This window comes from Lentzea terrae, from assembly GCF_003265345.1.
Lineage (GTDB): Bacteria > Actinomycetota > Actinomycetes > Mycobacteriales > Pseudonocardiaceae > Lentzea > Lentzea terrae.
The window spans coordinates 282684-339275 of sequence record NZ_QFWW01000002.1 but is presented as its reverse complement, the minus strand read 5'-3'; the positions used below and the strand labels follow the sequence as shown (position 1 = coordinate 339275).

56 protein-coding genes (2 of these 56 running past the window's edge) are annotated in these 56592 nt (G+C 68.7%); 28 read left to right on the top strand and 28 right to left on the bottom strand.

From position 1 onward, the window contains the following. The 3 genes from DI276_RS04830 to DI276_RS04820 form a co-directional block, all read right to left on the bottom strand. Window positions 1-656 carry the 5' portion of a maltokinase N-terminal cap-like domain-containing protein gene (locus DI276_RS04830; RefSeq protein WP_112262044.1) on the bottom strand. 655 nt of this gene lie to the left of the window's left edge, so only the first 656 of its 1311 coding nucleotides appear in the window; it begins with the start codon at window positions 654-656; the stop codon falls past the left edge of the window. A gap of 7 nt (window positions 657-663) precedes the next feature. Further along, complete coding sequence (gene treS, locus DI276_RS04825) at window positions 664-2472, bottom strand: maltose alpha-D-glucosyltransferase (protein WP_112262043.1); 1809 nt, start codon at window positions 2470-2472, stop codon at window positions 664-666. 86 nt (window positions 2473-2558) lie between these two features. Next, the gene (locus DI276_RS04820) at window positions 2559-4535 is read right to left on the bottom strand and encodes an alpha-1,4-glucan--maltose-1-phosphate maltosyltransferase (RefSeq protein ID WP_112262042.1); all 1977 of its coding nucleotides are present in this window, start codon (window positions 4533-4535) and stop codon (window positions 2559-2561) included. A 400-nt stretch (window positions 4536-4935) separates the two neighbouring features. Between DI276_RS04820 and DI276_RS04815 the strand changes: the two genes are divergently transcribed. The 4 genes from DI276_RS04815 to DI276_RS04800 all read left to right on the top strand — a co-directional run bounded on the left by DI276_RS04815 (window position 4936) and on the right by DI276_RS04800 (window position 11350). Next, window positions 4936-6486: a serine/threonine-protein kinase gene (locus DI276_RS04815; RefSeq protein WP_232836449.1), complete on the top strand. Its 1551-nt coding sequence runs from the start codon at window positions 4936-4938 to the stop codon at window positions 6484-6486. Between the two features lie 7 nt (window positions 6487-6493). Then, the gene (locus tag DI276_RS04810; protein WP_112262041.1) at window positions 6494-7801 is read left to right on the top strand and encodes a serine/threonine-protein kinase; all 1308 of its coding nucleotides are present in this window, start codon (window positions 6494-6496) and stop codon (window positions 7799-7801) included. 114 nt (window positions 7802-7915) lie between these two features. Next, window positions 7916-10504 carry an alpha-glucan family phosphorylase gene (gene glgP / locus DI276_RS04805; RefSeq protein ID WP_112262040.1) on the top strand — a complete coding sequence of 863 codons (2589 nt, stop codon included), beginning with the start codon at window positions 7916-7918 and terminating at the stop codon, window positions 10502-10504. Window positions 10505-10804: 300 nt separating this feature from the next. Continuing rightward, window positions 10805-11350 carry a hypothetical protein gene (locus DI276_RS04800; protein WP_112262039.1) on the top strand — a complete coding sequence of 182 codons (546 nt, stop codon included), beginning with the start codon at window positions 10805-10807 and terminating at the stop codon, window positions 11348-11350. Between the two features lie 232 nt (window positions 11351-11582). On the opposite strand, the gene DI276_RS04795 is transcribed toward DI276_RS04800, so the two are convergent. From DI276_RS04795 to glgX, 4 genes are all read right to left on the bottom strand, one after another. After that, window positions 11583-12704 carry a tetratricopeptide repeat protein gene (locus tag DI276_RS04795; protein ID WP_157984519.1) on the bottom strand — a complete coding sequence of 374 codons (1122 nt, stop codon included), beginning with the start codon at window positions 12702-12704 and terminating at the stop codon, window positions 11583-11585. Window positions 12705-12790: 86 nt separating this feature from the next. Then, window positions 12791-13180: a rhodanese-like domain-containing protein gene (locus DI276_RS04790; protein ID WP_112262037.1), complete on the bottom strand. Its 390-nt coding sequence runs from the start codon at window positions 13178-13180 to the stop codon at window positions 12791-12793. Beyond that, entirely contained in the window at window positions 13177-13764 is a 588-nt protein-coding gene (locus tag DI276_RS04785) for a cysteine dioxygenase (protein ID WP_112262036.1), read from the bottom strand. Before DI276_RS04785 ends, DI276_RS04790 begins: the two co-directional genes overlap by 4 nt. A 200-nt stretch (window positions 13765-13964) precedes the next feature. Beyond that, window positions 13965-16079, bottom strand: a complete 2115-nt coding sequence (gene glgX / locus DI276_RS04780) for a glycogen debranching protein GlgX (RefSeq protein WP_112262035.1) — start codon at window positions 16077-16079, stop codon at window positions 13965-13967. Window positions 16080-16171: 92 nt separating this feature from the next. Here glgX and DI276_RS04775 point away from each other — a divergent pair, with 92 nt between their 5' ends. The 4 genes from DI276_RS04775 to DI276_RS04760 are packed head-to-tail and all read left to right on the top strand — an operon-like array spanning window position 16172 to window position 19955. Beyond that, the gene (locus DI276_RS04775) at window positions 16172-17014 is read left to right on the top strand and encodes an ABC transporter ATP-binding protein (protein WP_112262034.1); all 843 of its coding nucleotides are present in this window, start codon (window positions 16172-16174) and stop codon (window positions 17012-17014) included. 53 nt (window positions 17015-17067) lie between these two features. Further along, on the top strand, window positions 17068-17847 hold the full coding sequence (locus tag DI276_RS04770; protein WP_112262033.1) for an enoyl-CoA hydratase/isomerase family protein: 780 nt from the start codon (window positions 17068-17070) through the stop codon (window positions 17845-17847). After that, window positions 17837-18793 carry a class I SAM-dependent methyltransferase gene (locus DI276_RS04765; RefSeq protein ID WP_112262032.1) on the top strand — a complete coding sequence of 319 codons (957 nt, stop codon included), beginning with the start codon at window positions 17837-17839 and terminating at the stop codon, window positions 18791-18793. Before DI276_RS04770 ends, DI276_RS04765 begins: the two co-directional genes overlap by 11 nt. 1 nt (window position 18794) lies before the next feature. Then, window positions 18795-19955, top strand: a complete 1161-nt coding sequence (locus tag DI276_RS04760) for a THUMP-like domain-containing protein (RefSeq protein ID WP_112262031.1) — start codon at window positions 18795-18797, stop codon at window positions 19953-19955. On the opposite strand, the gene DI276_RS04755 is transcribed toward DI276_RS04760, so the two are convergent. Further along, complete coding sequence (locus tag DI276_RS04755) at window positions 19914-20501, bottom strand: TetR/AcrR family transcriptional regulator (RefSeq protein WP_112262030.1); 588 nt, start codon at window positions 20499-20501, stop codon at window positions 19914-19916. The two genes, DI276_RS04760 and DI276_RS04755, sit on opposite strands and share 42 nt — an antisense overlap. A gap of 94 nt (window positions 20502-20595) precedes the next feature. On the opposite strand from DI276_RS04755, the gene DI276_RS04750 reads away from it, so the two are divergent. Continuing rightward, entirely contained in the window at window positions 20596-20985 is a 390-nt protein-coding gene (locus DI276_RS04750) for a DUF4267 domain-containing protein (protein ID WP_112262029.1), read from the top strand. A gap of 102 nt (window positions 20986-21087) precedes the next feature. Here the strand turns inward: DI276_RS04750 and DI276_RS04745 are convergent, their stop codons facing one another. The 7 genes from DI276_RS04745 to DI276_RS04715 form a co-directional block, all read right to left on the bottom strand. After that, window positions 21088-21813, bottom strand: a complete 726-nt coding sequence (locus DI276_RS04745; protein ID WP_112262216.1) for a nucleotidyltransferase domain-containing protein — start codon at window positions 21811-21813, stop codon at window positions 21088-21090. A gap of 9 nt (window positions 21814-21822) precedes the next feature. Beyond that, complete coding sequence (locus tag DI276_RS04740; protein WP_157984518.1) at window positions 21823-23208, bottom strand: peroxidase family protein; 1386 nt, start codon at window positions 23206-23208, stop codon at window positions 21823-21825. A 213-nt stretch (window positions 23209-23421) separates the two neighbouring features. Continuing rightward, a complete protein-coding gene (locus DI276_RS04735; RefSeq protein ID WP_112262027.1) occupies window positions 23422-25098 on the bottom strand; it encodes a hypothetical protein in 1677 nt (558 codons plus the stop codon). A 25-nt stretch (window positions 25099-25123) separates the two neighbouring features. Beyond that, window positions 25124-25813: a response regulator transcription factor gene (locus DI276_RS04730; protein ID WP_198680457.1), complete on the bottom strand. Its 690-nt coding sequence runs from the start codon at window positions 25811-25813 to the stop codon at window positions 25124-25126. A gap of 140 nt (window positions 25814-25953) precedes the next feature. Beyond that, entirely contained in the window at window positions 25954-29211 is a 3258-nt protein-coding gene (locus DI276_RS04725; protein WP_112262025.1) for a GH92 family glycosyl hydrolase, read from the bottom strand. Between the two features lie 58 nt (window positions 29212-29269). Next, window positions 29270-30106 (bottom strand): nucleoside hydrolase, encoded by an 837-nt coding sequence (locus DI276_RS04720; RefSeq protein ID WP_112262024.1) that lies wholly within the window; start codon window positions 30104-30106, stop codon window positions 29270-29272. Then, window positions 30091-30387: a hypothetical protein gene (locus DI276_RS04715; RefSeq protein ID WP_112262023.1), complete on the bottom strand. Its 297-nt coding sequence runs from the start codon at window positions 30385-30387 to the stop codon at window positions 30091-30093. Before DI276_RS04715 ends, DI276_RS04720 begins: the two co-directional genes overlap by 16 nt. A 75-nt stretch (window positions 30388-30462) precedes the next feature. On the opposite strand from DI276_RS04715, the gene DI276_RS04710 reads away from it, so the two are divergent. Continuing rightward, entirely contained in the window at window positions 30463-31218 is a 756-nt protein-coding gene (locus DI276_RS04710; RefSeq protein ID WP_112262022.1) for an acyltransferase, read from the top strand. Here the strand turns inward: DI276_RS04710 and DI276_RS04705 are convergent. From DI276_RS04705 to DI276_RS04685, 5 genes are read right to left on the bottom strand one after another with little or no spacing between them, the layout of a single operon-like run. Beyond that, window positions 31187-31942: an SGNH/GDSL hydrolase family protein gene (locus tag DI276_RS04705; protein ID WP_112262021.1), complete on the bottom strand. Its 756-nt coding sequence runs from the start codon at window positions 31940-31942 to the stop codon at window positions 31187-31189. The two genes, DI276_RS04710 and DI276_RS04705, sit on opposite strands and share 32 nt — an antisense overlap. A 48-nt stretch (window positions 31943-31990) precedes the next feature. Further along, window positions 31991-33238 (bottom strand): glycosyltransferase family 4 protein, encoded by a 1248-nt coding sequence (locus tag DI276_RS04700; RefSeq protein ID WP_112262020.1) that lies wholly within the window; start codon window positions 33236-33238, stop codon window positions 31991-31993. 4 nt (window positions 33239-33242) lie between these two features. Further along, entirely contained in the window at window positions 33243-34706 is a 1464-nt protein-coding gene (locus tag DI276_RS04695) for a 1,4-alpha-glucan branching protein domain-containing protein (protein ID WP_112262019.1), read from the bottom strand. Then, entirely contained in the window at window positions 34703-35458 is a 756-nt protein-coding gene (locus tag DI276_RS04690; protein ID WP_198680478.1) for a class I SAM-dependent methyltransferase, read from the bottom strand. The genes DI276_RS04695 and DI276_RS04690 overlap by 4 nt, the downstream gene beginning before the upstream one ends. Window position 35459: 1 nt before the next feature. Beyond that, the gene (locus tag DI276_RS04685; RefSeq protein WP_232836448.1) at window positions 35460-35807 is read right to left on the bottom strand and encodes a hypothetical protein; all 348 of its coding nucleotides are present in this window, start codon (window positions 35805-35807) and stop codon (window positions 35460-35462) included. Between the two features lie 115 nt (window positions 35808-35922). On the opposite strand from DI276_RS04685, the gene DI276_RS04680 reads away from it, so the two are divergent. Next, window positions 35923-36555, top strand: coding sequence for a TetR/AcrR family transcriptional regulator (locus DI276_RS04680; protein WP_112262018.1), 633 nt, complete (start codon window positions 35923-35925; stop codon window positions 36553-36555). Between the two features lie 10 nt (window positions 36556-36565). On the opposite strand, the gene DI276_RS04675 is transcribed toward DI276_RS04680, so the two are convergent. After that, on the bottom strand, window positions 36566-37408 hold the full coding sequence (locus DI276_RS04675; protein ID WP_112262017.1) for a DegV family protein: 843 nt from the start codon (window positions 37406-37408) through the stop codon (window positions 36566-36568). A 336-nt stretch (window positions 37409-37744) separates the two neighbouring features. Beyond that, window positions 37745-37996, bottom strand: a complete 252-nt coding sequence (locus DI276_RS49725) for a hypothetical protein (protein WP_157984517.1) — start codon at window positions 37994-37996, stop codon at window positions 37745-37747. Between the two features lie 3 nt (window positions 37997-37999). Here DI276_RS49725 and DI276_RS04670 point away from each other — a divergent pair, with 3 nt between their 5' ends. The 4 genes from DI276_RS04670 to DI276_RS04655 all read left to right on the top strand — a co-directional run bounded on the left by DI276_RS04670 (window position 38000) and on the right by DI276_RS04655 (window position 41032). Further along, window positions 38000-38674: a hypothetical protein gene (locus DI276_RS04670; protein WP_157984516.1), complete on the top strand. Its 675-nt coding sequence runs from the start codon at window positions 38000-38002 to the stop codon at window positions 38672-38674. After that, window positions 38671-39228 carry an OmpA family protein gene (locus DI276_RS04665; RefSeq protein WP_157984515.1) on the top strand — a complete coding sequence of 186 codons (558 nt, stop codon included), beginning with the start codon at window positions 38671-38673 and terminating at the stop codon, window positions 39226-39228. Before DI276_RS04670 ends, DI276_RS04665 begins: the two co-directional genes overlap by 4 nt. Window positions 39229-39242: 14 nt before the next feature. Then, the gene (locus DI276_RS50750; protein WP_198680456.1) at window positions 39243-39935 is read left to right on the top strand and encodes a hypothetical protein; all 693 of its coding nucleotides are present in this window, start codon (window positions 39243-39245) and stop codon (window positions 39933-39935) included. Window positions 39936-40225: 290 nt separating this feature from the next. After that, window positions 40226-41032 (top strand): isocitrate lyase/PEP mutase family protein, encoded by an 807-nt coding sequence (locus DI276_RS04655; protein WP_112262014.1) that lies wholly within the window; start codon window positions 40226-40228, stop codon window positions 41030-41032. Here DI276_RS04655 and DI276_RS50745 read toward each other — a convergent pair. Both DI276_RS50745 and DI276_RS04650 read right to left on the bottom strand, forming a co-directional pair. Beyond that, on the bottom strand, window positions 41029-41178 hold the full coding sequence (locus DI276_RS50745) for a hypothetical protein (protein WP_198680455.1): 150 nt from the start codon (window positions 41176-41178) through the stop codon (window positions 41029-41031). The two genes, DI276_RS04655 and DI276_RS50745, sit on opposite strands and share 4 nt — an antisense overlap. Before the next feature lie 66 nt (window positions 41179-41244). Beyond that, window positions 41245-42087, bottom strand: coding sequence for a DegV family protein (locus tag DI276_RS04650; RefSeq protein ID WP_112262013.1), 843 nt, complete (start codon window positions 42085-42087; stop codon window positions 41245-41247). A 215-nt stretch (window positions 42088-42302) separates the two neighbouring features. Here DI276_RS04650 and DI276_RS04645 point away from each other — a divergent pair, with 215 nt between their 5' ends. From DI276_RS04645 to mnmA, 9 genes are all read left to right on the top strand, one after another. Continuing rightward, window positions 42303-43085 (top strand): electron transfer flavoprotein subunit beta/FixA family protein, encoded by a 783-nt coding sequence (locus DI276_RS04645; protein WP_112262012.1) that lies wholly within the window; start codon window positions 42303-42305, stop codon window positions 43083-43085. 13 nt (window positions 43086-43098) lie between these two features. Then, window positions 43099-44052, top strand: a complete 954-nt coding sequence (locus DI276_RS04640; protein WP_112262011.1) for an electron transfer flavoprotein subunit alpha/FixB family protein — start codon at window positions 43099-43101, stop codon at window positions 44050-44052. Between the two features lie 284 nt (window positions 44053-44336). Then, window positions 44337-44858, top strand: a complete 522-nt coding sequence (locus DI276_RS04635; RefSeq protein ID WP_112262010.1) for a hypothetical protein — start codon at window positions 44337-44339, stop codon at window positions 44856-44858. Window positions 44859-44880: 22 nt separating this feature from the next. Further along, window positions 44881-45687, top strand: coding sequence for a hypothetical protein (locus tag DI276_RS04630; RefSeq protein ID WP_112262009.1), 807 nt, complete (start codon window positions 44881-44883; stop codon window positions 45685-45687). 116 nt (window positions 45688-45803) lie between these two features. After that, window positions 45804-46577 (top strand): GNAT family N-acetyltransferase, encoded by a 774-nt coding sequence (locus DI276_RS04625; RefSeq protein WP_112262008.1) that lies wholly within the window; start codon window positions 45804-45806, stop codon window positions 46575-46577. Further along, window positions 46574-47446, top strand: coding sequence for a lysophospholipid acyltransferase family protein (locus DI276_RS04620; protein ID WP_112262007.1), 873 nt, complete (start codon window positions 46574-46576; stop codon window positions 47444-47446). The genes DI276_RS04625 and DI276_RS04620 overlap by 4 nt, the downstream gene beginning before the upstream one ends. Beyond that, the gene (locus DI276_RS04615; protein WP_112262006.1) at window positions 47403-48746 is read left to right on the top strand and encodes an MFS transporter; all 1344 of its coding nucleotides are present in this window, start codon (window positions 47403-47405) and stop codon (window positions 48744-48746) included. Before DI276_RS04620 ends, DI276_RS04615 begins: the two co-directional genes overlap by 44 nt. Next, entirely contained in the window at window positions 48746-49921 is a 1176-nt protein-coding gene (locus DI276_RS04610; RefSeq protein WP_112262005.1) for a cysteine desulfurase family protein, read from the top strand. Before DI276_RS04615 ends, DI276_RS04610 begins: the two co-directional genes overlap by 1 nt. After that, window positions 49918-51000, top strand: coding sequence for a tRNA 2-thiouridine(34) synthase MnmA (gene mnmA / locus DI276_RS04605; protein ID WP_112262004.1), 1083 nt, complete (start codon window positions 49918-49920; stop codon window positions 50998-51000). Before DI276_RS04610 ends, mnmA begins: the two co-directional genes overlap by 4 nt. Window position 51001: 1 nt before the next feature. Here the strand turns inward: mnmA and DI276_RS04600 are convergent, their stop codons facing one another. Together DI276_RS04600 and DI276_RS04595 are read right to left on the bottom strand one after the other, a co-directional pair. Next, on the bottom strand, window positions 51002-51853 hold the full coding sequence (locus tag DI276_RS04600) for a serine/threonine dehydratase (protein ID WP_112262003.1): 852 nt from the start codon (window positions 51851-51853) through the stop codon (window positions 51002-51004). Next, window positions 51850-52353 (bottom strand): DUF6584 family protein, encoded by a 504-nt coding sequence (locus DI276_RS04595; RefSeq protein ID WP_112262002.1) that lies wholly within the window; start codon window positions 52351-52353, stop codon window positions 51850-51852. Before DI276_RS04595 ends, DI276_RS04600 begins: the two co-directional genes overlap by 4 nt. Window positions 52354-52389: 36 nt before the next feature. Between DI276_RS04595 and DI276_RS04590 the strand changes: the two genes are divergently transcribed. Together DI276_RS04590 and DI276_RS04585 are read left to right on the top strand one after the other, a co-directional pair. Next, complete coding sequence (locus DI276_RS04590; protein ID WP_112262001.1) at window positions 52390-53532, top strand: hypothetical protein; 1143 nt, start codon at window positions 52390-52392, stop codon at window positions 53530-53532. A gap of 38 nt (window positions 53533-53570) precedes the next feature. Continuing rightward, window positions 53571-53969 (top strand): hypothetical protein, encoded by a 399-nt coding sequence (locus tag DI276_RS04585; RefSeq protein ID WP_232836447.1) that lies wholly within the window; start codon window positions 53571-53573, stop codon window positions 53967-53969. Here DI276_RS04585 and paaI read toward each other — a convergent pair. Then, complete coding sequence (gene paaI / locus DI276_RS04580) at window positions 53908-54294, bottom strand: hydroxyphenylacetyl-CoA thioesterase PaaI (protein WP_112261999.1); 387 nt, start codon at window positions 54292-54294, stop codon at window positions 53908-53910. The genes DI276_RS04585 and paaI overlap by 62 nt on opposite strands. Before the next feature lie 227 nt (window positions 54295-54521). After that, window positions 54522-54881 (bottom strand): hypothetical protein, encoded by a 360-nt coding sequence (locus DI276_RS04575; protein ID WP_112261998.1) that lies wholly within the window; start codon window positions 54879-54881, stop codon window positions 54522-54524. Window positions 54882-55286: 405 nt separating this feature from the next. Here DI276_RS04575 and DI276_RS04570 point away from each other — a divergent pair, with 405 nt between their 5' ends. Next, window positions 55287-56336, top strand: a complete 1050-nt coding sequence (locus DI276_RS04570) for a methionine synthase (RefSeq protein ID WP_112261997.1) — start codon at window positions 55287-55289, stop codon at window positions 56334-56336. A 92-nt stretch (window positions 56337-56428) separates the two neighbouring features. Next, window positions 56429-56592 carry the 5' portion of a glycoside hydrolase family 9 protein gene (locus DI276_RS04565; RefSeq protein WP_112261996.1) on the top strand. It continues 1690 nt past the right edge of the window, so the window shows 164 of its 1854 coding nt (coding positions 1-164); the start codon lies at window positions 56429-56431; its stop codon lies beyond the right edge, outside the window.

Sequence of the window (56592 nt, the reverse complement as noted above, 5' to 3'; positions counted from 1 at the left end):
TCACCGCCGACCTCGTCCGCGTGCAGGTCGGCCTCTGCCATCAGGTCGCGCACCGAGGTCTTGGCCATGTCCCAGCCCTCGACCGCGTCCGGCAGGAACTCCTGCAACATCGCGAGCGTGACCGGCTCGCCGTCCAGTTCGGTCGAGATCGAGCCCAACGGCAAAGCGATGTGCTCGCAACCGACCGAACGCAACGCCCGGTGCATCACCAGGTCGCGGTTCTCGCCGCGCGCGAGCTTGCGGAAGATCTTCAGGATGTACTGCTGGCCGTAGATCAGCGACGTGTTGGACTGCTCGACGCCGATCGGCCTGCCGCGCAACGAGGTGCGCAGCTCGACACCCTGCTCGTGCGCGAACGTGATGCCGTCGACGTGTTCACCGGCCGCGATCTTCTCCAGCAGCAGGCCGTTGCGGTCGGGATCGGCCGTCGCGTCGAAACCGTCGGAGTGCTCGCTGATGATCAGCTGGTACTCCTCGCTGCGGCCCGGCTGCTCGACCTCGACGATCACGTGCACCATCTCGTCGGACAGCGGTGTCGTCCGCAGTGGACGGACGGCGTTGATCGGCCGGTCCTTGCCACCGAACCAGCGCAGGGTGGGCAGGACGTCGGGCAGGGTGGTGACCAGCTTGTCGGCGAGCTCGTCGGGATCGATCATGCGCGATTCACCTCATCTCGCTGTCGTCGCCCGCCTCTACCAGCTGGAACCAGTAGAAACCGTGACCGGGAAGGGTCAACAGGTAGGGGAGTTCCCCGATCGAGGGGAACTTGACACCTCCTGTGAGCTCCAGCGGCGTGTAGTCGCGGTGCTCGGAGAGGTCCAGCTCGACGGGTTGCGGGAAGCGTGACAGGTTGTTCACGCAGAGCACGATGTCCTCGCGCCCGTCGGGCCGCTTCCACAGTCGCTTGTAGGCGAGCACGCTGGGGTTCGAGCCGCCGAGCTCGCTGAAGTCGCCCTCCGCGAACGCGTGGTGCTGCTTGCGCACCTCGATCATCCGGCGGGTCCAGTTGAGCAACGACGACGTGTTGTTGAGCTGTGCTTCGACGTTCAGGCCCTGGTAGCCGTAGACCGGGTCCATGATCACCGGCAGGTAGATCCGGCCGGGGTCGCAGCTCGAGAAACCCGCGTTGCGGTCAGGGGTCCACTGCATCGGCGTGCGCACGGCGTCGCGGTCGGCGAGCCAGATGTTGTCGCCCATGCCGATTTCGTCGCCGTAGTACAGGACGGGCGAGCCCGGCAACGACAACAGCAGCGCGGTGAACAGCTCGTGCTGGTTGCGGTCGTTCTCCAGCAACGGGGCCAAACGCCTGCGGATGCCGATGTTCGCCTTCATCCGCGGGTCCTTGGCGTACTCCGTGTACATGTAGTCGCGCTCTTCGTCCGTCACCATCTCGAGCGTCAGCTCGTCGTGGTTGCGCAGGAAGATGCCCCACTGGGCGTTCTCTGGGATCGCCGGCGTCTGCGCCAGGATCTCCGAGATCGGGAACCGCGACTCGCGCCGCACCGCCATGAAGATGCGCGGCATCAACGGGAAGTGGAACGCCATGTGGCACTCGTCGCCGCCGATCTCCGGGTCGCCGAAGTACTCGACCACATCGGACGGCCACTGGTTCGCCTCGGCCAGCAGCACCCGGCCGGGGAACTCGTCGTCGACGACCTTGCGGCAGCGCTTGAGGAACTCGTGCGTGCGCGGCAGGTTCTCGCAGATCGTGCCTTCCTCCTCGAAGAGGTACGGCACGGCGTCGAGGCGGAACCCGTCGATGCCGAGGTCGAGCCAGAACCGCAGGATGTCGAGCATCGCCTCCTGCACTTCCGGGTTCTCGTAGTTGAGATCCGGCTGGTGGCTGAAGAAGCGGTGCCAGAAGAACTGCCCGCGCACCGGGTCGTACGTCCAGTTCGACGACTCCGTGTCGACGAAGATGATCCGCGCGTCGCTGTAGCGCGAGTCGTCGTCGCTCCACACGTAGTAGTCGCCGTACGGGCCCGTCGGGTCCTGACGGGACTGTTGGAACCACGGGTGCGCGTCGGACGTGTGGTTCAGGACCAGGTCGGTGATCACCCGGATCCCGCGCCGGTGCGCTTCCTCCAGCAGGTACACGAAGTCCTCGACGGTGCCGAACTCCGGCAGCACCGCGCGGAAGTCGCTGATGTCGTACCCGCCGTCGCGCAGGGGCGAGGCGTAGAACGGCGGCAGCCAGAGGCAGTCGACGCCGAGCCACTCCAGGTAGTCGAGCCGCGACGCGAGCCCTCTGAGGTCACCGGTCCCGTCACCGTTGGAGTCGCTGAACGCGCGGACCAGGACCTCGTAGAAGACAGCGCCCTTGAACCAGCTCGGGTTCGCCGATGCCGGTTTCGCTGACTTGAAGTCCTCGGACTGCGGCTCGACGAGCATTCCCTGGTCGTCGATGGCCTCACCGGTGTGGGGGACGCCTTCCAGCCCCAGCGCCGCGTCCGGACGGGTGTCTTCGTTCATGATCTCCCACCTCGTCGGGGGTGTAGTGGCTCTCCATGAACGGGCTCTTTCACGGACCTGAGGTCCACAAAAGAGCCGTTCATGGATCAGCTGAAGCGGCGCTGCAGGCTCACGACGTGCGCGGTGGCACGCCACGGCTCGAGGCGGACGTAGTTGGCTTGTCCCCAGTCCCAGGTCTCGCCGGTGACCTCGTCGTGTGCGATCACCCGCTCGTGCCAGTCGAACCCGAGGTCAGGCAGGTCGAGGTAGAGCGTCCCCTCCTGCCCGCCGTGCGGGTCGAGGCTGACCACCACGACGACCGTGTCACCGGTTTCCGGGTCGCGCTTGGAGAACGCGAGCAACGCGTCGTTGTCGATGTGCTGGAACTTCAGCGTGCGCATCTGCTGGAGCGCGGGGTGCGCCTTGCGGATGTGGTTCAGCTTGCGCAGCCACGGTTCGAGCGAGCGCCCGTCCGCCAGTGCACGGGCGTAGTCCCGCGGCCGCAGCTGGTACTTCTCGGAGTTGAGGTACTCCTCGCTGCCGGGCTTCACGGCCTCGTGCTCGAAGAGCTCGTAGCCGCTGTACACGCCCCACGACGGCGCGAGCGTGGCCGCGAGGGCCGCCCGGAGCCCGAACATGCCGGGACCGCCGTGCTGCAGCGACTCGTGCAGGATGTCCGGCGTGTTCACGAAGAGGTTCGGCCGCGCCTCGTCCCAGTGGTCGCGCAGGTCCTCGCCGAACTCGATCAGCTCCTGCTTGCCCGTCCGCCAGGTGAAGTACGTGTAGGACTGGGTGAAGCCGAGCTTGGCCAGGCCGTAGAGCCTGGCGGGACGGGTGAAGGCCTCGGACAGGAACAGCGTGTCCGGGTAGACCTCCTTGACCTTCCAGATGAGCCACTGCCAGAAGTCCGGTGGCTTGGTGTGCGGGTTGTCGACCCGGAAGATCCGCACCCCGTGCTCGCACCAGTGCAGCATCACCCGGAGCACCTCGTGGTAGAGGCCCTGCGGGTCGAGGTCGAAGTTGATCGGGTAGATGTCCTGGTACTTCTTGGGCGGGTTCTCCGCGTACGCGATCGTCCCGTCCGGCCGGGTGGTGAACCACTCCGGGTGCTTGAGGACCCACGGGTGGTCCGGCGCGCACTGCAGCGCGAAGTCGAGCGCCACTTCCATGCCGAGCTCGCGCGCCCGTTCGACGAGCGCGTCGAAGTCCTCGAGCGTGCCGAGCTGCGGGTGGATCGCGTCGTGCCCGCCCTCGTCCGCGCCGATCGCCCACGGGGAACCGGTGTCCTCCGGGCCGGCGACGAGCGTGTTGTTGGGGCCCTTCCGGTTCACTCGCCCGATCGGGTGGATCGGCGGGAAGTACACGACGTCGAAGCCCATCGCCGCGACCCGGTCGAGCTCCTTGGTCGCCGTGGCGAACGTGCCGTGCACCGCCTGGCCGGTCTCGTCGATCCCGCCGGTGCTGCGCGGGAAGAACTCGTACCAGGAACCGAACGCGGCCTTCTTGCGGTCGCACCAGATCTTGTGCGTCTTGCCCTTGGTGACCAGCTCGCGCACCGGGTGCTCGAACATGATCCGCTGAACGTCGTCGGCCATGGCGGGCGAGACGCGTTCGCCCAGCGGGCGGTCCACGTCGCGAAGTGCTTCTGCCGCATACGTGAGCAGTGCTCGCTCTTGCCTTCGATCGGGGCGGCGTGCCACTCGATCGAGTAGCAGTGCGCCGAGTTCCAGATCGTTTGCGAGATCGCCGGCACCCTGTCCCGCCGCGATCTTCACCTCAACGGCGTGGTTCCAGGTGCCCCAGGGGTCACTCCACGCATCGATCCGGAACGTCCACGCACCCTCGTGGTCGGGCACGACGGTGGCTCCCCAGCGATCGAGGCCGATGCCGACCTCGTGCATTCTCGTCTGGCGGGCGACTCGGTCGTTCGGTCCGCGCCACGTCACTGTCGCCGCGAGTTTGTCGTGACCCTCGCGCCACACCGTGGCCTGAACCGGAATGTGTTCTCCCACAACGGCTTTGGCTGGATACCTGCCAGCCGACACCACCGGGGATACGTCGTCGATACCGAGCCGTCCACTCATCGGCAGCGCCTTTCCGCCGTGTCGCTCCGCGTACTCGTAATCCTGCCTTGCTCGATCAAGCGTCCTGTCAGCGGGTTACCCCATCTAGATCCGTACCCCACTGTTGTCGATCGCACACCTTGAGCACTGTGCGTGTCCAGTGTGTCGACCACTAACCTTTGCCGACTTTCCCGGCGTTCAGGCGGGTGCATCGCGGTGCCGCCCCGCGCCCTCATATCGGGCATATGGGGGCGCGGGGTCGGTGCCGCGAGGTGCCCTCCTGAGCGTCGGGAAACCGGTGAAGCTTGTGGTCGGCACACTGGGGCCAGTCGGCATCACATGACCACTTCACGTCCACACCATTGGACCGTTCCCAGCTAACTCACATCGTTACGAAGGGGCTACAGGTAGCCTCCCGCGCGTGAACAAGCTTGGCGACCGGTACGTCCTGCTCGACCAGCTCGGCGCTGGGGCCATGGGCGTCGTGTGGCGCGCACGCGACGAGCTCCTGCACCGAGACGTCGCGGTCAAGCAGATGTTGCTGAACGACGTGCAGCCCAACGAGGCGCACGAAGCCGTGCAGCGCGCGATGCGGGAAGGGCGGATCGCCGCGCGTCTGCAGCACCCGAACGCGATCGCCGTGTACGACGTCGTGCTCGACCACGGCAAGCCATGTCTGGTCATGGAGTACCTGCCGTCCAAGAACCTGTCGTCGATCCTGGACGAGCGCGGGCCGATGCCGCCGCTGGAAGCCGCCAGGATCGGGTCGCTGGCCGCCTCCGCGCTGGCCGCCGCGCACAGCGCCGGGATCGTGCACCGCGACATCAAGCCCGGCAACGTCCTCATTGGACGCGACGGACTGGTCAAGATCACCGACTTCGGCATCTCGCGCGCGCTCGGCGACGTCGCGGTGACGAAGACCGGCATGCTCGCCGGTACGCCCGCCTACCTGGCGCCGGAGCTGGCCCGCGGTGCCGACCCCGCGCCGCCGTCGGACGTGTTCTCGCTCGGCGCGACGATCTACGCGATGACCGAGGGCGAGCCGCCGTTCGGCAAGAGCACGAACGACCTCGGCCTGCTCTACAAGGTCGCGCGCGGCGAGACCCGGCCGCCGATGCGGTCCGGCCCGCTCACGCCGCTGCTCGTGCGCATGCTGGCCAACGAGCCGTCGCAGCGGCCGACCGCGGCCCAGGCGGCGGCGGAGCTGAAGGCCATCTCCGAGGGCAACGTCGTGCCGGCCACCGCCGTGATCCCGCCGCGCCCGATGACGCCGCCGTCCGGGACCGCCGTGATGCCGTCCTCGGGACCGGGCACGCAGGGACCGCGCTCGATGCCGCCGCAGGGCCCGCGCAGCCGGCCGCCCGCGCCGTTGCCAGAGCCCGAGTACGAGCCGGAGCCCGAGCCGAAGAAGAACCGGGGCCTCGCGATCGCCGCCTCGATCCTCGCGGTGCTGCTGGTCGCCGGTGTCGCGTACGCGATCATCGACGCCAACCGCGGCAGCAACAGCGCGGCCGGCCCCACCACGTCGGCCTCGAACACGCCCTCGCAGCCGCAGAGCAACCCCCCGTCGTCCGCGACCGCCAAGCCGACGACCACCAAGCCGACGCAGACGACGACCCAGCCGAGCAAGACGTCGGCGCCGCCCGCCAGCAAGTTCAGCAAGGCCCAGGTCACCCAGTTCGTGCAGCAGCACTACGCGAAGCTGCCGAAGAACGTCGAGGACGCCCGCGAGGACTGGGACCCGCAGGAGGCTCCGAGCCTGAACTCCGAGAAGGAGTACTGGGGGCAGTACACGAAGGTCGCGATCAAGGGCACCCCGCTGGTCACGGCGTCCGACGACGGCACGTTCGAGGTGACGTCGGCCCTGGCGCTGACCGAGACGGAGTCGGACAAGACGGTCACCGAGGAGCACACGCTCAAGATCTCCGGCAAGGGCGAGAAACTGCTGATCATCAACGAGAAGCGGAACTGACTGGGCCATGCACACCCTGGCCGACCGCTACACCCTGCTCGAGCGCCTCGGCAGCGGTGCGATGGGAGTCGTGTGGCAGGCCCGCGACGAGCTGCTGCACCGCGAGGTCGCGATCAAGCAGCTGCTGCTGCCCGACCTGAAGCCGAGCCAGGTCGAGGAGGCCTGCGAGCGGGCCATGCGGGAGGGCAGGATCGCCGCCCGGTTGCAGCACCCGAACGCCATCGGGGTCTTCGACGTCGTGATCGAGGACGGCAAGCCGTGCCTGGTGATGGAGTACCTGCCGTCCCGCAGCCTGTCCGAGGTGCTCAAGGAGCGGGGCACGCTGCCGGTCGAGGAGACCGCGCGGATCGGCGCACAGGTCGTCGCCGCGCTCGCCGCGGCGCACGAGGTGGGGATCGTCCACCGGGACATCAAGCCCGGCAACGTCCTCATCGGACACAACGGCAGCGTCAAGATCACTGACTTCGGCATCTCCCGCGCGGCCGGCGACGTGGCGGTCACCAAGACCGGGATGCTCTCGGGCACCCTCGCCTACCTCGCGCCGGAGCTGGCTCGCGGTGCGGACCCCGATCCGGCGGCGGACATGTTCTCGTTCGGGGCCACGCTCTACGCGATGACGGAGGGACAGCCGCCGTTCGGGCGCAGCGAGAACGAGTTCGGCCTGCTCTACAAGATCTCGACCGGGCAGGTCACGCCGCCGAGCAGCTCCGGACCGCTGACGCCGCTGCTGACCAGGTTGCTGGCGATCGAGCCGGCGGACCGCCCGTCCGCCGCGCAGGTCGCCGAGGAGCTCACGACCATCACCGGCCCGGCACGCCCTGGGCGCCGGGCCTGGGCACTGGTCGCCGCGGCCGTGCTGGTGTTGCTCGTCGCCACGGGCGTGACCGCGTCCTTCCTGCTCGACCGCGGCCAGGCCGCCGGTTCGGGCACCAGCACGAGCCAGCCGCCGCCGACCCCCGCCGCGTTGACCACCAAGGACGTCGACGCCTTCATCCAGCAGCACTTCGCCAAGCTGCCGAAGGACACCGCGGGCGCGCGGCAGGACTGGGCGCCCGAGTTCCGGCCCGCCGAGCAGCAGGACGACCAGTTCTGGCAGCGGTACGAGGTGGTGGCGATCTACGGCGAGCCCCGGATCAGCAGCACTGCGGGGGACGACCAGAGGTTTGCCGTCGAGCTCGACCTGACGCTGCGCAAGCACGGTGCCCCCACGAGCGACTTCCCGGGGAAGGACGTGTCGATCGAGGGTTTCCGGCTGGACCTCGTCGTCCGGGACGGCAAGCTGCTCATCGCCAACGCGCGCGAGTCGGGCAGCTGAATCCCGTATCGGCTGCTCACGGGCCATCCTCGTCTTGACCGGTTCTGCAAGTCGTTGCAGGTGTGACCGGGAACGTTGTCAGGTACCGAGGGGTGGCAGGTAAGTTCGCTCGTCATGCGAGCACTTCGCCGGTTCACCGTCCGAGCCAGCCTGCCGGAGCCCCTGTCCGCGCTGAGCACGCTCGCCACCAACCTGCGCTGGACGTGGCACCCGCCCACGCAGGAACTCTTCACCTCGATCGACTCACGCGTCTGGTCCGAGGTCGGTGGCGACCCCCTGCGCCTGCTCTCCGTCGTCGACGCCGGGCGGCTGGAGTCCCTCGCGAGAGACGAGCAGTTCCTGCTGAAACTGCACGCGCTCGCGTCCGATCTGGAGCGTTACGTCGAGGGGCCGCGGTGGTACCAGCGGCGCCAGGACGAGATCGCCCAGCGCCGTGAGCACGGGTCCCCGAACGACACCCCGTTGCCGACGAGCGTCGCCTACTTCTCGATGGAGTTCGGCGTGCACGAGGCGCTGCCGAACTACTCGGGCGGCCTCGGCATCCTCGCCGGCGACCACCTCAAGGCGGCCTCCGACCTGGGCGTTCCGCTGATCGCGGTCGGTCTGCTCTACCGGTCGGGGTACTTCCGGCAGTCGCTGTCGCTCGACGGCTGGCAGCAGGAGCACTACCCGTCGCTCGACCCGCGCGGGCTGCCGCTGGAGCTGCTCACCGAGCCGTCCGGGCTGCCGTTGCTGATCCACGTGGCGATGCCGGGCGACCGGATGCTGCGCGCGAAGATCTGGCGGGCGCACGTCGGCCGGGTGCCGCTGCTGCTGCTCGACTCCGACGTGGAGCAGAACGACGAGGACCTGCGCGGCGTCACGGACCGGCTCTACGGCGGCGACCAGAACCACCGCATCCGCCAGGAGATTCTCGCCGGAATTGGTGGTGTTCGGGCGGTTCGCACCTTCTGCGAGCTCACCGGGCACCCGCAGCCCGAGGTCTTCCACACGAACGAGGGCCACGCCGGCTTCCTCGGCCTCGAGCGGATCCGCGAGTACATCACCAACGACGGCCTCGACTTCGACCAGGCGTTGACCGCCGCCCGCGCCGGAGCCGTGTTCACCACGCACACGCCGGTGCCCGCCGGCATCGACCGGTTCCCGGTCGACCTGGTCCAGCACTACTTCGGGGCCGAGAACCTGGTGCCCGGAGTGAACACCCAGCGCATCCTCGCGCTCGGCGCCGAGGACAACCCCGGCATGTTCAACATGGCCCACATGGGGCTGCGGCTGGCCCAGCGCGCCAACGGCGTGTCCAAACTGCACGGTGAGGTCAGCCGGGACATGTTCCGCGGGCTCTGGCCGGGCTTCGACGCCACCGAGGTGCCGATCGGGTCGGTGACCAACGGCGTGCACGGGCCCACGTGGGCAGCCACCGAGATGAGCAAGCTGCTCGGCGGGTCCGAAGCGGACAACCAGAGCTCCGGGCTCGGCATCGGCGCGTTCGAGCCGGTCACCGACGCCGGGCTGTGGGAGCTGCGGTCGACGTTGCGCGGCCGATTGGTCAACGAGGTCCGCAGGCGTTTGCGCGAGTCGTGGCTGCAGCGCGGCGCGTCGGCGCTGGAGCTGGGCTGGACCGACTCGGTGTTCGACCCGGACGTGCTGACGGTGGGCTTCGCCCGGCGCGTGCCCACGTACAAGCGCCTCACGCTGATGCTGCGCGACCCGGAGCGGCTGAGGTCGCTGCTGCTGCACCCCGAACGGCCCGTGCAGCTCGTGGTCGCGGGCAAGTCGCACCCGGCCGACGACGGCGGCAAGGCGCTGATCCAGCAGATCGTGCGCTACGCCGACGACGCGGGCGTGCGGCACCGGATCGTGTTCCTGCCCGACTACGACATGTCCATGGCCCGGTACCTGTACTGGGGCTGCGACGTGTGGCTGAACAACCCGATGCGCCCGCTGGAGGCGTGCGGCACGTCCGGCATGAAGGCGGCGCTCAACGGCGGCCTGAACCTGTCCATTCGCGACGGTTGGTGGGACGAGCTCTACGACGGGTCGAACGGCTGGGCCATCCCGACCGCGGACGGCGTGCACGACCCGATCCGCCGGGACGACCTCGAGGCCAACGCCCTGTACGAGCTGCTCGGCTCGCAGGTCGCGCCGCTGTTCTACGACCGCGGCGAGGACGGCGTGCCGACCCGCTGGATGTCGATGGTCCGGCACACGCTGGCCTCGCTCGGGCCGGTCGTGCAGGCCTCGCGCATGGTCCGCGAGTACGTCGAGACCTACTACGCGCCGGCCGCCGCGTCCGCGCAGAACGTGGTCGGCGAGGGCTACCGGGGCGCGAAGGAGCTGTCCGCGTACCGGCACCGGCTGCGCGCGTCGTGGACGCGGGTGCGGGTGCTCGACAGCGACCTGGTGCTCGGCGGCTCGTCGGTGCCGGTGCTGGGCGCGCCGGTCATCGTGCGGGCACGGGTCGAGCTGGCCGGGCTGGAGCCGTCCGAAGTGGACGTTCAGGTCGTGCTCGGCAAGGTGTCCCACGACTCCGACGAGCTGAAGGACATCGTCACCGCGCCGATGAACTACGCGGGCAACGGCAACTACGAGGCCGAGGTGCCGCTGCCGCACGCGGGTGCGCTCGGCTACACCGTCCGCGTGCTGCCGCGGCACGGCCTGCTGGCGACGTCCGCAGAACTCGGCAGGGTCGTTCTGGCCAGCTGACCAGGCCTTAGATCAACACAGGGCATCCAGTTCGCGTTCAAACGGCGGGCTGGATGCCCTGATGTGTTCGTCTTCTTTGTTTCCTGTTCACTGCTCGTGACCTGGCTCAAGCGCGTTCTCGATTCAGCGCCTTCCCTCAATCGAATGATGACTTTTTCGGGCGGGTGAATTCCTGATCTCCGCTGGTAGGGGCGCGTGTGCAGGCATACGCTCTGTCGCATGGAATGAACCGCACCAGAATTCCTAGACGGCATTTCCGGCGCGGCTCCAGCGAATTGCGCATTGAGGAAGAAGGTAGCCGTGAAGAAAACGATTACCGCACTCTCGCTCGTCGCAGCTCTGTTCACCGCCTCCACCATCCCGGCTGCCAGAGCGACGCCCGCCGCGCCAGAACTCCCAGCCGCCTGCGCCGGGATCGTGCAGGACCTCGCCGGGAAGCTCACGAAAGTCGTCGGCAGCCTGTTGCCCATCCCGAACGTCGGCGCGGTGACACCGTTGATCGGTGATCTGCTCGGCCTCGTCACAGCGCTGCAGAGTTCCGGGTGTCTGCCGGCGCTGCCGACCAGCGGGCTGCCGGTGCCGGCGCCGGTGAAGGCGGTCGAGTACAGCGGCCCGGTCGACCAGTGCCTGCCGGTCGTGCTGAACCTGATCTCGACCATCGCGGGCCTCGGCGGCACGATCCTGGGCGCCGCGGGTGGCGGCCTGCCCGACGTCGGAAAGATCACCGGGATCCTGACGACGTTGCTGAAGACCGTCACCGAACTGCTGAGCAAGTGCGGCCTGCCGGCTCCGCCCGGTGGTCTCCCGGCGCTGCCCGGCTTGCCACTGCCGGTCGAGAACAGCTGATCTCACGCGGGGTGGGAAAGGGCCCGTCACCGGTCTCGGTGACGGGCCCTTTCCCCGTTCGCGGTCCGCAGTATTCCGGACAATTGGGAATAACGGTGACGACCTGCGCGGTCACCCGTTGGTGGCTGTTCAAGCGCTTTTCGGAATTGCACACAATGGTGCGACCGATTCGTTTTTGCCTGGCTGATGGCGTTAGCCTCGGCACTCGCGGACATGTCCGCCGGGTGGCGGGTCAGCTGATCTCGAGACGGGCGCGGGTCGCCGCCACCCGCGGACTCCAGCCCGCGAGCTCGTGCGCTTCGGCCACGAACTCGCGGGCCTTCGCGTTGTTGCCGTCCGCCATCCACGCCCGCGCGATGGTGGCCAGGTCGTCGGCGCGTCCCAGTGCGTTCTCGCTCGACTCGGCCGCCCAGCCGCCGAGCTGCCTGGCCTTCGCGGTGTCGCCCTCGAGCAGAGCCATGATCGCCAGCGTCCCGTTCGCCCGGTGCTTGGGGTAGCCGGCCTCGTAGGCGTTGTTGAGCATGTTGCGCGCGGTTTCGAGGCCGACCTCCGCGGGGAACTGGCCGGCCTCCACCGCCAGCACCGCGATGCCCGCGGTGGTGGCCATGATGAACGCGAGCTCGCGCGCGTTGAGGTCCTGCCGCCCGTTCAGCCCGATCACCGTCTGCAGTGCGTCCAGGTACTTCTGCCGGGCGCACGTGGTCACGACCTTGAGCCCGACCACGGTGATCAGGTCCGGGTGGTCCCGCACCAGCTCGTCGTAGATCCGCTCGGCCTCGTCGAGGTCACCGCGGTGGTAGGCGTCCATCCCCGCCAGCACCCGCGGCCGCGCCTCCAGCTCGCCGAGCCGCCGTCCGGACAGCTTCGGCAGCTTGAACACGAACCAGCCCAGGCTGGTGTTACCCGGCCGCTCGATCGGCGCCAGCTGCAGGAGGAAGCACGCCGTGGCGGCCAGCGCCATGCCCTTGCCGAACGCCGACCCCGTCGCGAGCCAGGTGGCCGCCGCGATCGCCGCGCAGAAGACCATCGAGAACGCTCCGGTGCGGACAGTCCGCCTGCGCACGCCCGGCTTCAGCCCGGTGATGCCGATCGTGGCCAGCACCGGGATGTTGCGCAGCACGATCCGCTGGTGCGTCTTGGTCCACGACTTGACCTCGCTGCCCAGCCCGATGATCACGTGGGTGATCCGGAGTCCGAAGAGGACCGCGCCGAGCGCCAGACCCGCCTGCACCGCGGTGAGTTCGAGCAGCAGGCCGACCAGCGCCCCGGCCAGACCGAGGTGGAAGTCCCAGAGGGTCCACGCGATCGTGCCGACCACGACCAGGGCCGTCACGACCCAGCGCACAACTGTCACGGTTCGCAGACGCTACCGGCGCCGCACCGGTTCCACGTGCGGGTCTGCCAGCCGCCTCCCCGGTCGGCAGCTGATCCGCCGTCGGCTCAGACCACGGCCTGCGAGCCGCCCTCCCTGATCGGCAGCCCGGCCGCACGCCAGCCGCGGTACCCGCCGACGAGATCGGTGGCGTTGGCGAGCCCGATCCGTTGCAGGTCGCGAGCGGCCAGCGACGACGCCCAGCCCTCGTTGCACACCACGACGACCGTCGTGTCGGCGTCGAAACCGGGCAGCCGCCAGTCGCCCACCGGGTCCAGCCGCCACTCCAGCACGATCCGCTCGACCACGACGGAGTTCTCGATCTCGCCCTCGGCCAGCCGGTTGTGGATCGGCCGGATGTCGACGATCAGCGCGTCTTTCCGCCGGTGCAGCTCGTGCGGTTCGAGGCGCTTGAGGTGCGACCGCGCTTCTTCGAGGATGGTGTCGACGTTGCTCACGGGCCCTCCTGGTCGGCCAGCTGACGCAGTTCGGACAGGGGAAGGCGCTGCGCGGGCAGCGGCGGGATCTCCTCGGGGATGTCGAGCAACGAGGCGTACTCGCGGGTCGGCACGAGCGGCGGCGAGTAGGCGTGCACGGTCGCGGCGGGGGTGTTGAACGGGTTCGTCACCTGATGCGCCCGCCCGGCCCCGAAGCCCAGCGCGTCACCGGTGCCGCGGACCGCGGTGCGGATCGGGCCCGCGGGGTAGCGGTAGTCCTCGTTCAGCCGGCCGGTCAGCACGGTGAACGAGCCCGCAGAGCCGCCGTGGTCGTGCGGCTCGGTGCCCTGACCGGGCAGCCACGACAGCAGCCACAGCTCGACGCCCTCGGTCAGGCCCAGCCGCGCCCACCACCGGCGTTCGGTCGAGTACTCGAGGATCGACAGCAGGCCCGTGGTCAGCTCGCTGGCCACGAACGAGGTCAGGTCGCGCAGCTCGCGCGGCGTCCACAGCGATCGGGACGGGTGGATCACGTCACGCAGCAACTGGCTGTCCAGCGCCGGGTGCAGGTCGAATTGATCTTGAACAGGGTAGGTCGAAGTCACCGGGCTCGCTCCTGATGGCGTCTCCTTGCGGGGTAGCGATCAAGACGCGACGCAGCGACTCAGCGCATGCGTCGCGTCGAGCTACACCCGCACGACGCCACGAGCACGAGGTCGATCGTGCGGTCGGTCCAGCAGTAGACGACCACGGGCGTGATGGTGCCAGACGTTCTCGGAGCGTGGCTAGAGCGTCCACAACCTGGTCAGCGCGGCATCCGCAGCAGGAGCAGCGAGCGCGGTTCCAGCGTCAGTTTCGACCCCGGCAGCAGGCCGCCGGGATCGGCAGGGGAGCCGTCCGGAGTCGTCGTGTCGAGGAACGGCTCGTACGAGGGCCCGTACCGCTCGTGCGGCAGCGTCACCGTGATGGCGTCCGCTCCGGCGTGCATGAGCAAGAGCCACGAGTCGTCCGACACCAGCTCACCGTCGCGGGTGCGCGAGAGGCAGTTCGAGCCGTCGATGAACATGCCGAGCGTCCGCCGGCCCTCGTCGAACCAGTCGGTCTCGGCCATCTCCTGCCCGTCCGGCCGGAACCACACCAGGTCGGGGTTGCCGCTGGGCGTTGTGCGACCCTCGAAGAACTCCGGCTGCCGCAGTGCCGGCGAACTGGCCCGCAGGTCGATGACCTTCTGCGTGAACCCGAGCAACGCCTTGCCCGCGTCCGTCTCCGTCCAGTCCACCCACGACACCCGGTTGTCGAGGCAGTAGGGGTTGTTGTTGCCGCCCTGCGTCCGCCACATCTCGTCGCCGGCGACCATCATCGGCGTGCCGGTGGACAACAACAGCGTGGCGAGCTGGTTGCGCGCCTGCCTGGCCCTGAGCGTGAGGACCTCGGGATCCGTCGTCTCGCCCTCGGCCCCGCAGTTCCACGACCGGTTGTCGTTGGTGCCGTCGCGGTTCTGCTCGCCGTTCTCGTCGTTGTGCTTGTCGTTGTAGGACACCAGATCCCGCAACGTGAACCCGTCGTGCGCGGTGATGAAGTTGATCGACTGCCACGGCCTGCGCAGGTCGTCCGCGTAGAGGTCGCTGGACCCCGACAGCCGGTACGCCAGGTCGCGCACCGACGTGTGCCCGCGCCAGAAGTCCCTGACCGTGTCGCGGTACCGCCCGTTCCACTCGGCCCACTGCACCCCGAAGTCGCCGACGCGGTACCCGTCCCCGGTCGCGTCCCACGGCTCGGCGATCAACTTCGCCCGGCACAGCACCGGATCCGTCGTGATGGCCGTGAGCAGCGCGCTGTCCCGGTCGAAGAACCCGCCCGCCGGCCGGCCCATCGTCGACGCCAGGTCGAACCGGAACCCGTCCACGCCCATCTCGTCGACCCAGTACCGCAACGAGTCCGTCACCAGCCGCACGACCTGCGGCGACCCGGCGTCGAGCGTGTTGCCGCACCCGGTGATGTCCACCGTGCTGCCACCGCCCGCGTGCAGGTAGTAGCCGGGCGCGTCGAACCCGCGGAAGCAGATCGTCGGCCCGTCCGGCCCGCCCTCGCAGGTGTGGTTGTAGACGACGTCGAGCAACACCTCGATGCCGGCCGCGTGCAGCGCCGCCACCATCGTGCGGAACTCCTGGATCTCGTTGCCCGGCTCGCTCGCGTATGCCGCGTGCGGCGCGCAGTAGCCGAGCGGTGAGTAGCCCCAGTAGTTGCTCGAGTCGCGGCTGATCAGCGACGGTTCGTCCTGAAAGGCCTGGACCGGCAGCAGTTCGACGCTCGTGACCCCGAGCCGGGTGAGGTGCTCGATCGCCGCCGGATGCGCCAGCCCGAGGTACGTGCCGCGCAGCTTCTCCGGGATGTCCGGATGGCGCTTCGTGAACCCCTTGACGTGCAGTTCGTAGATGACCGCCTCTTCGAACGGCACCTCGGGCCTGACCCCGGTGTCCGCGCCACCCGGCGAGTTCACGACGCTGAGCGGGACGGAGCCGAGCGAGTCGATCGCGGACGGCGGCCCGTGCATCGGGTCGCCCACGTACCCGAGCGACGCCTGGAGATCGGTGATCTTCCCGGTGATCTGCCGCGCGTACGGGTCCACGAGGATCTTGGCCGGGTTGCACCGCAGCCCCCGCCCCGTGTCGTACGGCCCGTGCACCCGGAACCCGTACCGCTGGCCCGGCGTGACCCCCGGTACCAGCCCGTGCCAGACACCGAACGTTCGTTCGGTCAGCTCGACCCGCTTCTCCGCGCCGTCGTCGCCGATGAGACAGACCTCGACCGCGTCGGCGACATGGGACGTCACGGCGAACCGCACACCGCCCGCCTCGGCGTGTGCTCCCAGCGGGAACGGACGGCCTGCCAGCACCTCGGACTCGGGTCGCGTAGCCATACCTCCGATCTTGGCATCCGGCACCGACAAAAAACTTGAGAGTTCAGCCAGGCGGCCCAGCGCGCGCTCGACAGCCCCTTGGGTGTACCCCGATGGGTGGGACGGAAGAGGGGGTTGGGGAGAATGAGCCCGTGGCGGACGTCGACGTGACAGATCTGGTCGTGCACATGGCGGGCGTGTCGGTCCGCCGAGGGAAGAACACGCTGGTCGGCAACATCGACTGGAGCGTGGAGCTGGACGAGCGCTGGGTCGTGCTCGGCCCCAACGGAGCGGGCAAGACCACCCTGCTGAGGCTCGCGAGCGCCGAGCTGCACCCCACCAGGGGCAAGGTGCACCTCCTGGGCGAACGCCTGGGCAAGACCGACGTCCAGGAGCTCAAGCCCCGGATCGGGCTGTGCTCCGCGGCGCTGAACGGCCGCGTCCCCGGCGACGAGACGGTCGTGGACCTCGTCGTCTCCGCCGGCTACGCGGTGCTCGGCCGGTGGCGCGAGGAGTACGGCAAGCAGGACACCGACCGTGCCCGCGAGCTGCTCGGCACGCTCGGCATCGAGCACCTCGCCGACCGCCTCTACGGCACGCTGAGCGAGGGCGAGCGCAAGCGCACGCTGATCGCCCGCGCGTTGATGACCGACCCCGAGATGCTGCTGCTGGACGAGCCCGCCGCCGGCCTCGACCTGGGCGGCCGCGAGGACCTCGTCGCGAAGCTCTCCGAACTCGCGCTCGACCCGGACGCGCCGGCGATGGTGCTGGTCACGCACCACGTCGAGGAGATCCCGCCTGGGTTCACGCACGCGTTGCTGCTGCGGGAGGGCTCGATCGTGGCTCAGGGCCTGCTCGACGACGTCCTCACTGAGGAAAACCTCTCAAAGACGTTCGCCCAGGACCTCGAACTGCAAAAGTCGGGGGAGCGGTTCTTCGCTCGCCGAAAGGTCTGAGAAGCTACTGCCGGGTAACGTGACACCGCCGTCGCGACAACTTTGGAGGGTGCGTGGCTGAGTTCGTCAGGCTCGAGGTCGAGGACGGGATCGGCACGATCCGGCTGGATCGGCCGCCGATGAACGCCCTGAACCGCCAGGTGCAGACCGAGCTCCAGGCCGCCGCCAAGGAGGCTTCCGAGCGCTCGGACGTCTACGCGGTCATCGTCTACGGCGGCGAGAAGGTCTTCGCCGCCGGTGCGGACGTCAAGGAGTTCGCGCAGATCTCGCACGCCGAGATGATGCTGCGGGCCAAGGGCCTGTCGGACGCTCTCGGCGCGTTGGCGTCGGTGCCGAAGCCGACCGTTGCCGCTTTGACCGGTTACGCGCTGGGTGGCGGGTTCGAGGTCGCTCTGGGCTGTGACCGCCGCATCGCCGGTGACAACGTGAAGGTCGGTCAGCCCGAGATCCTGCTCGGCCTGATCCCCGGCGGTGGCGGCACGCAGCGCCTCGCCCGGTTGATCGGCCCGTCTCGCACGAAGGACCTGCTCTACACCGGCCGGTTCGTCGGTGCCCAGGAGGCGCTCGAGATCGGCATGGTCGACGAGGTCGTCGCACCGGACGACGTGTACGCGGCCGCTGTTCGCTGGGCCAAGCAGTTCGTCAACGGGCCGGTTCTGGCGTTGGCGGCGACCAAGGCCGCCGTCGACGGTGGCCTCGACACCGACCTCGAGTCGGGCCTGAAGCTGGAGAGCCACCTCTTCGCGGCGCTGTTCGCGACGGAGGACAAGAAGGCGGGCGTCGAGTCGTTCATCGAGAACGGCCCCGGAAAGGCGAAGTTCAGTGGCAACTGACCCGGCACCGAACCCGCACGCTTCTGCGGAAGAGGTCGAGGCGGCCTACAAGGACACCAAGCTCGCGCAGGTGCTCTACCACGACTGGGAAGCGGGCACCTACGACGAGAAGTGGTCGATCTCCTACGACGACCGTTGCATCACCTACGCGACGGACCGCTTCCGCGCTGCCGCCGGTGACGTCGGCCCGTACGAGCACGCGCTGGAACTGGGCTGCGGCACGGGTTTCTTCCTGCTGAACCTCATGCAGGGCGACGTGATCAAGAAGGGCTCGGTCACCGACCTGTCGCCCGGCATGGTCGAGGTGGCTCTGCGCAACGCCTCGCACCTCGGTCTCGACGTCGACGGCCGGGTCGCGGACGCCGAGCGCATTCCGTACGACGACAACACCTTCGACCTCGTCGTCGGCCACGCGGTGCTGCACCACATCCCCGATGTGGAGGCGGCGATGCGCGAGGTGCTGCGGGTGTTGAAGCCGGGTGGGAAGTTCGTGTTCGCGGGCGACCCGACGAACATCGGCAACTTCTACGCCCGCAAGCTCGGCCAGGCGACGTGGTGGCTCACCACCAACATCACCAAGGCCGTTCCGCTGCTGGACTCGTGGCGCCGTCCGCAGGAGGAGCTCGACGAGTCTTCTCGTGCGGCGGCGTTGGAAGCTGTCGTCGACCTGCACACGTTCGACCCGGACCAGCTGGAGGCGACGGCTCGTCGCGCTGGGGCGGTCGACGTGCACGCGGTGACGGACGAGCTGTCGGCCGCGCTGTTCGGCTGGCCGGTGCGCACGTTCGAGGCCGCCGTGCCGCGCGAGAAGCTGGGCTTCGGCTGGGCGATGTTCGCCTACCGCACCTGGCAGAACCTCTCGTGGGTCGACCAGAACGTCTTCGCGAAGGTCCTGCCGCGCGAGGTGTTCTACAACGTGTCGGTCACCGGCAAGAAGTCTTCCTGAGTTGGGATACGCGTTCACCTCGGCCGACGTGGCGTTCCTGCGGTCCGCCGCCGGAGTCGCCGCTCTGGCCGAGGTGGACGCGTTGCCCTTCTCGGACGCCTCTCGCCTGCACGACGTCGGGGTCGCTCGCAAGCTCTTGGGCTCTTCGTTCGCCCCGGTCGTGGAAACCGTGCTGCTGCGCCGTCGTGCGGTGTCCAAACTGGACTCGGCTGCCGGCTGGCTCTTCACCGACGACGCCCTTCAGCAGGCCACCGCTTCCGCTGTTGCCCGCCACCGGGCGGCGCGGTTCGCCGGTCGCGACGTCCACGACGTCACGTGCTCGATCGGTGCGGATCTTTTCGCGTTGTCCGCGGTCGCGGCGCGGTGCATCGGCTCGGACCTCGACCCGGTCCGGCTTGCCATGGCGCGCAACAACGTTCCGGGCCAGCTGGTCGTCCAGGCGGACGCTCTCCGCCCCGTTTCGCGTGCCACCGCCGTCACCGCGGACCCGGCTCGTCGTGACTCGTCCGGCCGGCGCAAGTGGCACCCCGCGGACTTCGTGCCGCCGCTGGACGAGCTGTCTTCCGTTTACGCAGGCGTGGATCTCGCGGTGAAATGCGCGCCCGGCATCGACTTCGCCGTCGCGCCGTGGGCCGACGAGATCGAACTGGTGTCGCTCGACGGCGCCGTCCGCGAAGCCTGTCTGTGGACCAGAGGCCTTGCTGTGCCAGGGGTTTCGCGCCGCGCGACCGTGATCCACGGCGCTGGTTCGTGGACGATCACCGATGCCGAACCCGATGACTGCCCGGTTGCTGCTCCCGGTGCGTGGCTCATCGACCCGGACGGCGCGGTCGTGCGTGCGGGCCTGGTGCGGCACTACGCGGCCCGGCACGGCCTGTGGCAGCTCGACGAACGCATCGCGTACCTGAGCGGGGACACTCCGCCCGCGGGCATCCGGGCGTTCCGCATGCTCGAACACGGGCACTACACGGAAAAGGGGCTCAAGTCGCTGCTGCGGGCGCGCGAGATCGGCCGGCTGGAGATCCTGGTGCGCGGTCTGGACGTCGACCCGAACACGTTGCGGAAGCGGTTGAAGCTCACCGGTTCCGCCGAGGCGACGGCGGTGCTGACCCGGATCGGGTCAAAGCCGGTCTTCCTGCTCTGCCAGGCTGAGCGCACCTAGGAGCAGCTCGAGCCGGGCCTGGTGGTGGCTGGTTCGCAGGCGTTTGCCGTGCGTGAGCGTGGCGATGCCGTGCAGCGAGCTCCAGAAGACCTCGGTGAGCGTCTCCAGATCCCGTTCTTTCGCAACGGGCTCAACTGCCGCGACGAGCTCACCGAACGCGTCGCGCAGCTCTTGGGGTGCCTCCCCCTTGCCCCACGGCAGGTCGACTTCCAACACGAAGATGGCCTCGTAGAGCGCGGGCCGCTCGCGCGCGAACTCCAGGTAGGCCTCCGCGGCGGCTTTCAGTCGTGACTCGCCTGCCGCCGGCCGGGCTTTGCGCAACGTCCTGGCCAGCTCGCCGCTGCCCTGGACCGCGACCGCGCGCACGATCGCGTCCTTGCCCTTGAAGTGGCTGTAGAGCACCGGCTGGCTGTACTCGACCTTGTCGGCCAGCCGGCGCGTGGTGACCGCGTCCCAGCCTTCCGCCTCGGCCAGCTCACGGGCCGCGTCGATGATCAGCTGGTGGCGCTCCGCACGTTCGCGCTCGCGACGGTTCTGGATGGTCACGTCGCCAAATCTAGCACCGCTAGACATCCGAGCGCCTGTTCTGTTAGCGTCGCTCTAATAGCTAGCAGCGCTAGAGCTTATTGAAGGGGACATCATGCGGTTGAGCACGATCATGGGTTGGCTCGTCGTGGTGGCGGGCTTCTACTTCGGCCTGAGCTACCTGATCAACGGCTCCGGCGTGGCCGCGGGGTTCGGCATCGTCGACCCGGACGGCTACTACGTCGTCAAGGGCGTGCGCGACCTCGCCTACGCCCTGACCGCGCTGATCCTGCTGCTGATGAACCAGCGACGAGCCCTGGGCTGGGTCGTCCTGGCCGACGCGATCATCCCGATCGGCGACTGCCTGGCAGTGATCACACACGGCGGCACAGTGGCCCACGCGCTCGCGGTCCACGGCTCGGCGGCCGTGCTGGTGCTGATCACCGCTGGGCTGCTGCTCCGAGACACAGCGCCCGCCCGGTCTGAGCCAGCGCCGAGTCGTTGATCTGGGTGCGCAGGAGCCCGGTCAGCATGTGGAACGCCCGCCGCAACTCGTCGGGATGCGTGGACCGCACAAGCGTCCCACCGCACACCGTGCTGGTGCTGATCATCGCTGGGCTGTTGCTCCGGGAGACAGCGCCTGTACAGCCTCAGCCAGCGCCGAGTCGTTGATCTCGGTGAGCAGCAGTCCGGTCAGCACGTGGAACGCCCGCCGCAACTCGTCCGGATGCGTGGACAACACAAGCGTCCCAACGAACTCATCGGCATCAGCGAGATCGTCGAGCCCACGCCCCTGCACCGCGTTGACGCCCTCGTTGAGGCAGCGCAACGACATCACCTGGTCGCGCATGTTGTTGAGCATGTAGAGCGCCTGCCACCCGCGACCGCGTTCGATGGACGACCGCGCGTGCAGCCCGTAGAGCCACGCAAGCCCGACGAGCTCGGCGCGGTCCGGCTGCCGCGACTGCGGAATCTCGTTGCTCTCACCGAAGAGCAGCCGGAACGTCGGCCCGGTCGCCCCGAACTCCGTCGACGGCCAGAAGGCGATGTCGACCTGCAACGTCGACCGCATCAGGAACACCCGGAACAGCACGGACCCGCGCCGCACGTCGAGGTGGCCGACCGCACCGCACGCGTACATCAGCGCGGTCCAGTCGGTCACCACCGCGTCGATCTCGCGGTCGACCGACAGTGCGAAGTCGATGTCGGACCAACGATCTTCCCTGCCCACGGCCGCCGACCCGGTCAGCGCCGCCCCGACCACCCGCGGGTCGGTGTCGGCGGCGTTGACCAGGTCACGACGCAGCTGATCGCGTTCGGAAACGGAGAACACCACCCAACTCTATTGGCCCCGGCTCAAAGGATCGACGCGGGCGAACCGGAGCAGGTCGACCATCCCGAACTGCCCGGCACTGCGCGACGGCAACGTCGGTTTCCACCCAGGCTGCTGCTTCAGGTACGAGTCGGGATCCAGCTGCAACAGCCCGACGAACACCTCGCCGATGAGCCGCGCCGACGCACCCGCGAGCGTGATCCCGTCGCCGAGCGTCTCGGCCTCCCGCAGCGTGTAGTACCAGAGCGGTGTCGAGCGGTCGAAGCCGAACTCCCTGAGCTCAGGCAGGTTGTCCAGCACCGGAATCCCCATGGCCCGCGCGACCGACTGCCCGGACGGCAACGACCACGTGAGGTGCCGCAGCAGATTGCGCTGCGGCAACGCCGTCGGCGGCGAGCCGTCCGCGATGGCCCCGAGCGGCAACCGGAACAACGGCGTGCTGATGTGCGTGTCGATCCTCTTGTTGGGCCGCACCTGCCCGTCCCCGAAGTCGAAGAACGTCTGCCACCCGACGAACCTCCGCCGAGCCCGCCGCCCGCCGCGGAGATCGACCGGGTCCTGCTGTCCCTCGGCACTCGGATCGAAGACGAACCCGAAGAACGGCTGATTGTTGCTGTCCCCCTTGAGGTTCGCACGGTACGAAGGCCGCACCTGGCTGTGCCCGAACCGGTAGCACGCCCCTTGGAACTCCACCGGCATGAAGTGCTGTCCCTGCGCCGGCCGGTAGTAACGCCGACCGTGCGCCAGGATGTCCTGCGTCAGCCCGAAGCCGATGATCTGCGGCAGGAACTCGTGCACCACGATCCACTGGTAGTGCCACACCACAGTCCGTTGCGCTTCGGCGAAAACCCGATCAGCCGGCGTTTCCTGCGCCCTGAGCCGGTCCACGACCCGGTTGTGGAACAACAAAAACGCCGCGTGCAACCCGGCGATCATCAGATTCTCGTCGTTGCGGGGGTCCCCGATGATCGCCACGCCGTCACTCCGGCGCGGCAGGTCCTCGAACAGCCCGCCGCTCTCCACCCGGAACTTGGCTCTGTCACCGCCGTCGTACAACTGCGGCGACTGAACCGGCCCGCCGCCGTACACGGAATCCAGTGACAGGGTGGGATTCCGCGTGTTCGGACTCTGCTCGGGCACCGCAGGCACCGCGAGCCGCGAGTTGAGGTCGAAGGTGAAGTCGTGGTCGATGAACTGTCCGAGGAACGTAGTTCCCGCGGTGTTGAAGGGGTTGTCGAGGTTGCCAGGACTCAGCTCCGGGTTGGTGATGAGCCGGACGGGCCCTTCGTGCAACGGATCCTTGGCATCAAGAAGCCCACCCGGCGCCCCCAAGGCCCGCAACGCGTCCTGAACACGCGGCGTGTTCTCGGCGAACGGCGGCAGGTTGGGAAACATCCGCCCGAAGAACCGGGGCGAGGTGGCAGCTTCGGCGACTTGCGCAGCGGCAGGGAAGGGCGCCAACGTGACGGCACCGGCGCCCGCGACGCCTCCCAGAAATCCACGTCTGGTGAGATTGCCCATGTCAGCGCAGTGTTCTGCAAGATCACTCGCCGCCGCACGGACGAAAGACCATGCAGGGGACGTCAATCCCTTACGCCGTTTTCCACCTCAGCCGGGCTTGCGCACGAGGTTCGTGTACCCGGCCAACGCCAAGGTCGCCAGCCCCCACACCGCCAGCTGCACCAGCCAGATCGCCGCGGTGAACGCCTGCCCCGCTCGCGACGCGGTGTCCAGGTCACACCTCGCCCGCATGCCGGTCATGGCCAACGGCAACCCGCGGTCGAGCCCGAGCCCGATCAGTTCCACTGTGGAGCAGGGAACTCCGGTAGCCGCGGTCGCACTGGTGACGCGTTCGGCGACCAGGTGGCCCGGTCGAGTGGGAACCTGTCCGGCCCACCAACCGAGCGCGCCGGCCACGGCGAGCACCAGGAGCAGAGCGGCCGCGGTGCGCCGAGCGCGGTAGCCGTACCCGGCCAGCACGCCCCACATCCAGTGGAAGCGCCGGGTCAGCCAGCCGCCGAGTGACTTCGGGCTCCGGCGTCGCAGGTCGGTCTGCTGTGTCATGAGGATCCGGCGCACTGTGCCGTCGTGTCCGGCCGCCCGTTCGGTGGCGGCCAGCCGCTGGTACGCCGAGGCGTGGTAGGCGGGGGTGTGACAGCGGATGACGTGCAACCACCGCTCCCAGTCCCAGTCAGGCCCGAGGGACTTGTAGGAGAACTCGTTCAGCCGCACCGCTCGCTTGTGCACGCACTTCGCGCCGCGCCCGCGGTCCGGACACACGAAGGCAGCCGGCAATGCCACTGTCGTCCCCACAGTCATCTCGCTGAGGTCGAGCAGCGGACCGGAGCCAAGGCGGATCTCCAGCTCGATGCCGTCGACGCCGATGAACGACGTGACCTGGGCACCGGCGAGGTCGACGGCGCCGCTGTCGCCGTCTCCGGACAACGTGATCCGCTTCCTCAGATGCAGCGAGTGGTCGACGCGCACCTGCCTGGCCTGCACGGCAGGTCCGGCCGCATTGGTGATCTGCACGTCGCTGAGCAGGAGGTTGCCGGCGACGTGCGCGCCGAGCAGGTTGATCGCCCCGTGCTCGCCGTGCCCGGTGATCTGGACTCGGTGGTACAGGAGGGTGCCGCCGACATGCATGCGGTTGGCGGTCACGGCCGGACCGGCGGCGTTGGTCATCTCCACGTCCTTGAACTCGACGCTCGAGGTGATGCGGGCACCCAGCAGGTTGACCGCACCGTTCTCGCCATGTCCGGTGATCCGAGTCCCGTTGCGCATCATGAGGTAGCCGCCGACGCGGAGGTAGTCGGCGTACAAGGCTGGGCCGGCCGTGTTGGTTATCTCCGCGTCCGACAGATCGAGATATCCGGAGATGTTCGCGCCGAGCAGCCTGACTGCGCCACCCTCGTCGTCCGAGTTGATCCGGATTCCATCGCGCAGGAACAGGTGCTGGTCGATCTGGACACCGTCGGCGCGCAGCCCGGCACATCGGCCCCCGTAGAGCTTCAACAGCGGGAGGACGGCCTGTCTGGCCTGGATCGGTGCGTCGATCACGCAGTGGTCCAGGTCCAAGCCGACGACGGCGTTCACCGAGTCGAGGTCGAGCGTGCCCTCGATCCGGGCCCCTGCCAGCATGACGCCACGCGGGTCCAGCTCACCGTGGCGCCCGAGCAACAGCTCACGGATCAACTCGGCGCGCACGACGTTGTCCGGCTCGGCGCACTTCAGCACGTCGCCGCGCCGGGCCGCCTCGATGAGCCGTTGCTCGATGTCGCTCACTCTCAGTTATCCCTGCGATGGCGCGCTACGTTAGCAACCCCAACCGCTGCGCCTCAGCCAACGCCTGAGCCCGGTTGTGCACCCGAAGCTTGAAGAACAACTGCCGCTGCTCCGACTCCACCGTCTTGACAGCGATCCCCAACGCGGAAGCCGTCTGCCGCACCGACTCCCCACGAGCGATCGACGCCAGGATGTCGTGCTCGCGATGCGTCAGCGTGGGAACGTTCTCATGAGCGACCACCCCGGAACACGGAGTCCGGACGAGACCGAGCCGAGCGACCACCGCAGCCGCCTGCACCCGACTCTGCACGCCGAGCTTCGCGAAGATCCGGCGCTTGTAGTTGACCACTGTGTGCGGCGAGAGCCGCAACGCCGACGCGACCAGCACCGCGGACAGTCCGGAGCAGACGTACGCGAGCACTTCCATTTCCCGATCGGTCAGCGCACCAGGCCCGACTCGGTGCAGCGGACCCAGAACGACGTGCTCCAGCGAAGCCCGCAACGCAGCCAGCCCGCAGGTCGGGCACAGCGGCACGAGTGGAAATCCCGGTACCAGTTCCGGCGAGAGCTGTCCCACGACGACGTCCGGTGGGCGCAGGCGGCACAACAGCAGCAGGTCGTCCAAGGTGCAGGCGGTGCCGACGACGAGGTAGCCGGGCAGGGCGTCCAGCCAGGTCGCGACGGCGTCGGTGGTCAGCAGGTCCCACGAGTGCACTGCGATCCTCGTTGACCGCACGCAGTTGGGCATGGCGCCTCACGCTCAGAGCGAGGCGGCGGCGCTTGGGCTTACGTCACAAGATAGGACGTGGGTGGTTCCCGTCGCCAGCGCGCCGGGAACCACCCACGATTGACGAACTAGCCGAGCGCGACAGCGAAAATGTGCAGGTTGACATCTTCCGGGAGCACGATGCTCGCCAGCGTCTTGCCTTCCGGAGCCGCGTACGTCTTGGTGGCGAAGATGTGCGTTGCCACCTTTTCGTTGCCGCCGCCGAGCTGGTTGCGGTACGGCGTGTTCGCGACGATCACGTTGCCGTAGCTCGGTGCCTGGCCACCGCCGCCCAGCGTCCAGTCGCTGAAGCCGATCTCGATCGACGCCGTGGTGCCGTCGGTGAACGTCACCACCGCGGGGCGGGTGCGGGCTCCGTTGGTGGCGGAACCCAGGAACGCGAGCCGCGTGCCGGACAGGGCCAGCGTTTGCTTCGCCGCGGTCGCGTTGTCCGGGCGGCCGGGAGGCGACGCGGGCCAGGTGAAGGAAAGCCCGTCCACCGTGCTCGTGCCACCAGGTGACAGGCCCGCAACAGCCAGAGCCTGGCGTGAGTAGCTGTAGCCGCCGCCGTCGAAGTCGCCCTCACCCGTGGCGTCGTCGGAGGCGCCGACGTTGTTCACCGCGGCGAGCATGCTGCCAGCCGGAGCGACCTTCACGGTTTGTGGCAACACAACGGGTTTGGCTGCGCCCTCGACGTTCACCGTCACGGTGAAGTCGTAGAACCCCTGCGCGGTACCGGCCGCAGCCGAGATCGTGAACTCGGACGGCACCGCACCGGTCGTCGGGGTGAAGGAAAGCGCCTCCGGGCCGGTGATCGTGTAGGTCGCCTTCGGGTCACCGTCGTAGAGCTTGACCGCGTTCACCTTCGCCGTGATCGACTTGCCGGGCTCGACGACGAGCTGACGCGGCTCGACGGTCAGGTAGTAGGGCTGGTCGTGCCTGATCGGTTGCTCGCCCTCGCGGAACGACGGCGGAGCGTCCGAACCGCCTGTGCCCCAAGAGGAAGGAGTCCGGCCGAGCACGAAGTCCAGCTTGCCGCCGCGCTGCACGAACGACTCGGGCAGCCAGGTCTTCGAGGAGGAACGGCCGTTGACCTTCAGCGACTGCACGTACTTCGTGGCGGTGTTGGCAGCCGGCGCGTTGATCGTGATGTCCTTGCCGCCGCCGCGGTTGATCTTCACCGAAGTGAACAGCGGGCTGCTCAGCACCAGCTCGGCGCGCGACGGCACCTGCGGGTAGATGCCCATCGCGGTGAACACGAACCAGGACGACATCGCGCCGAGGTCGTCGTTGCCGGGAATGCCGCCGGGGGCGTTCTTCCACAGCGTGTTGATCGTCTCGCGCAACGTCTCCTGCGTCTTGGCGGGCTGGCCCGTGTAGTTGTAGAGCCACGGCACGTTCACCGACGGCTCATTGTCCAATTCGGACTTCGCGCCGCCACGACCCGTCAGAGCCCAACTGCCGTCGGCGTTGTGGAAGAAGTCGTCGAGGCGCTTGTTCGCGCGAGCTGCTCCGCCCATCGACTCCACCAGGCCGGCGACGTTGTGCGTGACCATCCACGTGTACTGGGCGCTGCTGCCCTCGACGAAACCGTTGCCGGTGTCCGGCGTGAAGTCCTTGACCCACGTGCCGTCGGCGTTGCGGTTGCGGATGTAGCCGCCGGTGCGGTCCGCGACCGGGTCGAAGTTGTTCTGCCACCACTGCGCGCGCTCGGCGAACGTCTTGGCGATCTTCCGTTCCCCGGTGCGCTCGGCCAGCTGGCTGATCGCGAAGTCCGCCGCGGAGATCTCCAGGGTCTCCGCCGCGCCACCCCACGCGTTCGACACGGACGGCATGTACTTGTGCTTCAGGTACTTGTCGAGCGACGGCCGTTGCCCGACCGACATCACGGCCCAGCCGTCCTTGCTCAGGTCGAGCGCGGTGGGCACGGTCGCGGCCTTCACCAGTGACTTCAAAGAGGCCTTGATGTCGTACTTGTCGCCGCCGAACGCGGAGATCGCGGCCAGCGCGATGGGTGCGGGGTCGCCGTTCATCACGTGCGTGCCGCCGTTGTTGTGCGACCAGCGGTCCCAGACGCCGTTGTTCTGGTCGGCCTGGTTGAGCAACGACTGCGCGATGTCCGAACCGATCTGCGGCTCCAGCAGCGTCACGAGCTGCAGCTGCGAGCGGTAGATGTCCCAGCCGGAGAAGGTGCCGTACTGGGCCTTCTGCTTCGACCGGTTGATCTTGTGGACCTTGCCGTCGAACCCGGCGTACTCGCCGTTGACGTCGCTGAAGAGGTTGGGGTGCAACAAGGAGTGGTACAACGCGGTGTAGAACTTGGTCCGCTCGTCATCGGAGCCGCCGCCGACCTCGATGCGCTTGAGCTGCTTCTGCCACGCGATGTACGCGTTGTCTCGCATGTCCTCAATGGACTGACCCTTGTGCTCGGCCGCGAGGTTGGCGCGCGCGTTGTCCAGACTGACGTAGGAGATGCCGACCTTGACGTTGACCTGCGAACCGGGCGCGAACCCGAGGTAGGCGCCGGAACCCTTGCCCAGCACCGGCCAGCCGTTCGTTCCGTACGTCGTACCGCCCCTGGAGGACGTCGAATCGGGCCTGACAACGTTGTCTTGGTACGTGCCGACCTCAGCGAAATCCTGGTCGAACTCCGCCACGAAGTGCAGCGTGTAGTAGCTGCGGCGGCCGACCTGGTTGATGTACCCGCAGAAGTTGCCGGCGGTGACCGATCCGGTGATCGTGCGCTTGCCGCGGTCGATCACGGTCTGGGCGTCCGACGACCCGACCTGCGACTTGGACGTGTTGATCAGCACCGTCGCCGGCTTGTCGGCGGGGAACGAGAACCGCGCGGCACCGGTGCGTTCGGTGGCGCTGAGCTCGGCCTTGGCGCCCGACTTGAGCGTCACGTCGTAGCGGCCGGGCTTGGCCACCTCGTCCGCGTGCGCGAACTCGCTCGCGTAGATCGCGTCCGTCGCGTCCGTGGTCGGCGACGTGGTGACGGTGCCGACGTGCGGGAAGATCGGGATGTCACCGCTGCCGCCCGCGCATCCGGTGCCGGACATGTGGGTGAGGCTGAAGCCGCGGATCTTCGTGGCGTCGTAGCGGTAGCCACCGGGCGCCGCGGCGCGCAGGGTGTTGCCGCGACTGGCCTCCGGGCTGAAGGAGAACATGCCGAACGGCACGACCGCGCCAGGGAAGGTGTTCCCGAGGTTGGTCGTGCCGATGAACGGGTTCACGTGGGCCGCGGGGTCCGGCACCACCTGGGTCTGGGGCTGAGCGGAGGCAGGGACCACTCCGAACATCATGGCCACCGCCACCGCAGCTGTCGTGAGGACTCTTCGCTGCATGGACGCGGACCCTACTTACCGTGCCCGCGCAACCCCAGAGAGCGACACGAAGTTGTCGTCAAACGGACAAGCGCTGCTCCATGAAGGCCCGCAGAGCTGGCCAATCGCAGTCTTCCGCGACCTCAACCTGGTGATTTCCCTCGACCAAAGCTCCGTCGTCGTCGACGTCGAGCAGGTAGGTCTTCGTCCTGAGCGTGCCGGGCACGATCGCCTCGGCCACCGCCACGGCGTCGTGGATGTAGATGCCGGTGTTCTCGGACCGGTTCTCCAGGTACGCGCGGTAGGTGCCGGTGAAGTTGCTCAGCGTCTGGTCGACCTTCGCCAGGAACTCGGTGTCGGCGATGCACCGGTGGGTGAGGTTGAGCGGCACGACGACCGGGTTGCCCTTGCGGATCACCGTGCGCGCCGCGGCGGGATCTGCCCAGAAGTTGAACTCGGCACGCTCGGTCGTGTTGCCGACACCGATGCCGCCACCCATGACGATCAGCCTGGGAAACTCCACGCCCGCGTCGAGGGCCCTGGCGATGTTGGTCTGCGGTCCGATGGCGACCACCACCGTCTCCGGTGTCACGCGCTCGCGGAAGAGGCCGACGACGTCATCACCGAAGATCTCCCTGTCGCTCTCGGGCAACGTGTGGGCCTGCCCGCCGAGCCCGTCCTCGCCGTGCACGTCCGCCGCCCCGCTGGGGCCTTCAGCGCCCCTGACCACGGGAACGTCCGTCCGTCCGAGGTAGGCGAGCAGCCGAAGGGCGTTGCGGGTGGTGAGGTCGAGCGAGACGTTGCCGAACACCGTGGTGAGGCCTTTCAACTCCACCTCGGGGCTGCGGGCGGCGAGCGCGATCGCGAACGCGTCGTCCACGCCGGGGTCGGTGTCGATGATCAGAGGGATCGCCATGCCTCTAGGGTGCCTGAGACTCGGCCCCCACCTCGGCCACGTCCCACACGACGCACCGCAGGCCCCGGCCGTTCGAGGTAGCCCTCGTCGCGCATCTTCGCGTGGTACCGCCGCGCATCTTCCTCGTTGTCGTACACCTGGATCGCGTGGCCGTCCTGCGTCCACGTCCCGTGCACGAACCCCGGCAGCTCGACCTTGCTCGACGCCATCAACGGCACTTGCGCCCGCCACTCGTCGTGCATCTCCGGGCTGAGCTCCCAGACCCCTACGACCGCCCACATGCCGCACCTCTGTTCGTCGAAGTCACTTCCCAACCGTTTGTCGGCCGATCGTCGCCCGAAGTTAAAGTGCCGTCCATGACTTCCATGTGGGGCGCTCCGGTGTGGACGCGTTGGGCCAGGTCGAGCCGGGACCCGCAGCAGGCGCGCTTCCTCACGCTCGCCTCGCTGCGCTGGGTCCTGCGCCACCGCGCCTACACCCCCTGGTACCTCGTGCGGTACTGGCGGCTGCTCAAGTTCCGCCTGCTCAACCCCCACGTGGTGCTGCGCGGCATGGTCTTCTTCGGCAAGCGCGTCGACGTCATGGCGCGGCCTGGCTACGGGCGCCTGGAGATCGGCCGCTGGGTGCACATCGGCGACGGCAACGCCATCCGGTGCCACGAGGGGTCGCTGCGCATCGGCGACAAGGTCGTGTTCGGCAAGGACAACACGGTCAACTGCTACCTCGACATCGAGATCGGCGCGTCCAGCCTGGTCGCCGACTGGGTCTACATCTGCGACTTCGACCACAAGACCGAGGACATCACGCTGCCGATCAAGGACCAGGGCATCGTGAAGTCGCCGGTTCGGATCGGGCCCGACTGCTGGCTGGGCGCCAAGGTGACGGTGCTGCGCGGAACCCGCGTCGGCCGCGGGTGCGTCCTCGGCGCCCACGCGGTCGTGCGGGGTGACGTGCCGGACTTCAAGATCGCGGTCGGGATGCCGGCACGGGTGGTGCGGGATCGGCGCGCCGACTACGAGGCGGATGCGCAGCGGCGGGCCGACATCGCGGACATGGCCCGCAAGGCCAAGGAGGCGCTGGCTAAGCGAACGGAAGAAGCTGCGGACGCTTAGGCCGGAAGCCGTCTCCCGGCTGGCGGCCGATCAGCTTGTTGCGTGAGCGCGAGTACGCGACGGGCAGCACCTGGTCGCGCAGCCACCGCCAGTGGTCCCACACCGAGGCGGGAGCGGCGACACCGTCCAGCGGCGCCATCCACGAGGCGTCGAACGGGACGTCCAGCGCCGACAACAGATGGCCGGCCAACCGCCGGTGCCCCAGCGACGACAGGTGCAGGCGGTCCGGGCCGAAGTAGCGCGAGTCGCGCACGCACTCGTCGTCCGCCACGTCGACCAAGATCGCGCCATAACGCACGGCGGCGACCCGGACGGCGTCGTTCAGGGCCTCGATGCGTGGGCGCATGCGCCAGCCGAACGGCATGCGCTGCGAGACATCGCTCAACGTGAAGACGGCGACGGTTGGCGCGAACGACGTCACGGCGCGCACGGCCGCATCGACGCGACGGGCGATCTGGCTGCACGTGGCCCCGGACATCACGTCGTTGCCGCCGCAGAACACCGCCACCAGGTCAGGCTCCAACGTCGCCGCGGACGGGACCTGCTCCACCAGCATCTGGTCGAGCCGGCGGCCGCGCACGCCCAGGTTGGCGTAGCGGAAGCCCGGCCCGTCCAGCACGGACGCGACGCGGTCCGCCCAGCCCCGGTAGCGGCCGTCGGGCAGCAGGTCGTCCAGGCCCTCGGTGCAGCTGTCCCCGAGCGCCACGAAGCGTTGGTATTTCATTCAGTCCTCGGTCACCTCTTGTTAACGGGACCGGCGACTGTACCAAGATCAAGTGAACAGGTTGCCCGTAGCGATCTTGGGGCGGCCCAGGACACGCGGTTCGCGCACGACGGCAGAGGCGTAGACCGAGGCCGTGTCCGAAGCGATCGTGGCCCAGTTGAAGTCCGTGGCCAGCCGGGCCTTGGCAGCGCGCGCACGAGCGGCCGCAGAAGAAGGATCGGACAGCACGGTACGCACGGCGCGGGTGAGTCCGTCCACGTCACCGGGGGCGAACGACAGTCCGGTCACCCCGTCGAGAACCACCTCGCCGAGCCCGCCCGCGGTGGACGCGACCAGAGGCGTCCCGGCCGCCGCGGCCTCCAGCGCCACGATGCCGAACGGCTCGTAGCGGGACGGCAGCACCACGGCGTTGGCCGCTGTGAGCAACGCCGCCAAAGACCTGTCGGAGAGATGTCCGACGAACTCCACCGCGCGCAGCACGCGGTGCTTGCGCGCCTGCTCCTGCAGCCACTCGGTCTGCGAACCGTCGCCGGCCACGACGACTCGGGTGCCCCGGTGGTGCCGCCGGATCCGGGGGAGCGCCGCGATCAGGTCCTGGATGCCCTTCTCCCACTCGATGCGCCCGAAGAACAGCAGCAACGGGTCACCGTGCGGCGAGTACTCCCGCCGGGCGTCGCCGACGTCCTTGGCCCGCACCTTCCAGCCACCCGGCTCGATGCCGTTGTGCAGCACGGAAACCACGTCTGTGTCCACATCGAACAGATGCGCCACCTCGCGTCGCATGGCCGAGGAACAGGTGATCAGCGAGTCGGCCCGGTTCGCCAGCCACCACTCCACCGAGTGCACCTGCTGGTTCAACGGGTGCGACAGCCAGCCGGAGTGCCGCCCGGCCTCGGTCGCGTGAATCGTCGCCACCAACGGCACGCCGAAGGCCTCGGCCAGCGCGATGGCCGGATGCGAAACGAGCCAGTCGTGCGCATGCACCACGTCCGGGCGCCACGAACCGAGAGCGAGGCCGGCGCGCACCATCGCGTGGCCCATCGCCAACGTCCACGCCACGAGGTCCTTCTCGAACACGAAGTGCGCGGGGTCCTCGGCGACGCGGACCAGCCGCACGCCCTCGCTCACCACGTCGACGGTCGGGTGCGTGATCGCGTCGGTGCCGGAAGGTTGTCGGCAGAGCACGACGACGTCGTGCCCCTGCGCGGCCAGCTGTGTCGCGAGCGCGTGGACGTGCCTGCCCAGCCCGCCGACGACCACCGGCGGGTACTCCCACGACAACATCAGCACGCGCATCCCGTTACCCCATTCCTCGCGCGTCCAGGTGCCCGAACGGGCCGTCTGCCGCGCGGAGCTCCGCCGCCCTCGCATGTCCACGACCGCTTCGCGTCAACGCCGCGAGCTCGCTGAAACGATCGCTGTGAATCTTCGCGCGGTAGCGGGCGTAGTCGGCGGCCGAGTCCTTCGTGACCATGAAGGCCCAGTCGCTCGACAACGCCAGCAACGCCTCGCGCACCGCCTGGTCCAGCACCGGATCCCGCACGTTCGACGAGAAGTCCAGCTCCAGCAGTTCTTGCTGCACAGCAGAGTTCAACGACACGATGTCCGACACCTGCGCGCCGTCCCACACCCGCCAGTCCTTGCCGCTGCCCCACGACGACGCGGGCAGCTCGACGGGTGCGCCGACGTGCCCGGCCTCCACGGCGCCGCGCAAGGTCGTCACCCGCACACCCGCTTCCGGCAACGCCCGCAGCACGGCCTCCAGCCACAGCGGACCCTCGTGCCACCAGTGCCCGTAGAGCTCGGTGTCGTACGCCGCCACGACCAGCCCGCCGTCGATCGCCCGCAGCCTTCGGACGACGGTGTCGACGAAGTCCTCGACGTGCCGGCCGATCGCTTCCCGCGCAAGCAGCGGGTCGTACGGCCGCTTGTCCTCCGGCGCCACGTTCTTGCCGGTGACCCGCGACGGCTTCAGGCCCGTCGGGTGGTCGAAGGTGTGAAAGTCCCGGTACGCGGCATCGCCCGGATAGCCGACCTTCGGCGACCAGACGCGGTACGAGACCTCGAGATCCCGCCCGAACGCCAGCACGTCCGACGAGCCGACCGGGTGCGCGGCCGAGGTGTCGCCGTGCAGCGCGGGCCCGTCGACCATGAACCGCCGCACGCCCGCGTTGGCGTACCCCGCCTCCATGCCGGGCGAGTAACCGCACTCCGGCGCCCAGATCCCTTCCGGAGCCCTGCCGATCCGCAGCCTGGTGTCGTCCAAACCGGTCCGCAGTGCGAACGCCCGCACGCGAGGATCCAGCAACGGCTGAAAGGGATGGGTCGCCGGCCCGCCGAGCAGCTCGATCGTCGAGGAGTCCACAAGGGACCGCAGAATCGGCGAGAACCCGTGCCGCCAATGGGATTCGAACTTCTCCAGCGCCCACGACGACGCCCGGTGCTCGTACGCGGACAGCTCGCGCAGCCGTTCCCCGGCGTAGTGCGAGCGCAGGTGCCAGTTGCCGAGCCAGTCGTGCGCGCCGCGTAAGCAATAGGGGTCGTCCAGCTGCGCGGCCAGGATCGGCGTGACGCCGAGCGTCAGGACGTCTTCCCGGCCCTCGTCGGCGAAGCGCCGCAGCATGTCGACAACGGGCAGGTACGAATGCGCCCACGCCTGGTAGAGCCACTCCTCGCCGACCGGCCACGCGCCGTGGTGCGCGAGCCAGGGCAGATGGCTGTGCAGGACCAGGCAGAACGTTCCTTCAGTTGGCTTTGGGCTCACGCGGGCACCGTCGCCGGATCATTGGTGGCAACGGCCACGAGATCGAGGCACGTGTCCATGTCCTCAGCGGTGATGTCGAAGTCCTCCACCGTCACCGACTCGACAGCCTCCTTGAGCTCGGCCGGCCACGGCGCGCCGGACAGGGCGACTTCGACCTGTGCATTGATGATCTGTCCATCCAGGAGAGAGTCAAGCCTCTTTCCGTGACGCAGCCCCGTCAGTTCGTCAACGCGGAAACCAGCCTCTTTGAGCATCTCGTCCAGTTCGGACGGTGCGAGCTCCCTGGTGTGGAACGGGTTCAGCGGGGTGTCCTGGCCGGGCGAGAACGTCAGCCTGTTCGGCGTGGTCACGATCAGCTTCCCGCCGGGCCGCAGCACCCTGCGGCACTCCGCGAGGAAGCCCTCCTGGTCCCACAGGTGCTCGATGACCTGCAGGTTCGCCACGACGTCGACACTGCCGTCGCGCAACGGCAGCGTCGCGAGGTTCCCGCGCAGCACGTTCAGCTGCGGGTACGACCGCGCGACGTGCTGCGACGTCAGTTCGTCGTAGTCGAGCGCGATCACCCGCCGCGCGACCGTGCGGATCAGCTGGGCGCCGTAGCCCTCGCCGCAGCCGGCCTCCAGCACGACCGCATCCGCGCAATGGCCGATGAGGTGCAGGTACGCGGCCTCGTGGCGCCTGAACCAGTAGTTCTCTTCCGCGATACCGGGCACCGTGCGTTCGCCGGTCAGGGGGAGGGTCACGCCCGTCAGGTTACTTGCCAGTAGACCGCCTGCGAACTACCTGGTGCGCGATGGCTGTGGCAACACCGACACCTGCGAGGACCGCCGTCGTCGCGGGGCTCATGTACTTCGACAGGCTCGGTGCCTCGCTCGGACCGGTGAGCCAGAGCGTGAGCGTGGTGGCGTACGCCAGCGCGAGTGCTCCCGCCCACCACCGCAGGGCCTTCGAGCGCCGGTCGCGCAGGCTCGCGACGACCACGACGGCGATCGGGATCCCGGAGAGCAGGCCGAACTGGCCGATGACCATGACCGGTGCTGCCCAGGCCGCGACGAGCGTCGACGTCGACGGAGTGGCGGAAGTGCGGATGTTGACAGACATGGTCTCTCCTTCGTTACGGGTGATCGCTGTGGTTATAACCTCTAACTGCGGTGACAGGCTGAAGCTAAGCTGGCGCAGCAGTGAGTGTCAATAGCGAATGTGAGAGGGTCTAACCATGACGGAGTCGGTGCAGAAGCCGCGCGAGCGCTATCGGGCTCAGGTGCGCGAGGAGGTCAAGCGGCACGCGTGGGCGCAGATCGCCGGCGCAGGGGTGACAACGTTGTCACTCAACGCCATCGCCAAAGAGATGGGCATGAGCGGGCCGGCTCTCTACCGGTACTTCGCCGGTCGCGACGAGCTGATCACCGAACTCATCCGGGACGCCTACCGCAGCCTCGCCGACACCGTCCGCGCCGCTTTCGAGGCCGGGACCACCGTGGTGGCGCTCGCCGCGGTCATCAGGGAGTGGGCCTTGAGCGACCCGCACCGGTACCTGCTGATCTACGGCACGCCGGTGCCCGGCTACCACGCGCCGGACGAGATCACCGCGATCTCGAACGAGATCATGGTGGTGCTGCTGGAGGTGTGCGCCGACCCGGCGGAGCAGCCGCAGACCCCGTTCGAGGTCTTGCTGACCATGGACCACGGGTGGGCGAGCACGCTCCCCGCGTCGTCGCCGACCGTGCACCGGGCCCTGTCGTTCTGGACGCGGGTGCAGGGCGTGCTCTCGCTCGAGCTCGCAGGCCACTTCGCGCCGATGGGGTTCGACGCCGGTCTGCTCCTGGCGGAAGAAGTCGCGCGAATCTGATCGGTACGGCTCAGTACGGCGAGACCGTGACGGCCAGCGCGCCAGGGCCGACGTTCGCGCCGATCGCCGCGCTGACCTGCGTGAGGACGACGTCGCGCGCGTGCGGAATCCGCTTTTGCAGCATCTGGAGCAGCTCGTGGCCCTCCTTCTCGGCCGCGAAGTGCTCGACCGCGAGGTCCACGTTGCGCCCGTACGCAAGCGCCACGGCCTTGTCGACGAGCTTGCTCAGCGCGCGCTCGCGCCCCACCACCTTGTCGAACGGCTCCACCTCGCCGTCCACGACGGTGAGCAGCGGCTTGACCGAGAGCGCGTCGCCGAAGAGCTTCGCGGCGGCGCTGACCCGGCCCGCCTGCCGCAGGTAGTGCAGCGTGTTGACGTAGATCAGCACTTTGGCGTTGCGGCCGCGCTCCTCCGCGATGTTGCGCGCGTGCTGGACGTTGCCGCCGGACTGCACGATCCGCGCGGCCGCGAGGGCGGCGAACCCGAGGGTCATGCCCGACGAGTGCGAGTCGACGATGAACACCGGCACTCGCGACTTGGCCGCGGCCGCCTTCGCCGCGTCCGTTGCGGGGGAGAGCTTGTGCGTCACGTGCACCGACACGATCGTCTCCGCGCCCTTGGCCCACGCGTCCTGGTAGGCCCAGAAGAACGCGTCCGGTGCCGGCGGCTGGGTCGTGATCGGGATCTGGGCGTCCATCGCCTGCAGCAGCCGGTCGGTCGGCACGTAGGCCTCGTCGATCAGTTCCGACCCGATCTTCAGCTGCATCGGGACGGTGATGATGTTGAACCGCTCCGCCAGACGGGCCGGAAGTGACGCGGTCGAGTCGGTGACGACGGCTACTCGTGAGGGCACGAACGAGAAGGTTAACGAAGGGTGATCGCAGTAGCCACCAACGATTGATGGCAATTCGTGTGATCTACGCGTGGATGGTTGCGTTCCGTGCACGGCGAACGCGCGGAGTGATCCCCTCGGAAAGGCGTCCGACTTGACACAATCGGGTGACTGCGCGTTGTTTGGAGTTGATCTACGAGTGTCTCATTTGCGCAGGAAGCTCGCGTTATTCCACGTGTTACAGGTGTCCCTTCCGGCCACCGTCGATGCTGGTTGGCGGTACCAGGGGTGGGTAAGCTCGCACAATCTTCAGCCTGGGTGAGTGAGTAGGTGACCATGGGTGCAAAAGAGCAGGAACTAGTTCCGCTGCACGCCGCTTTCGACGTTGTCTACCGAGGTTTTCATCGACGTCAGGTCATCGAGCACATCGAGAATCTCGAGGAGCAGCTGCGCTTCACGAGCCTCGATCGGGCCGAGGCTCTGGCGCAGGCCGCGGATTTGCGCCAGTTGCTGGAAATGACGCGCCGGGATCTCGAGGAGGCGCGCACCCGGATCGGGCGTCTCGAGTCCAACTCGGGCACGCACGCCGGCGCCACCGAACGGATGCACCGCATGCTCCGCCTCGCGGAGGACGAGGCCGCGGAGATGCACCTGCAGGCCGAACGCGAGTGCGCGGACCTCCGCGCCCGCACCGACGTCGAGGTCGCCGCGTTGCGCGCGGAGGCCGAGCGCGAGGCAGCCGCGATGCGCTCCGAGGCCGAGTCCGAGCTCTACGCGGTGCGCCAGGACTGCGCCATCCGCGCCGCCGCGATGGAACGCCGTGAGCTGGAGATGGAGCGCCGCTGCTCCGACCTCGAGGCCCAGCACCGCCAGCGCGCCGACGAGGTGGAGCGCGAGTGCACCGAGGCGATGGCCCAGGCCCAGGCCGACGCCGACCGGCTGCTGCGCGAGACCGCTCTCCAGTGCAACTCCCTGGAGGCCGACTCGGAACGCAAACGCGAGAAGGCCCAGCAGTTCTTCGAGCTGACCATGACCCGCCGCCGCAACGAGGCCGCGCAACACCTGCAGGAGCAGGAGGCGCTGGCTCGCGCTCGTGCCGAGTTCGTGGTGAAGGTGGCGTGCCGCGAGGCGAACCGCCGCCTGGCCGAGGTAGCGGAACGCACCGACGAGCTGCACGAGCTCAAGCGGGTCGTCCACTCGCAGCTGTCCGCGGCCCGCGCGGCGCTGTCGGTGGCCGCCGACCGCGTCGCCCCGCTGCACATCCCGGAACAGGTGGCCGCGTCATGAAGCGCTGGATGCCGCTGGTCGTCGGCGCGCTGATGGTGCCCGCATCGGTGACGGCGTTCGGGTTCTCGGTCTACGGCGAGGAACTGGAGACGGTGCTGTCGTCGTCGCCCGCCGTGCCCACGGTCCTGTCCGGCCCGGTGCCGGTGGACGACTTCGTGTCGCCGCTGCGGATGGAACCGCCCGCACCGCTGCTGGTGCCGGCGGCGGTCGCCCATCAGCACGTGCGCGACCTGTTCTCCTCACACGCGGTCAAGGGCATCACGTTCGCACCGGGCACCGCATCTCTCGTGGGCCGCGGCGAGGACGTGCGCCGCAGCCTGGCCAGCGTCCTGCGCAACGTCACCGGCGGCACCGTGAAGCTGGTGGCGTACGCGTGGAACGGCGAAACCGCCTCGCACCGCTGCGACGTGCTGGCCATGGAGCGAGCCGGCCTGGTGCGTGACTACCTGGCCCAGCAGGGCGTGGAGAACGTCGTGATCACGCGGGTGATCGTGGAGCCGGTCTGGGGCCCGCCCTCGGCCGGTGGACCTCAGGTCGACGTCCTAGTCGCATAGGTAGGAGCCTTCGCATGGCAGGGGCCGTCGGGATCGTCTTCGGGTTGTGCGTGCTGTCCTTCACGTTAGGGGCAGCGCTCATGTACGTGCTGGTGCGGCGGCGCGAAGACGCAGCCGCACCTTCGGCGTCTTCAGCCGGCGACGAACCGGTCAAGCGAATGTGGGTGGAGAAGCCCGCGGCCGTCGAGCCGGTCGACGACGACTACGACTCGCGGCCGATCCACCGCAATCCCGTGGTGGGCCTACCGCAACTGGAACCGGCGCTGGCCGCGTTCGCCGCACCGGTCGCCGAACCCGAACCGGTCGCCGAGCCGATCGCCGAAGTTGAGCCGGTCGCCGTGCCGGTGGTCGAAGCGGAGCCGGTCGTCGAGCCGGAACCCAGGCCGGTCGTCGAAGCGGAGCCGGTCGCTGAGGCCGAATCTGTCGGTGCCGGTGGATACGATCAGGATGGGGACCTCGAGCCCCCCGCGGGGGAAGTTGAAGCCCCCGAACCGATCGTAGTGACGAGCTCCGACATTCCTGAGGCCGTCGATGAGCCGGAACCCGAGCAGCTGGAATCGACGCCTGAGGTGATCGTGGAAGCGACGTTGCCGCCTCCCGCGGTTCCGCAGCCGGTGGAGCACACGACGTGGGTGGAGCGGGAGGACTTCCGGCAGCGCTACCTGCGGACGTTCGAAGAGGTGCGCCGCAAGGCCGGCAGCAACTGATTGCGTTCCTCGGGACTCGCGGGCCCTGGTGCGGCGTGAGCCGGAGCTGGAACCGTCAGACACGTCATCTGTGACGAACCGAAGCCGGAAGTGATCGTGGAAGCCGCGTTGCCGTCGCCTGCTGTCCCGCAGCGGTGGAGTACACGACGTGGGTGGAGCGAGGGGCCTTGCGGACGTTCGAAGAGGTGCGCCGCAAGGCCGGCAGCAACTGAACGCCGTGTCCGAAAGCCTTCGGTTCAGGTCCGAAACTCGCCGGACATCCATTGGTGTCTGCTGGTATTTCTCTGATCATGACTTCCGCCGCTGACCGCACCCGGCTCTTCCACGCGCTGCACCAGACCGGCCCGCTCGCCCTCCCCAACGCCTGGGACGTCGCCTCCGCCCTCATCGTCGAGGCGGCGGGCGCCAAGGCCGTCGCCACCACGAGTGCGGGTGTGGCGTGGACGCTCGGCGCGCCCGACGGCAACAAGGTCGAGCGTGACCGGGTGATCGATCTCGTCGCGCGGATCGCGCGGGTGGTCGAGGTTCCGGTGAGCGCGGACATCGAGTCCGGGTTCGGTCGCACTGCTGACGACGTGGCCGAGACGGCCAAGGCGGTCGTCGAGGCGGGCGCGTCCGGGGTGAACATCGAGGACGGTCTCGACGGGGTGCTGCGCGACGTCGCGGAGCAGGCGGAGCGGCTCAGGGCGGCTCGTGAGGCGGCGCCGGACCTGTACATCAACGCGCGGATCGACACGTACCTGCGCGGTATCGGGGATCCGGAAGACCGGCTCGACCGGACGTTGGAGCGGGCGGCGAAGTTCCTCGAGGCCGGAGCCAGCGGGATCTTCGTGCCCGGTACGACCGACCTCGAGATCGTCGCGGAGCTGGCCAAGGGGATCGCCGCGCCGCTCAACGTCCTCGTGGAGCCCGGCGCGCCCGCCGTCGACGAGTTGGCGAAGGCGGGCGCCAGGCGGATCAGCCTCGGGTCTGCGGTGGCCGAGGCCGCTTATGCCGTCACCAGGAACGCAGCGGAGGAGCTGCTGACCCGTGGCACGTACGGCAGCGTCGAGGGCGGCTTCCCTTACGGCGAGCTCAACGCGCTGTTCAAGCGTTAGTGCTTCTTGCCGCGGAACTTGCGCAGCAGCTGTTCGGCCTGCGCGCGCTTGCGCGGGTCCTGAGCCGCCTGCCGTGCCTTGGCCTGAAGCCGCTGACCCTGCGGGCTGCGCAGGAACTTGGTGATCTTGTCCATGAACGAGGCCATCGGCGTTCCCTCCCGGTGTCCGTTACGTCCGGATAACGAACGGAACGGACTCGGAGTTCCCGACGATCAGACCGGCGAAACGGTGATGCCCAGCGCACCTGGGCCCACGTGGGCGCCGATCGCCGAGCTGACCTGCGTCAACATGAACTGGCGGACGTTGGGCACGCCGCGCCGGAGCTTGCGCAGCAGCCGGGTGGCCTTCTCCTCGGCGTCGAAGTGCTCGACGGCGACGTCGACGGTGTCGGTGCCCGCGCGCTTGATCGCGATGTCCAGCATCCGGTTGAGCGCGCGGTCGGCGCCCAGCACCTTGTCCAGCGGGGTGATCTGGCCGTCGGCCATGGTCAGCAGCGGCTTCATCGACAGCACGCCGCCGACCAACGCCGCTGCGGCACCGATGCGGCCACCGCGCCGCAGGTACTCGAGCGTGTCGACGTAGATCAGCTCGGTCGATCCCTCGAACCGGCGCTGGGCGGTCGCGAGCACTCTCTCGACGCTGCCGCCCGCCTCGGCCACCTTCGCGGCGGCCTGGACGGCGTAGCCGATGCTCATACCGCAGGTGTGCGTGTCGACGACGTGTACCGGCACGCGCACCTGGGCGGCGGCGGTGCGGGCGGCCTCGACGGTCGCGGACTGGCGGCCCGACACGTGGACGGACACGATCGAGCGAACTCCCTGGGCGGCCAGTTCGTTGTACGTCCAGAAGAACGCGCCGGGGTCCGGTGGGATGGTCGCCACTGGCACGTTCTCCCGCATTGCCGAGACCAGGTCTGGGACCGGGATGCGGGACTCGTCGTCCGTGTGATCGCCGATCCGCACCTGGATCTGGACCACCTCGATGCCGAGCTGATCGGTCAGCTGCGCAGGGAGACAGGCCGTGGAGTCGGTTACTACTGCAACTCGCCTGTACACGGATCGGAGCCTAGCTCGCCCGAATGGGTTACGTCTCACCTGGTAGCGCCTGCGGGTGAGAACCGTCACGCTAGCGGGGTGCTTGCTGCCGTTTGCACCGGTGCTACTGGCGGGTAACATCCGGGTGATGGCAGGGTCGTGAACACCCGGCGGCGCAGTTCTAAAGTCCTCTGCGTAAGCGTCGCCGCCCGTCCGCAGGAGGTCGAAGAGGACCTATGAACATTGTTGTCCTGGTCAAGCAGGTGCCTGACACCTGGTCCGAGCGCAAGCTCACCGACGCCGACCACACCCTTGACCGCGAGTCCGCGGATGCTGTGCTCGACGAGATCAACGAGCGCGCCGTCGAAGAGGCCCTGCAGTTGCAGGAGGCCCACGGCGGCGAGGTAACCGTGATCGCGATGGGCCCCGATCGCGCCACGGACGCCATCCGCAAGGCGCTGTCGATGGGTGCGGACAAGGCGATCCACGTGAGCGACGAGGCGCTGCACGGCTCGGACGTGCTGGCCACGGCGAAGGTCCTCGCGAAGGCGATCGGCACGGTCGAGAACGTCGACCTGGTCATCGCGGGCAACGAGGCGACCGACGGCCGCGCGGGCGCTGTACCGGCAATCCTCGCCGAGCTGCTCGGCCTGCCGCAGGTCACCCAGCTGCGCAAGGTCACCGTCGAGGGCACGACGATCAAGGGCGAGCGCGAGACCGACGAGGGCGTCGCGTTCCTCGAGGCCTCGCTGCCGGCCGTCGTCTCCGTGACCGAGAAGATCAACGAGCCGCGGTACCCGTCCTTCAAGGGCATCATGGCCGCGAAGAAGAAGCCCGTCTCCACGCTCACCGTGGCGGACCTGGGCGTCGACGCCTCCGAGGTCGGCCTGTCCGGCGCATACACCCAGGTGCTGGAGGCTTCCCCGAAGCCGCCGCGCAGCGCGGGTCAGCGCGTCGAGGACGGCGGCGACGGCGGATCCAAGATCGCCGAGTTCCTCGTCGGCCAGAAGCTCATCTGAGGGAGGGGTAACCATGTCTGAAGTTCTCGTTCTGGTCGACCACGTCGACGGCGAGGTTAAGAAGGTCAGCTACGAGCTGCTCACCGCTGCTCGTCGCCTGGGCACCCCGGCCGCAGTGGTCGTCGGCGCGCCCGGCACCGCGTCGAAGATCCGCGAGTCGCTCGGCAAGTACGGCGCCGCCAAGGTCTACGCCGTGGAGTCCGACGACGCCGTCAACTTCCTGACGACCCCGAAGGTCGAGGCGCTGGCCGCGCTCGCCCCGAACGCGTCCGCGGTGCTCGTCTCCGCGACCGTCGAGGGCAAGGAGGTCGCCGGCCGGCTCGCCGTGCGCATCGACTCCGGCTGGCTGGTCGACGTCGTGGACGTCGAGGCCGACGGCACCGGCGTGCAGTCCATCTTCGGTGGCGCGTTCGTCGTCAAGGCCAAGGTCAGCAAGGGCACCCCGGTCATCACCGTCCGCCCCGGCGGCGTCGAGGCCGAGGAGTCCGCGGCGGACGCCGTGCTGGACGAGTCGGTCTCCATCTCCGTGGACACCGCCAAGGCCGCCCGCGTCACCTCCCGCGAAGCCGTCGTCGGCGGCGACCGCCCGGAGCTCACCGAGGCCTCGGTCGTCGTCTCCGGTGGCCGCGGCGTCGGCTCGGCGGAGAAGTTCTCCGTCGTCGAGGAGCTCGCGGACTCGCTGGGTGCGGCTGTCGGTGCCTCGCGCGCCGCGGTCGACTCGGGCTACTACCCGCACCAGTTCCAGGTCGGCCAGACCGGTAAGACGGTCTCGCCGCAGCTGTACGTGGCGCTGGGCATCTCCGGTGCCATCCAGCACCGCGCGGGCATGCAGACCTCGAAGACGATCGTCGCGGTCAACAAGGACCCGGAGGCGCCGATCTTCGAGATCGCCGACTTCGGTGTGGTGGGCGACCTGTTCAACGTCGCGCCGCAGCTGACCGAAGAGGTCAAGAAGCGCAAGGGCTGAGTTTCAGCTTCTGGTGGCAGGGGCCGTCCCGTTCGCGGGACGGCCCCTTCTGCGTTCAGCGGCTGACGACGAAGATCGATTGACCTGTTCGGCGGTACCTCGTGGTGCCGTGAACCGGAAACGTCGCCCCGGCATTGCTGTGGGGGCGGTGCTCATGGGGGCAATTCGGGGATTTCTCAACTCTTGCCTGGCCGCGTTTCGGCCTGTGGGCTCGTCTTCGCACAACGCGTCGTCACACACCGACTCGGTGTGCTACTGGGGAACAAGAGGGAGGAACAGGCTTCATGGGGAACAGGAAATCGTCGTTCGTCGCGGCAGCGGTCGTGGCGGTGTCGGCGCTCGTCATGAGTGTCGGTGGAACCGCGTCGGCGGCCGAGGAGGCGGCCGCGCCGTCCTTGATCGACGGTGCCGGGCAGGAACAGGTCGAGATCACGGCGGTGTCCGACGGCGACGGCCTCGGCGCGCAGGCAGTGATCACCTGCCGCGGCAACACGGACAACCCGCACAAGTCGCACACGGACGGACGCAGGGCGAACGTGCACGTCAACATCACGTGCACGGCCAACGTCGCCAGGATCGCCGTGCGGGGCGCGATCTACCGCGACGGCCGGCTGGCGGGCACGTCCGCGCGCAACAGCGTCACGGTCGGCCGCCGCAGTGCGGCGAACCACGCCAACACGGCGTGCATCAACAACCACCAGTACGGCAGCTGGGTCGGCGGCGAGGTCACCTTCCCGGCCGGCTACCGCCCGCCGACCGGCCGGATCAGTGCGGTCGGCCGCAGCGCCCGCATCACCAACTGCTGACCAGTAGCGAGACGATGAGGACATGACCACAAATCCCGTTGGCGGCGCACCGAAGCCGGCACCGGCGGCAGCAGCTCACGCTTCGGCGTGGGCTGTTGCCGGTGTCCGAGACTTCGACGGCACGGTCGGCTCGATCGTGCCGTCGGTCTTCTCCGCGTACGCACGCGTGTTCCACCCCGCGTACCGCAGAACCGCGGCCAACGGCGTCGAACCGGTGCGCTGGCGAGAAGTGGCGGAGGCGCACCACCGCGTGATGCACCCGCTCGCGCAATGGCGGCAGATCAACCCGCCGTTGCCGGGCGAAACGACGAATCTCGAAAAGTGGGGCAGGGATCTCGGTTCCATCCCCGGACGCGAAGGCGTGTGGGACGACGAACCGGTGCTGGGCGCGATGCCGACCTCCGTCGCCGCCCGTCTCGCCGCCCTGCTCACCAGGTACACCGGCACACCTGACCGGTGCTGGCTGGCGGTCTGGGAGGGGTACGGCGACCTGGCCGGAACCTGGACCGCCGCGCCCCGGTTCGAGGTACCCGGTCGCGGCCTGCACCTGCTCACGGGCCCGGCGGCCGCGGCGGCGTTCCCGCTGTCGGACGAACGCCCGCCGCTCACGGAGCCCGACCGCCAGCTGCACCCGAACCTGTGGTGGCCCAGCGATCACGCCTGGTGCGTGGCGACGGACGTCGACATGATGACCACCTACGTCGGCGGCAGCGCTGAAGCCGTCGCGGCCGTGGTGGCCGACGCCGGGCTCGAAGCGTTCCCGGTGAACGTCGACGACGCCGTGACGTGGGACTCGGACACGGTCAACCGCGTGCGAGCCGGCGGATGATCCGTCACAGATCACCCCGTCGGAGTCGCGGACTACCAGCGGTTAACCCGACTGCCACTGAGGCGTCATCGTTCTGACCTGCTGTCATTCGCCAACCCGGCTTCACCCTGGTCCCCATGACGCAGCCGGAACTGCTTGTCAGCACCCCCGTCCAGCAGGACGAGGACGCCCCCCGCTACTCCCTCCTCGTCGCCCGCGACAGCGAAGAAGTCGTCGCCGCGCAGAGACTGCGCTACGAGGTGTTCGCCGGTGAGATGGGGGCGACGCTGCACACCAGCGTGCCCGGCCACGACGTCGACGAGTTCGACGAGCACTGCGACCACCTGGTGGTGCGCGACGACCGCACGGGCCAGATCGTCGGCGGCTACCGCATGCTGCCGCCGGAGCGCGCCAAGGAGGCCGGGCGGCTCTACAGCGATGGCGAGTTCGACCTCAAGAACCTCAACGACATCCGGCACTCCACGGTCGAGACCGGGCGCTCGTGCGTGCACCCCGACCACCGCAACGGGGCTGTCGTCAGCCTCGTGTGGGCCGGCATCGCGCGGTACATGTTGTTGAGCGGCCACAAGTGGCTCGTCGGGTGCGCGTCCATCCCGTTGCAGGACGGCGGCAGTTTCGCGGCCGGGGTCTGGGACACCGTGCACGCCAAGCACTACGCGCCGGAGCAGTACCGCGTCACGCCGCACATTCCGTGGGACGTCGACCACATCGCGCGGCCGGACAAGACGGTGCTGCCGCCGCTGCTGAAGGGTTACCTGCGACTCGGCGCCAAAGTCTGCGGACGGCCCGCACTCGACGCCGACTTCGGGGTCGCGGATCTGTTCATCCTGCTCGGCATGGATCACGTGGACCAGCGCTATCTCAAGTTCTTCCTGGGGGAGACGGCATGAGTCACGCCTGGATGCCCACGTCGCCGTGTGGTGACGGGTGCGTCAGCGGAACACCGGCAGAGGTCGGCAAGCTCCGTCAGGTCTGGAGGGCGGTGACGGCCGTCACGGCGATCCTTTGCGGCGCAATGATTGCGGTCGCGTTGCTGCTGCCCAGCAAGCAGCGCGAGAGCACCATTCGCATGTGGTTCCACGCCGTTCTCCGGGCGTTCGGCGTGAAACTGGAAGTCCACGGCGCGCGGAAGTTCCAGGAGATCCCCAAGCGCGGAGTGCTCGTCGCGAGCAACCACGTGTCGTGGCTGGACGAGCTCGCGATCGACTCGGTGCAGCCGATCAAGATCGTGGCCAAGAAGGACATCAAGAGCTGGCCGGTGCTCGGCAAGATCATCACGGCCGCGGGGACGGTCTACCTCGACCGCGAGAAGCTGCGTGAGTTGCCGCAGACCGTGCACGAACTGGCTGCAAGCCTGCGCAACGGCAGCGCGGTCGGCATCCACGCCGAGGGCACGACGTGGTGCGGGCTCGCGTCCGGGCGGTACAAGCCGGCGCTGTTCCAGGCCGCGCTCGACGCCGGTGTGCCGGTGCGGCCGATCGTGCTGCGCTACCGGATCGGCGACCACGTGACCACGCAGCCGGCGTTCGTCGGCAGCGACACGCTCGTCGACTCGATCCGCCGGGTGCTCAGGGTCAAGGGACTGGTCGTCGAGGTGCACGTGCTCGACGAGATCGCTCCCGGCCGTGCGGAGAACCGGCGCGAACTGGCAAGACTTGCCGAAGAGCAATCAAACCGCTTGACCTCGACCGAACTGGAGATAGCACCATCAACGGGTGACTCTCACCGCGCCCGCACGATCACGTCTCTGGTCGCCTGACCGCCGCTGGCCCACGACGGGCATCCTCCTGCTGGTCACGCTGTTCGCCTTCGAGGCGATGGGCGTCGGCACGGCGATGCCCACCATGGTCCGCGAGCTGAAGGGTGAGGCGCTGTACGCGTGGCCGTTCCTCGCGAACCTCGCGGCGAGCGTCATCGCGACCGTCTTCTCCGGACGGCTGTCCGACCGGCGGGGACCGAAGCTCTCGCTGCTGATCGGTGTCCTCCTCTTCCTCGCCGGACTGGTCGTCGCGGGCGTGGCGGAGACCATGACCGTGCTGCTCGTCGGCCGCGTGCTGCAGGGCTTCGGCGTGGGCTTCCTGATCGTCGCGGTCTACGTGCTGATCGCGGTCGCCTACCCCGAGAGCGACCGGCCGGCGGTGTTCGGGGCGCTGTCCGCGGCGTGGGTGGTGCCGTCGCTGGTGGGACCGGCGGTCGCGGGCTGGGCGACCGAGCACCTGACCTGGCGGCTCGTGTTCCTCGGGATCATCCCGCTGGTGCTGATCGGCATCGTGCTGCTCGTGCCCGTGCTCAAGAGCCTGCCCCCGCACGGCGCCACCCCGCCGCAGCGCAAGTACCTGCCGCTGGCCGCCGTGGCCGCGGGCGTCGGCGTGGCGGGCCTGAGCTGGGCGTTGCAGCACCGCACGTGGTGGCTGCTCGCGGTGTCGTTGCTGATGCTGGCGCCCGCGCTGCGAATCCTGCTGCCGAAGGGCACGCTGTTCGCCCGGCGCGGCCTCCCGGTGACGATCCTCGCGCGCGGCCTGCTGGCGGGCACGTTCTTCGCGGTCGAGAGCTTCATCCCGCTCACCCTGACCGTCGTGCACGGCTACGCGCCGCTGGAGGCCGGCCTTCCGCTGACGCTGAGCGCGCTCGGCTGGGCCAGCGCCTCGATGTGGGCGTCGCGGCACCCCGAGATCGAGCGCCACACCCTCGTGCGGGTCGGCTTCCTGTTCACCGCGGCCGGGATGGCGGCGGTGACGTTCATCGCACCCTCGTGGGGTCCTGCCTGGCTGACGTTCGTGTTGTGGGGCATCGCCGGCGCAGGCATGGGCATGGCGACGTCGAGCGTCGGCGTGCTGATGATGGCCGCTTCGCCCGAGGAGGACCGCGGTTTCAACTCGGCGGCGCTGCAGCTCTCCGACATGCTCTTCTGCGCGACCATGATCGGACTCGGCGGCGTCGTGGTCGTGGCCACCGCACCGACCACGGGCGTGGTGGTGCTGAACCTGTCCATGGCGGCGTTGGCCGTGGTGGGAGCGATTCTTACCGGACCCCGCATGCGGGCTACCCTGGACACCTGATGGCTTATCTCGACCACGCAGCCACGACCCCCATGCACGCGGAGGCGGTCGCGGCGATGACCGAGGCGTTGTCCACCACGGGCAACGCCTCGTCGCTGCACACCTCCGGCAGGCGGGCGCGGCGTGCGATCGAGGAGGCCCGCGAGACCATCGCCGACGCCCTGGGCGCCCGGCCGTCCGAGGTGCTGTTCACCGGCGGCGGCACGGAGAGCGACAACCTCGCGGTCAAGGGCATCTACTGGGCTTCCGGCAGGCGTCGCGTGCTGGCCTCCGCGGTCGAGCACCACGCGGTGCTGGACGCCGTCGACTGGCTGGAGCAGCGGGGCGCCGAGGTCACCTGGCTGCCGACCGACCGGTTCGGCCGGGTCTCCGCCGAGGTCGTCTTGGAGGCCTTGGGCTCAGCGGACGACGTCGCGCTCGTCACGACGATGTGGGCGAACAACGAGGTCGGCACCATCAACCCGGTGCACGACATCGCGGCCGTTTGTGCTGATCGCGGCGTACCGTTCCACACGGACGCGGTGCAGGCCGTGGGCGCGGTGCCGGTCGACTTCGCGGCCTCCGGCGCGTCGGCGTTGACCATGACCGGCCACAAGGTCGGCGGCCCGTACGGCGTCGGCGTGCTGCTGCTGGCGCGCGACGTGAAGTGCGCGCCACTAATGCACGGCGGCGGCCAGGAGCGGGACGTGCGGTCCGGCACCCTGGACGTGCCGTCGATCGTCGGTCTGGCTGCCGCGGTCCGGATTGCGGTGGACGAGCAGGAGCAGCGCCACGCACAGCTTTCCGCGCTGCGCGACGAGCTGATCGCGTCGGTGCGCGCGGTGGTGCCGGACGTGATCGTGAACGGCGACCCGGCCGACCGCCTGCCCGGCAACGCGCACCTGACGTTCCCCGGCTGCGAGGGCGACAGCCTGCTGATGCTGCTCGACGCGCGCGGCGTCGAGTGCTCGACGGGCTCCGCGTGCACGGCCGGTGTGGCGCAACCGTCGCACGTGCTGCTGGCAATGGGCGTGGAGCCTGCGCTGGCGCGCGGTTCCCTGAGGTTCTCGCTGGGGCATACGTCGACCCGCGCCGACGTTGAGAAGTTGGCGGCGGTGATCGGCCCGGTGGTCGAGCGCGCGCGTACGGCAGGTCTGGCAGGCATGAGGCGTTCCCGGAAGGTGGTCAAGCAGTGAAGGTCCTCGCGGCGATGAGCGGTGGTGTCGACTCCGCGGTGGCGGCGGCACGAGCCGTCGAAGCGGGACACGACGTCACGGGCGTCCACCTGGCTTTGTCGGCCAAGCCCGGCACGTTGCGCACCGGCGCCCGCGGCTGCTGCACGATCGAGGACGCGCACGACGCCCGCCGCGCCGCCGACCTGATGGGAATCCCGTTCTACGTCTGGGACTTCGCCGAGCGCTTCACCGAAGAGGTCGTGGAGGACTTCGTCGCGGAGTACGCGGCCGGCCGCACGCCCAACCCGTGCCTGCGCTGCAACGAGCGCATCAAGTTCGAGGCGTTGCTGGACAAGGCGATCGCGCTCGGCTTCGACGCGGTCTGCACCGGCCACTACGCACGGCTCGAGCTGGTGGACGGCCGTCCGGAGCTGCGTCGCGCCGCCGACCTGGGCAAGGACCAGTCGTACGTGCTGGCCTCGCTGACGTCCGACCAGCTCGCGCACGCGATGTTCCCGTTGGGGGACACGGTGAAGGACGACGTCCGGGTCGAAGCCGCGGCGCGCGGCCTGTCCGTGGCCAAGAAGCCGGACTCGCACGACATCTGCTTCATTCCCGACGGGGACACGCAGAAGTTCCTCGCCGGGCGGATGGAGACGCGGCCAGGGCTGCTGATCGACGACGAGACCGGGGCGGTGCTCGGACGGCACGCCGGGGTGCACGAGTTCACGGTGGGACAGCGCAAGGGGCTCGGAATCGACGGCCCGGCTCCCGACGGGCGACCTCGGTACGTCCTCTCGCTCGAGCCCGTCTCGGGGAACGTGCGCGTGGGGTCGGCCGAGAAGCTTGCGGTGACCGGGATCTCTGCTTCCGCTGCCGTTGCGCACGTGGAGTTGGACGGGCCCGTTGAGTGTGTTGCGCAGGTGCGCGCGCACGGCGGCACGGCACCTGCGGTGGCAGAGCTGGTCGATGGCGTTCTGCAGGTTCAGCTGCGGGAGCCGTTGAAGGGCGTGGCTCCCGGGCAGGCCGTGGCGATCTACCGCGAGGACGCTGCCGGCGATCTGGTGCTGGCCAGCGCGACGATCGACGCCACCAGCTGACTCAGCGGGGTTGCCAGTCGGAGTTCGCTCCACAGAGGATCACGCACGGCAGTTCGCCCGGCGCGTCGCCCTTGAGGAACGAGGCGAACGCCGCCGCACCGGCCGGCTCGACTGCCAGCCGGAAGTCCGCCCACAGACGGTCGCGGGCCGCGAGAATCTCCTCGTCGGACACCAGGACCGACGAAACATCGTGCTGTCGCAGGATTTCCAGCGACAGAGCGCCGGCGCGGGTGGCTCCCAGCGCGTCTGCGGCGATCGAGTTCACTTCGGAGTCGACCGGCTCACCGGCTTGCAGCGCGTTGTGCATGGCGCAGCAGTGCTCGGGCTCCACGGCGATGATGTGACGTCCACCAGAGGCCAGCGCGGCGCCCGCGACCAACCCGCCGCCACCGACCGCGACGTAGATCGAGTCCACTTCCGGCACGTCCTCGACGATCTCATGCGTGACCGTCGACTGGCCCTCGATGACCTTCGGGTCGTTGTACGCCTCGATGTACGGCAGGCCGAGGTCGCGGGCGGCCAGTGCGGCTTCGGCGTAGCTGTTGCCGTGCCGGATCAGCTTGGCGCCCAAGGCTTCGATGCGCTTGGTCTTGGCCTCGGGGGCGGTCACCGGGACGAAGACCGTGGCGTGTGCGCCGAGCAGCTGGGCGGCCTGGGCCACCGCGATGCCGTGGTTGCCACCCGAGGCGGTGACCACTTCGGACACGTTCAGGGACAGGAGCTTGTTGACCGCGCCGCGGATCTTGAACGAGCCGGTCAGCTGGAGGTGCTCCAGCTTGAGGACGAGGGGGCGGCCGTCGACCGAGACGTGCATGGTGGGAGTGCGGCGGACGTACTGCGACAGCGGGCTCATGAGACCAGTTTCCACAAGAACTGCACGAGGGTGACGACGCCGAGCAGAAAGCAGACGAGGACGAAGGTGCCGCCGATCATGACGACCAGGCAGGCGCCCCAGGACGTCTCCTCGTGCGGGGTGGCGTCCAGCTCGCGTTGCAGCTCGATGCGGGCTTCCAGGTACAGGGAGGCGAGGCGGGTGCGGGCCGTTTCGGTGGGGGCCTCGTCGACCCGGCCCTGCCAGCACAACGCCACGAGCCGGGCCTGGGCCCCGCGGTAGGCGCGTTCGAAGGCCAGGGTTTCTTCCGGGTCGCGGTCGTCGGAGAGGTAGGTCCAGCGACCGGCTTGGGCCGGCTGGCCGAGTACGCGGTAGACCTCGGCGAGGCGCTCGCGGAGATCGAGCCGGTGCGGGTAGGTGCCGATGAGCCCGGCGACGCGCTGACGTGCGCGAAGCACGCTCGCGAGGTCGCCGCGGCGCAACTCCTCGACCGCTTTGTGGAGCGTCAGCTCTGCCGGCATGCGAACCAGTTTTGCAGGTAGGGCTAGCTTTGACCTGTGTTCGGCCTATCACTGCTGGTCTCGGGCCTCGCCTGGTGGCTGGGGCTGTACCTGCTCGCCCGCGATCCGCGCAAGCCGCTGATGTGGTGGGCCGGCGCGGGCATGATCGGCTATTCGGCTGCGGTCGTTTTGCCGCATCCCGTGCTGGTCGGGCTACCGGCGCTGGCCTGGACGGGCGCGATCCTGTTGCTCTCCCGACCGGAATTGATCAAGTGGTGGCTCGTCGCCCTGCTGCCGTTCTTCGCCACCTCGTTCTGGGTGCCGTGGCTCGTCCTGCTCCCTTTGGTCGTGTCGACAGTCCTAGCCATAAGGAAACGTGCGTACTTTTCACTCGTAGGTGTGATGTTCGGGCTGTCGGCGGGTGCATTCCTGCTGGGTCTGCTGCCCGACGCGATCACGTTGCCGTCGCTGGGCTTCGACGTGGTGGTGTTCGGCGTGCTCGTGGCGGTGACCGACGCCGTCGAGGAGGGCGAGGCGATCCGTGCGGACATGTTGCGGTCGTTGGTGATCGCCGGCTTCACGGCGGTGCTGTTCGGATCGCAGGTGATCTTCTTCGGTGGTCCGGAGCTGCTCGCCTACACGACGGTCGCGGCGGCCATCGCGGTGCAGGTGCTGGCGAACCCGCTCGCGGCCGCCGTCGACCGGCTCGCCGTGCCCGCCCTGGCCGCGCAACGGGCCGAGTTGCGCGAGGCCGCGGAGTCGCTGCCCAAGCGGCGGCCGTTGGTCACCGAGAACGAGGCCGAGTTCGCGCGGCTGACGCGGAAGGCGTTGAGCCACTACGGCGATCTCGGAAAGCTCGTCGCGAGTCCGTTGATCACTTTGACCGACGAGGCTCCGCCGCTTGATCGGGCCGCGCAGTTGAAGAGCATGTTGCTGACGAGCATTCAACGGCTGAAGCCCGCGGACGGCGATTTCGGCACGAGCGACGAATGGCGTTACTACAACGCCCTGTACTTCTACTACGTCAAGGGAATCCGGCCGTATTCGGTGCGGACCAAGCGCGAGGACCTCGACGCGGAGGATCGCCGTGCGCTGCAGTGGTTCGTGACACAGGTGCCCGAGCGGACGCTGCACAACTGGCAGAACGCGGCCGCGCGCCTGGTCGCGGCCGACCTGATGGCAGGAGTTGGCAGCGCTTGACGTGGTTCTGGCAGCGCTGCACCGGCGATCGTCAGGCCATGTTGAAATTCGCCTTGAAACTCGACGGTGTCGCTTCGTTCGCACTCGGCCTGCTGACCCTGCTGGTACGCCCGGAAGTGGGGATGCCGGTGGGATGGCAGATCGGGCTCGGCCTTTTCTGCGTGGTTTACGGCGTGGGCGTCTTCGCATTGGGCACGCGCCCCGTGCCGGACCGCCGAATCGTGCTGCTGGTCATCATCGGCAATCTGGTGTGGGGTCTGGACAGCATTCTCACCGCCGAGCTGAAGTGGTTCCCGCTCACCGACGTCGGCGTCGCGCTGGTGCTCGCCCAGGGGCTCGCCGTGCTCGGTTTCGCGGTGCTGCAGTTCATCGGCCTCAGGAGCGCAGCGTCCGCGACCGACCGCGGAACTCGGCCACGATCTCAGTCCCTCGCCTGACCGTGATGTCGTAGATCCCGCTGCGGCCGAACCGGGTCCGTTCCACCGCCTCCGCCACCAGCTCGTCGCCCTCGTGCACGGGCTTGATGAAGTCGATCTCGGCCGTGGCGGCGACGGTGACGGACCCGGCCCTGTTGCAGGCGCAGGCGAACGCCGTGTCCGCCAGCAGGAAGACGTAGCCGCCGTGCGCGATGCCGTGGCCGTTGATCATATTTTCGGCGACCGACATGCGCAGCAACGCGTAGCCGTCGCGCAGCTCGACCGGCGTGATGCCGAGCGCGGTGGAGGCCTTGTCGGCGGCGAGCATCTCGGCAGGACCATTCATTCGTGCACTCTAATCACTCTGAAGGTGGTGTCACCTCGCGCTGACCACGCCTTACTGTCCCAAACGCTTGATCGCTCAACATCGGAGGTGGTCATCGTGGGTGGATGTTCTTGCTGTGGTGGATGCACGGGTCCTGGCTGCGGGTGCTGCAGCAGCTGCTAGGAGGACTGGACGAACGGTGAAGGCCGGTGCGAGCCTCTCGCACCGGCCTTCACGCGATGAAAGGATCAGCCGACGCACTGCGCGTAGGCGTCACCCATCGCTGCCTCTTGCCCGGGTTCGCACGGCGAGTCCGGCATGAGGAACGTGTCCGCGTTCTGCCGGAGGCCTGCGTGCAGCGCGTTGGCCATCCGGGTCGGGTTGCCGCTCGCCAGCGCGTCGTTGATCTGCTGGTTCCGGTCCCAGGTCGTGGTGCAGCTGAGGAAGATGCCGGGCGTGACGTGCTTCGGCAGCCAGTACGCCCGCAGGTCGAAGTGGCACGACTGGACCGTCCACTTTGGTGCGGCCTGAGCGGCGGGAGCCACCCAGAGACTTGCAAGCAGAGCGACGCTGACGACGGCGATGGACCTTCGAGCGAATCTGATCACTGGACTTCTCCTGTAGTCGGTCACGGTGAAAAGTCCACGTCCGCTGAGGTGGTCGGCGGCCTGGGGTGCGTTGTTAGCGGCTCATCTCGCATTCACCCGGTTCAGCTACCCCGCGGCGCAGGCAGGCAGGAAGGGCGCGGGTGGGAACGCGGGGCGCGTCGCGTTCCCACCCACGAACAGGGAGGTGCTCGCACTCGGCACGATGACCGAAATCTTCGCCAGGCGTTTGCGCCGCCCAGTAGGGCACCTCGCGGCCCCGGCCCCGCGCCCCCGTACAACCAGTACGAGGGCGCGGGGCCGGAACCGCGATGCACCCGCCTGGGCGGTGCAACCACCTGACGAAGGTTCCGGCCATCGCGCTCGGCACCTGCTCAATCACGGTAAGTGGCCTAGACCACAGCGTCAATGGGTCTAGACCTTTCTTGTCTGCAGGACAGTGGAACAATTCGGCGGGTGCGTGGAGCCACTGGAATCGGATCGCTGCCCGGAACCGACATCGACGAGGCGGCGCGCGTCGTCGTCGGAGAACTGCCTGAGCTGCCGCACGTGCCGGAGCTGCCTGCGCGGGGAGTGGGCGCGGACATGATCGGCCGCACCGCCGGCCTGCTCGTCGACCTCGCGATCGAGGTCATCACGTCCGGCTATCGGGTGAACCCGCGGCCCGGCCGTGACCACCGCCGTGCGGTTGATCTGCTGCGCGGCGACCTGGACGCGTTCGACGAGGCGTTGGAACGTGCGGGCGCGCAGCCGGAGACGGTCAAAGTGCAGGCCGTCGGGCCGTGGACGCTGATGTCGAACATCGAGCTGATGCGCGGCCATCGGGTGCTCACGGACCGCGGGGCGGTGAAGGAGTTCTCCGAGTCGCTCGCCGAAGGCCTGAAGCAGCACGCCGCCGAGGTCGCCAAGCGCACCAGGGCGAAGGTGGTCGTGCAGCTCGACGAGCCGGGCCTGCCCGCCGTGTTGCGGGGGCTGCTGCCGACGCCGTCCAAGCTGGGCACCGTGCCTGCCGTGCCTGAGCCGGACGCCCGTGCGGTGCTCGCGACGGTGATCGAGGCGCTGAAGGACCACGAGGTGCTCGTCCACTGCTGTGCCCCGCAGCCGCCGTTGACGCTGCTCAGGGAAGCCGGCGCGGCCGCGATCGCGTTCGACGTCAGCTTGGTCCAGGGGGCAGAGGCGCTCGACGAGATCGGCGAGACCTGGGAGGCGGGCACGACGCTGGCGTTGGGTCTGGTCCCGAGCCTCGACCCCGGCACGCCCGTGACGTTGAAGGACGTGGGGCAGCGGGCGTTCACCCTCGTCGACCGGCTGGGCTTCCCGCGGTCGATCCTCGCGGAGAGGGCGCTACCCACTCCGACGTGCGGTCTAGCGGGTGCGACGGCCGGTTGGGTCAAGCGTTCGCTGTCGCTGACCCGTGATCTCTCCTCGGCCTTTTTGGAACCGCCAGAGGGCTGGTGATGTCCGGATTGGGCGGCTAGTCTGCTGCGAACTATTAGGAAACTTTCTTAACCGTAGGCCGTCCGCCGAGGCCTGGACCGGGAGTTCCCCTCATGCGCATCAGACGTGCGGCTCTCGTGGCCGCAGTGCTCACAGGTGTGGTCGTCGCGCCTGCTCAGGCGGCCCCCGCCGGACACATCCGGCTGGACCAGATCGGTTTCGGCACCACCGAGGCGAAGCACGCGTACGTGCTCGGTGGCGCCGCGAACACCAAGTT

Excerpts from the sequence above, each read along its gene's own strand:
- treS (WP_112262043.1), bottom strand. The coding sequence starts at position 2,472 with ATGAACGAAGACACCCGTCCGGACGCGGCGCTGGGGCTGGAAGGCGTC.
- DI276_RS04820 (WP_112262042.1), bottom strand. The coding sequence starts at position 4,535 with ATGAGTGGACGGCTCGGTATCGACGACGTATCCCCGGTGGTGTCGGCT.
- DI276_RS04810 (WP_112262041.1), top strand. The coding sequence starts at position 6,494 with ATGCACACCCTGGCCGACCGCTACACCCTGCTCGAGCGCCTCGGCAGC.
- glgP (WP_112262040.1), top strand. The coding sequence starts at position 7,916 with ATGCGAGCACTTCGCCGGTTCACCGTCCGAGCCAGCCTGCCGGAGCCC.
- glgX (WP_112262035.1), bottom strand. The coding sequence starts at position 16,079 with ATGGCTACGCGACCCGAGTCCGAGGTGCTGGCAGGCCGTCCGTTCCCG.
- DI276_RS04775 (WP_112262034.1), top strand. The coding sequence starts at position 16,172 with ATGGGTGGGACGGAAGAGGGGGTTGGGGAGAATGAGCCCGTGGCGGAC.
- DI276_RS04750 (WP_112262029.1), top strand. The coding sequence starts at position 20,596 with ATGCGGTTGAGCACGATCATGGGTTGGCTCGTCGTGGTGGCGGGCTTC.
- DI276_RS04740 (WP_157984518.1), bottom strand. The coding sequence starts at position 23,208 with ATGTTTCCCAACCTGCCGCCGTTCGCCGAGAACACGCCGCGTGTTCAG.
- DI276_RS04725 (WP_112262025.1), bottom strand. The coding sequence starts at position 29,211 with ATGCAGCGAAGAGTCCTCACGACAGCTGCGGTGGCGGTGGCCATGATG.
- DI276_RS04720 (WP_112262024.1), bottom strand. The coding sequence starts at position 30,106 with ATGGCGATCCCTCTGATCATCGACACCGACCCCGGCGTGGACGACGCG.
- DI276_RS04715 (WP_112262023.1), bottom strand. The coding sequence starts at position 30,387 with ATGTGGGCGGTCGTAGGGGTCTGGGAGCTCAGCCCGGAGATGCACGAC.
- DI276_RS04710 (WP_112262022.1), top strand. The coding sequence starts at position 30,463 with ATGACTTCCATGTGGGGCGCTCCGGTGTGGACGCGTTGGGCCAGGTCG.
- DI276_RS04705 (WP_112262021.1), bottom strand. The coding sequence starts at position 31,942 with ATGAAATACCAACGCTTCGTGGCGCTCGGGGACAGCTGCACCGAGGGC.
- DI276_RS04700 (WP_112262020.1), bottom strand. The coding sequence starts at position 33,238 with ATGCGCGTGCTGATGTTGTCGTGGGAGTACCCGCCGGTGGTCGTCGGC.
- DI276_RS04685 (WP_232836448.1), bottom strand. The coding sequence starts at position 35,807 with ATGTCTGTCAACATCCGCACTTCCGCCACTCCGTCGACGTCGACGCTC.
- DI276_RS04680 (WP_112262018.1), top strand. The coding sequence starts at position 35,923 with ATGACGGAGTCGGTGCAGAAGCCGCGCGAGCGCTATCGGGCTCAGGTG.
- DI276_RS04670 (WP_157984516.1), top strand. The coding sequence starts at position 38,000 with ATGCTCCGCCTCGCGGAGGACGAGGCCGCGGAGATGCACCTGCAGGCC.
- DI276_RS04665 (WP_157984515.1), top strand. The coding sequence starts at position 38,671 with ATGAAGCGCTGGATGCCGCTGGTCGTCGGCGCGCTGATGGTGCCCGCA.
- DI276_RS50750 (WP_198680456.1), top strand. The coding sequence starts at position 39,243 with ATGGCAGGGGCCGTCGGGATCGTCTTCGGGTTGTGCGTGCTGTCCTTC.
- DI276_RS04655 (WP_112262014.1), top strand. The coding sequence starts at position 40,226 with ATGACTTCCGCCGCTGACCGCACCCGGCTCTTCCACGCGCTGCACCAG.
- DI276_RS50745 (WP_198680455.1), bottom strand. The coding sequence starts at position 41,178 with ATGGCCTCGTTCATGGACAAGATCACCAAGTTCCTGCGCAGCCCGCAG.
- DI276_RS04645 (WP_112262012.1), top strand. The coding sequence starts at position 42,303 with ATGAACATTGTTGTCCTGGTCAAGCAGGTGCCTGACACCTGGTCCGAG.
- DI276_RS04640 (WP_112262011.1), top strand. The coding sequence starts at position 43,099 with ATGTCTGAAGTTCTCGTTCTGGTCGACCACGTCGACGGCGAGGTTAAG.
- DI276_RS04635 (WP_112262010.1), top strand. The coding sequence starts at position 44,337 with ATGGGGAACAGGAAATCGTCGTTCGTCGCGGCAGCGGTCGTGGCGGTG.
- DI276_RS04630 (WP_112262009.1), top strand. The coding sequence starts at position 44,881 with ATGACCACAAATCCCGTTGGCGGCGCACCGAAGCCGGCACCGGCGGCA.
- DI276_RS04625 (WP_112262008.1), top strand. The coding sequence starts at position 45,804 with ATGACGCAGCCGGAACTGCTTGTCAGCACCCCCGTCCAGCAGGACGAG.
- DI276_RS04620 (WP_112262007.1), top strand. The coding sequence starts at position 46,574 with ATGAGTCACGCCTGGATGCCCACGTCGCCGTGTGGTGACGGGTGCGTC.
- DI276_RS04610 (WP_112262005.1), top strand. The coding sequence starts at position 48,746 with ATGGCTTATCTCGACCACGCAGCCACGACCCCCATGCACGCGGAGGCG.
- DI276_RS04600 (WP_112262003.1), bottom strand. The coding sequence starts at position 51,853 with ATGAGCCCGCTGTCGCAGTACGTCCGCCGCACTCCCACCATGCACGTC.
- DI276_RS04595 (WP_112262002.1), bottom strand. The coding sequence starts at position 52,353 with ATGCCGGCAGAGCTGACGCTCCACAAAGCGGTCGAGGAGTTGCGCCGC.
- DI276_RS04585 (WP_232836447.1), top strand. The coding sequence starts at position 53,571 with ATGTTGAAATTCGCCTTGAAACTCGACGGTGTCGCTTCGTTCGCACTC.
- paaI (WP_112261999.1), bottom strand. The coding sequence starts at position 54,294 with ATGAATGGTCCTGCCGAGATGCTCGCCGCCGACAAGGCCTCCACCGCG.
- DI276_RS04570 (WP_112261997.1), top strand. The coding sequence starts at position 55,287 with ATGGGTCTAGACCTTTCTTGTCTGCAGGACAGTGGAACAATTCGGCGG.